The organism is Lentzea aerocolonigenes, assembly GCF_000974445.1.
GTDB classification, from domain to species: Bacteria; Actinomycetota; Actinomycetes; order Mycobacteriales; family Pseudonocardiaceae; genus Lentzea; species Lentzea aerocolonigenes.
In genome coordinates this window covers 1-55,725 of record NZ_BBOJ01000037.1, presented here as the reverse complement: position 1 = coordinate 55,725, position 55,725 = coordinate 1, and the positions used below count along the sequence as shown (strand labels likewise).

General features: G+C 69.3%; 59 protein-coding genes (1 of these 59 only partly in view). 44 read left to right on the top strand and 15 right to left on the bottom strand.

The window, feature by feature from the left end:
* Positions 1-260: the 5' portion of an RNA polymerase sigma factor gene (locus AOM45_RS46115; RefSeq protein ID WP_030473158.1), read on the bottom strand. It extends 271 nt beyond the left edge of the window; the window shows 260 of its 531 coding nt (coding positions 1-260); its start codon is at positions 258-260; its stop codon lies beyond the left edge, outside the window.
* A 96-nt stretch (positions 261-356) separates the two neighbouring features.
* Positions 357-1,520 (bottom strand): pyridoxal phosphate-dependent aminotransferase, encoded by a 1,164-nt coding sequence (locus tag AOM45_RS46110; RefSeq protein WP_030473157.1) that lies wholly within the window; start codon positions 1,518-1,520, stop codon positions 357-359.
* A gap of 123 nt (positions 1,521-1,643) precedes the next feature.
* Between AOM45_RS46110 and AOM45_RS46105 the strand changes: the two genes are divergently transcribed.
* The gene (locus AOM45_RS46105; RefSeq protein WP_174517973.1) at positions 1,644-2,786 is read left to right on the top strand and encodes an RNA-guided endonuclease InsQ/TnpB family protein; all 1,143 of its coding nucleotides are present in this window, start codon (positions 1,644-1,646) and stop codon (positions 2,784-2,786) included.
* A gap of 165 nt (positions 2,787-2,951) precedes the next feature.
* Positions 2,952-4,148, top strand: coding sequence for a DUF445 domain-containing protein (locus AOM45_RS46100; RefSeq protein WP_081902740.1), 1,197 nt, complete (start codon positions 2,952-2,954; stop codon positions 4,146-4,148).
* Here the strand turns inward: AOM45_RS46100 and AOM45_RS46095 are convergent.
* Entirely contained in the window at positions 4,121-4,606 is a 486-nt protein-coding gene (locus tag AOM45_RS46095) for a CGNR zinc finger domain-containing protein (RefSeq protein WP_236704079.1), read from the bottom strand. The genes AOM45_RS46100 and AOM45_RS46095 overlap by 28 nt on opposite strands.
* An 86-nt stretch (positions 4,607-4,692) precedes the next feature.
* Here AOM45_RS46095 and AOM45_RS46090 point away from each other — a divergent pair, with 86 nt between their 5' ends.
* From AOM45_RS46090 to AOM45_RS46080, 3 genes are read left to right on the top strand one after another with little or no spacing between them, the layout of a single operon-like run.
* Positions 4,693-5,217, top strand: coding sequence for a PadR family transcriptional regulator (locus AOM45_RS46090; RefSeq protein WP_030473153.1), 525 nt, complete (start codon positions 4,693-4,695; stop codon positions 5,215-5,217).
* A complete protein-coding gene (locus AOM45_RS46085) occupies positions 5,214-5,903 on the top strand; it encodes an ABC transporter ATP-binding protein (RefSeq protein ID WP_030473152.1) in 690 nt (229 codons plus the stop codon). Before AOM45_RS46090 ends, AOM45_RS46085 begins: the two co-directional genes overlap by 4 nt.
* A complete protein-coding gene (locus tag AOM45_RS46080; RefSeq protein WP_051784674.1) occupies positions 5,900-8,152 on the top strand; it encodes an FtsX-like permease family protein in 2,253 nt (750 codons plus the stop codon). Before AOM45_RS46085 ends, AOM45_RS46080 begins: the two co-directional genes overlap by 4 nt.
* Here the strand turns inward: AOM45_RS46080 and AOM45_RS46075 are convergent.
* Both AOM45_RS46075 and AOM45_RS46070 read right to left on the bottom strand, forming a co-directional pair.
* Positions 8,088-10,103 (bottom strand): NACHT domain-containing protein, encoded by a 2,016-nt coding sequence (locus AOM45_RS46075; RefSeq protein WP_236704078.1) that lies wholly within the window; start codon positions 10,101-10,103, stop codon positions 8,088-8,090. The two genes, AOM45_RS46080 and AOM45_RS46075, sit on opposite strands and share 65 nt — an antisense overlap.
* A 71-nt stretch (positions 10,104-10,174) precedes the next feature.
* On the bottom strand, positions 10,175-11,242 hold the full coding sequence (locus tag AOM45_RS46070; protein WP_030473149.1) for a methyltransferase domain-containing protein: 1,068 nt from the start codon (positions 11,240-11,242) through the stop codon (positions 10,175-10,177).
* Positions 11,243-11,360: 118 nt separating this feature from the next.
* On the opposite strand from AOM45_RS46070, the gene AOM45_RS46065 reads away from it, so the two are divergent.
* The 5 genes from AOM45_RS46065 (at position 11,361) to AOM45_RS46045 (ending at position 14,020) form a co-directional block, all read left to right on the top strand.
* Entirely contained in the window at positions 11,361-11,738 is a 378-nt protein-coding gene (locus AOM45_RS46065; protein WP_112275143.1) for a helix-turn-helix domain-containing protein, read from the top strand.
* A gap of 5 nt (positions 11,739-11,743) precedes the next feature.
* On the top strand, positions 11,744-12,403 hold the full coding sequence (locus AOM45_RS46060; protein ID WP_030473147.1) for a RelA/SpoT AH/RIS domain-containing protein: 660 nt from the start codon (positions 11,744-11,746) through the stop codon (positions 12,401-12,403).
* Positions 12,404-12,533: 130 nt separating this feature from the next.
* On the top strand, positions 12,534-12,809 hold the full coding sequence (locus AOM45_RS46055; protein WP_156094408.1) for a DUF2516 family protein: 276 nt from the start codon (positions 12,534-12,536) through the stop codon (positions 12,807-12,809).
* Complete coding sequence (locus tag AOM45_RS46050) at positions 12,806-13,462, top strand: alpha/beta fold hydrolase (protein ID WP_174517975.1); 657 nt, start codon at positions 12,806-12,808, stop codon at positions 13,460-13,462. Before AOM45_RS46055 ends, AOM45_RS46050 begins: the two co-directional genes overlap by 4 nt.
* Before the next feature lie 9 nt (positions 13,463-13,471).
* Positions 13,472-14,020 carry a type 1 glutamine amidotransferase domain-containing protein gene (locus AOM45_RS46045; protein ID WP_030473144.1) on the top strand — a complete coding sequence of 183 codons (549 nt, stop codon included), beginning with the start codon at positions 13,472-13,474 and terminating at the stop codon, positions 14,018-14,020.
* A gap of 27 nt (positions 14,021-14,047) precedes the next feature.
* Here AOM45_RS46045 and AOM45_RS46040 read toward each other — a convergent pair whose 3' ends face one another.
* Complete coding sequence (locus AOM45_RS46040) at positions 14,048-14,800, bottom strand: MerR family transcriptional regulator (protein ID WP_030473143.1); 753 nt, start codon at positions 14,798-14,800, stop codon at positions 14,048-14,050.
* A 162-nt stretch (positions 14,801-14,962) separates the two neighbouring features.
* On the opposite strand from AOM45_RS46040, the gene AOM45_RS46035 reads away from it, so the two are divergent.
* Positions 14,963-15,511, top strand: a complete 549-nt coding sequence (locus AOM45_RS46035; protein WP_030473142.1) for a YbaK/EbsC family protein — start codon at positions 14,963-14,965, stop codon at positions 15,509-15,511.
* On the opposite strand, the gene AOM45_RS46030 is transcribed toward AOM45_RS46035, so the two are convergent.
* On the bottom strand, positions 15,508-18,918 hold the full coding sequence (locus AOM45_RS46030) for an nSTAND1 domain-containing NTPase (RefSeq protein ID WP_030473141.1): 3,411 nt from the start codon (positions 18,916-18,918) through the stop codon (positions 15,508-15,510). The two genes, AOM45_RS46035 and AOM45_RS46030, sit on opposite strands and share 4 nt — an antisense overlap.
* 117 nt (positions 18,919-19,035) lie before the next feature.
* Between AOM45_RS46030 and AOM45_RS46025 the strand changes: the two genes are divergently transcribed.
* Both AOM45_RS46025 and AOM45_RS46020 read left to right on the top strand, forming a co-directional pair.
* The gene (locus tag AOM45_RS46025) at positions 19,036-20,319 is read left to right on the top strand and encodes a hypothetical protein (protein ID WP_156094403.1); all 1,284 of its coding nucleotides are present in this window, start codon (positions 19,036-19,038) and stop codon (positions 20,317-20,319) included.
* Between the two features lie 56 nt (positions 20,320-20,375).
* The gene (locus tag AOM45_RS46020) at positions 20,376-20,843 is read left to right on the top strand and encodes a hypothetical protein (protein WP_030473139.1); all 468 of its coding nucleotides are present in this window, start codon (positions 20,376-20,378) and stop codon (positions 20,841-20,843) included.
* Position 20,844: 1 nt separating this feature from the next.
* Here AOM45_RS46020 and AOM45_RS46015 read toward each other — a convergent pair whose 3' ends face one another.
* Complete coding sequence (locus tag AOM45_RS46015) at positions 20,845-21,912, bottom strand: LOG family protein (protein ID WP_030473138.1); 1,068 nt, start codon at positions 21,910-21,912, stop codon at positions 20,845-20,847.
* Positions 21,913-22,037: 125 nt separating this feature from the next.
* On the opposite strand from AOM45_RS46015, the gene AOM45_RS46010 reads away from it, so the two are divergent.
* From AOM45_RS46010 to AOM45_RS45980, 7 genes are all read left to right on the top strand, one after another.
* Positions 22,038-23,012: an aminotransferase class III-fold pyridoxal phosphate-dependent enzyme gene (locus AOM45_RS46010; RefSeq protein WP_162185764.1), complete on the top strand. Its 975-nt coding sequence runs from the start codon at positions 22,038-22,040 to the stop codon at positions 23,010-23,012.
* A gap of 73 nt (positions 23,013-23,085) precedes the next feature.
* A complete protein-coding gene (locus tag AOM45_RS46005; protein ID WP_156094401.1) occupies positions 23,086-24,084 on the top strand; it encodes a hypothetical protein in 999 nt (332 codons plus the stop codon).
* 193 nt (positions 24,085-24,277) lie between these two features.
* Positions 24,278-24,796: a putative T7SS-secreted protein gene (locus AOM45_RS46000; protein WP_030473135.1), complete on the top strand. Its 519-nt coding sequence runs from the start codon at positions 24,278-24,280 to the stop codon at positions 24,794-24,796.
* Positions 24,793-25,593 carry a hypothetical protein gene (locus AOM45_RS45995; protein WP_030473134.1) on the top strand — a complete coding sequence of 267 codons (801 nt, stop codon included), beginning with the start codon at positions 24,793-24,795 and terminating at the stop codon, positions 25,591-25,593. Before AOM45_RS46000 ends, AOM45_RS45995 begins: the two co-directional genes overlap by 4 nt.
* Positions 25,590-26,942, top strand: a complete 1,353-nt coding sequence (locus AOM45_RS45990) for an esterase/lipase family protein (protein ID WP_051784671.1) — start codon at positions 25,590-25,592, stop codon at positions 26,940-26,942. The genes AOM45_RS45995 and AOM45_RS45990 overlap by 4 nt, the downstream gene beginning before the upstream one ends.
* Complete coding sequence (locus AOM45_RS45985; protein ID WP_156094400.1) at positions 26,929-27,366, top strand: hypothetical protein; 438 nt, start codon at positions 26,929-26,931, stop codon at positions 27,364-27,366. Before AOM45_RS45990 ends, AOM45_RS45985 begins: the two co-directional genes overlap by 14 nt.
* Positions 27,367-27,374: 8 nt before the next feature.
* Entirely contained in the window at positions 27,375-27,770 is a 396-nt protein-coding gene (locus AOM45_RS45980) for a YbaB/EbfC family nucleoid-associated protein (protein WP_051784670.1), read from the top strand.
* Between the two features lie 4 nt (positions 27,771-27,774).
* On the opposite strand, the gene purU is transcribed toward AOM45_RS45980, so the two are convergent.
* Genes purU through AOM45_RS45960 form a run of 4 tightly spaced genes read right to left on the bottom strand, consistent with a single transcriptional unit; the run spans position 27,775 to position 30,681 of the window.
* Positions 27,775-28,626, bottom strand: coding sequence for a formyltetrahydrofolate deformylase (gene purU / locus AOM45_RS45975; protein WP_304607989.1), 852 nt, complete (start codon positions 28,624-28,626; stop codon positions 27,775-27,777).
* 37 nt (positions 28,627-28,663) lie between these two features.
* Positions 28,664-29,398, bottom strand: coding sequence for a maleylpyruvate isomerase family mycothiol-dependent enzyme (locus AOM45_RS45970; protein WP_030473129.1), 735 nt, complete (start codon positions 29,396-29,398; stop codon positions 28,664-28,666).
* Between the two features lie 9 nt (positions 29,399-29,407).
* Positions 29,408-30,214 (bottom strand): hypothetical protein, encoded by an 807-nt coding sequence (locus AOM45_RS45965; RefSeq protein WP_030473128.1) that lies wholly within the window; start codon positions 30,212-30,214, stop codon positions 29,408-29,410.
* Positions 30,193-30,681, bottom strand: coding sequence for a DUF2505 domain-containing protein (locus tag AOM45_RS45960; protein WP_030473127.1), 489 nt, complete (start codon positions 30,679-30,681; stop codon positions 30,193-30,195). The genes AOM45_RS45965 and AOM45_RS45960 overlap by 22 nt, the downstream gene beginning before the upstream one ends.
* On the opposite strand from AOM45_RS45960, the gene AOM45_RS45955 reads away from it, so the two are divergent.
* Both AOM45_RS45955 and AOM45_RS45950 read left to right on the top strand, forming a co-directional pair.
* Positions 30,680-31,780: a UDP-N-acetylmuramate dehydrogenase gene (locus AOM45_RS45955; RefSeq protein WP_051784682.1), complete on the top strand. Its 1,101-nt coding sequence runs from the start codon at positions 30,680-30,682 to the stop codon at positions 31,778-31,780. The genes AOM45_RS45960 and AOM45_RS45955 overlap by 2 nt on opposite strands.
* An 84-nt stretch (positions 31,781-31,864) precedes the next feature.
* Positions 31,865-32,872 carry a chymotrypsin family serine protease gene (locus AOM45_RS45950; protein WP_030473125.1) on the top strand — a complete coding sequence of 336 codons (1,008 nt, stop codon included), beginning with the start codon at positions 31,865-31,867 and terminating at the stop codon, positions 32,870-32,872.
* Here AOM45_RS45950 and AOM45_RS45945 read toward each other — a convergent pair.
* Positions 32,826-33,557: an SDR family oxidoreductase gene (locus AOM45_RS45945; protein ID WP_030473124.1), complete on the bottom strand. Its 732-nt coding sequence runs from the start codon at positions 33,555-33,557 to the stop codon at positions 32,826-32,828. The genes AOM45_RS45950 and AOM45_RS45945 overlap by 47 nt on opposite strands.
* 93 nt (positions 33,558-33,650) lie before the next feature.
* On the opposite strand from AOM45_RS45945, the gene AOM45_RS45940 reads away from it, so the two are divergent.
* The 21 genes from AOM45_RS45940 (at position 33,651) to AOM45_RS45850 (ending at position 52,042) form a co-directional block, all read left to right on the top strand.
* Positions 33,651-34,790: a L,D-transpeptidase gene (locus tag AOM45_RS45940; RefSeq protein ID WP_030473123.1), complete on the top strand. Its 1,140-nt coding sequence runs from the start codon at positions 33,651-33,653 to the stop codon at positions 34,788-34,790.
* 111 nt (positions 34,791-34,901) lie between these two features.
* Complete coding sequence (locus AOM45_RS45935; protein ID WP_236704077.1) at positions 34,902-35,666, top strand: alpha/beta fold hydrolase; 765 nt, start codon at positions 34,902-34,904, stop codon at positions 35,664-35,666.
* Positions 35,663-36,910: a D-inositol-3-phosphate glycosyltransferase gene (gene mshA / locus AOM45_RS45930; protein ID WP_030473121.1), complete on the top strand. Its 1,248-nt coding sequence runs from the start codon at positions 35,663-35,665 to the stop codon at positions 36,908-36,910. Before AOM45_RS45935 ends, mshA begins: the two co-directional genes overlap by 4 nt.
* Complete coding sequence (locus AOM45_RS45925; protein ID WP_030473120.1) at positions 36,907-37,392, top strand: type III secretion system chaperone family protein; 486 nt, start codon at positions 36,907-36,909, stop codon at positions 37,390-37,392. The genes mshA and AOM45_RS45925 overlap by 4 nt, the downstream gene beginning before the upstream one ends.
* A gap of 126 nt (positions 37,393-37,518) precedes the next feature.
* On the top strand, positions 37,519-38,289 hold the full coding sequence (locus AOM45_RS45920) for a DUF4349 domain-containing protein (RefSeq protein WP_162185763.1): 771 nt from the start codon (positions 37,519-37,521) through the stop codon (positions 38,287-38,289).
* A 397-nt stretch (positions 38,290-38,686) separates the two neighbouring features.
* Complete coding sequence (locus AOM45_RS45915; RefSeq protein ID WP_030473118.1) at positions 38,687-40,252, top strand: 4-coumarate--CoA ligase family protein; 1,566 nt, start codon at positions 38,687-38,689, stop codon at positions 40,250-40,252.
* A 34-nt stretch (positions 40,253-40,286) separates the two neighbouring features.
* Positions 40,287-40,466 (top strand): hypothetical protein, encoded by a 180-nt coding sequence (locus AOM45_RS45910; protein WP_035913642.1) that lies wholly within the window; start codon positions 40,287-40,289, stop codon positions 40,464-40,466.
* A gap of 1 nt (position 40,467) precedes the next feature.
* On the top strand, positions 40,468-40,602 hold the full coding sequence (locus AOM45_RS53620; RefSeq protein WP_269083682.1) for a hypothetical protein: 135 nt from the start codon (positions 40,468-40,470) through the stop codon (positions 40,600-40,602).
* Between the two features lie 5 nt (positions 40,603-40,607).
* Positions 40,608-41,354, top strand: a complete 747-nt coding sequence (locus AOM45_RS45905) for a phosphoglyceromutase (RefSeq protein ID WP_030473116.1) — start codon at positions 40,608-40,610, stop codon at positions 41,352-41,354.
* A gap of 189 nt (positions 41,355-41,543) precedes the next feature.
* Entirely contained in the window at positions 41,544-42,716 is a 1,173-nt protein-coding gene (locus tag AOM45_RS45900) for a sensor histidine kinase (RefSeq protein ID WP_030473115.1), read from the top strand.
* Positions 42,713-43,393: a response regulator gene (locus AOM45_RS45895; RefSeq protein ID WP_030473114.1), complete on the top strand. Its 681-nt coding sequence runs from the start codon at positions 42,713-42,715 to the stop codon at positions 43,391-43,393. The genes AOM45_RS45900 and AOM45_RS45895 overlap by 4 nt, the downstream gene beginning before the upstream one ends.
* A 27-nt stretch (positions 43,394-43,420) precedes the next feature.
* A complete protein-coding gene (locus AOM45_RS45890) occupies positions 43,421-44,401 on the top strand; it encodes a Ppx/GppA family phosphatase (protein WP_030473113.1) in 981 nt (326 codons plus the stop codon).
* Complete coding sequence (locus AOM45_RS52205; RefSeq protein ID WP_051784668.1) at positions 44,401-45,774, top strand: Rv0497 family membrane protein; 1,374 nt, start codon at positions 44,401-44,403, stop codon at positions 45,772-45,774. The genes AOM45_RS45890 and AOM45_RS52205 overlap by 1 nt, the downstream gene beginning before the upstream one ends.
* Positions 45,771-46,601: a sugar phosphate isomerase/epimerase family protein gene (locus AOM45_RS45880; RefSeq protein ID WP_030473111.1), complete on the top strand. Its 831-nt coding sequence runs from the start codon at positions 45,771-45,773 to the stop codon at positions 46,599-46,601. Before AOM45_RS52205 ends, AOM45_RS45880 begins: the two co-directional genes overlap by 4 nt.
* 27 nt (positions 46,602-46,628) lie before the next feature.
* The gene (locus AOM45_RS45875) at positions 46,629-47,525 is read left to right on the top strand and encodes a proline dehydrogenase family protein (RefSeq protein WP_030473110.1); all 897 of its coding nucleotides are present in this window, start codon (positions 46,629-46,631) and stop codon (positions 47,523-47,525) included.
* The gene (locus AOM45_RS45870; protein ID WP_030473109.1) at positions 47,522-48,304 is read left to right on the top strand and encodes a thioesterase family protein; all 783 of its coding nucleotides are present in this window, start codon (positions 47,522-47,524) and stop codon (positions 48,302-48,304) included. Before AOM45_RS45875 ends, AOM45_RS45870 begins: the two co-directional genes overlap by 4 nt.
* 10 nt (positions 48,305-48,314) lie before the next feature.
* The gene (gene proC / locus AOM45_RS45865; protein ID WP_030473108.1) at positions 48,315-49,124 is read left to right on the top strand and encodes a pyrroline-5-carboxylate reductase; all 810 of its coding nucleotides are present in this window, start codon (positions 48,315-48,317) and stop codon (positions 49,122-49,124) included.
* 184 nt (positions 49,125-49,308) lie between these two features.
* Complete coding sequence (locus AOM45_RS45860; protein ID WP_030473107.1) at positions 49,309-49,521, top strand: helix-turn-helix domain-containing protein; 213 nt, start codon at positions 49,309-49,311, stop codon at positions 49,519-49,521.
* Positions 49,522-49,651: 130 nt separating this feature from the next.
* Positions 49,652-49,753 carry a 30S ribosomal protein bS22 gene (locus AOM45_RS50330; RefSeq protein WP_015105422.1) on the top strand — a complete coding sequence of 34 codons (102 nt, stop codon included), beginning with the start codon at positions 49,652-49,654 and terminating at the stop codon, positions 49,751-49,753.
* A gap of 275 nt (positions 49,754-50,028) precedes the next feature.
* A complete protein-coding gene (locus AOM45_RS45855) occupies positions 50,029-51,066 on the top strand; it encodes an NAD-dependent epimerase/dehydratase family protein (protein WP_030473106.1) in 1,038 nt (345 codons plus the stop codon).
* Positions 51,067-51,082: 16 nt separating this feature from the next.
* Complete coding sequence (locus tag AOM45_RS45850; protein ID WP_030473105.1) at positions 51,083-52,042, top strand: lysophospholipid acyltransferase family protein; 960 nt, start codon at positions 51,083-51,085, stop codon at positions 52,040-52,042.
* On the opposite strand, the gene AOM45_RS50325 is transcribed toward AOM45_RS45850, so the two are convergent.
* Positions 52,011-53,276, bottom strand: coding sequence for an isocitrate lyase/PEP mutase family protein (locus AOM45_RS50325; RefSeq protein ID WP_081902736.1), 1,266 nt, complete (start codon positions 53,274-53,276; stop codon positions 52,011-52,013). The two genes, AOM45_RS45850 and AOM45_RS50325, sit on opposite strands and share 32 nt — an antisense overlap.
* 57 nt (positions 53,277-53,333) lie before the next feature.
* Between AOM45_RS50325 and AOM45_RS45840 the strand changes: the two genes are divergently transcribed.
* The gene (locus AOM45_RS45840) at positions 53,334-53,999 is read left to right on the top strand and encodes an ArsR/SmtB family transcription factor (protein ID WP_030473103.1); all 666 of its coding nucleotides are present in this window, start codon (positions 53,334-53,336) and stop codon (positions 53,997-53,999) included.
* 328 nt (positions 54,000-54,327) lie between these two features.
* On the opposite strand, the gene AOM45_RS45835 is transcribed toward AOM45_RS45840, so the two are convergent.
* Positions 54,328-55,626, bottom strand: coding sequence for an IS4 family transposase (locus AOM45_RS45835; RefSeq protein WP_082157665.1), 1,299 nt, complete (start codon positions 55,624-55,626; stop codon positions 54,328-54,330).
* Positions 55,627-55,725 lie beyond the last annotated feature (99 nt).

The following is a 55,725-nucleotide window of genomic DNA, read 5'->3' as shown; positions in this document are numbered from 1 at the left end:
CCGCGGGCGCGCAGCACGGTGATCGACTGGCGGGTGGCGGTACGGACCAGCCACCGGGCCAGGTGCTCCGGTTTGCGGATGCGGGTGAGGTGTTCTGCCAGGCAGAGCCACGTGCACTGGTAGACGTCGGCCGCGTCGGCGTGGCTCAGGTGGAACGATCTGGGCACCGACCAGACCAGCCGGGAGTAGCGCTCGACGAGGGCGTCCCAGCCGCAGAGCCCGGAACGCCAGCCTTCGAGAACCTCTGTGTTCGAGTCCATGCCATTTGGAGTCGAACCCCGGCGTGAAGGCTCCAAGCCTCACCCGAAAGTGGGTTGTCCACAGGTGTGGAGAAACCTGTCCACACCTGTGGACAACTACAGCTTGTGGAGTCGTTCCACCGCTTCGTCGATCACCGCGTCCTGCTTGCAGAACGCGAACCGGATCAGGTGCTGCCACTGCTCCGGGCGGTCGGTGAACACCTGGACCGGCACCGCGGCGACCCCGATCCGGGCCGGCAGGTCGCGGCACAGGGCCCAGCCGTCCGTGTAGCCGAGGGGGCGGACGTCGGCGCAGATGAAGTACGTGCCCTCCGACGACCGCACCTCGAAACCGGCCGCACGCAACCCCTCGGCCAGGCGCGCGCGCTTCGAGGCCAACGAGTCGCGCAGCTCGCCGACCCAGTCCAGTTCCGCGGTCAGCGCGTGCGCCACGGCGGGCTGGAACGGCGCCCCACCCACGAAGGTCATGAACTGCTTGGCCGCGCGCACCGCCGACACCAGCTCCGCGGGGCCGCACACCCAGCCGATCTTCCAACCGGTGCAGTTGAACGTCTTGCCGGCGCCGGAGATCGACAACGTCCGGGCGGCCATGCCGGGCAGCGAGGCCAGCGGGATGTGCGTCAGGCCGTCGAACACCAGGTGCTCGTAGACCTCGTCGGTGATCGCCAGCAGGTCGTGCTCGACGCACAACGCGGCGATGGCTTGGAGCTCCTCCAAGCGGAAGACGGTCCCGGTCGGGTTGTGCGGCGAGTTGACCAGGATCGCCCGCGTCCGAGGCGTGACGGCCGCCCGCAACGCGTCCACGTCGAGCGCCAGCCGTCCGGACTCGTCCTCGCGCAGGCCGACGGTCACCCGCGTGGCACCGGCCATCGCCACGGAAGCGGCGTAGGAGTCGTAGTACGGCTCGATGAGGATGACCTCGTCACCGGCCTCGACCAGGGCCAGCAGCGACGCCGCGATCGCCTCGGTGGCGCCCACGGTCACCAGGACCTCGGTGTCCGGGTCGTACGAGAGCCCGTACCGCGAACGGTGCTGCGCGACGGCCCGGCGCAGCACCGGCATGCCGGTGCCGGGCGGGTACTGGTTCACGCCGGACGCGATCGCGGACTGGGCGGCCGCGAGCATCGACGCGGGACCGTCGGTGTCGGGAAAACCCTGACCGAGGTTGACGGCGTCGTGCTGCACGGCCAGCGCCGTCATCTCCGCGAAGATGGTCGACGTGAACGGCTGCAACCGAGGGACTAGCGCTGGTACCCGCACAACGCAGGATCTTCACCTGAATCTCGTGTCGAGGGAAGCCTGACGCTTCGAGGGCGCAGGAAATCACGTTTGCCCCCGTACTCAGAGATCGACGCCTCGAACACGTGTTCCAAGATCGGTCGAGTGAAGGTCGTGGTGCAGGTCCGCCTGCTGCCGTCCGCTGTCCAGGCGGCGGCGCTGTTGGAAACCCTGCACGCGTGCAACGCAGCTGCGGACAAAGTCTCGAAGATGGCGTTCGAACGAGGCGTGCACTCCCGCAACGATCTGCAGAAACTGGTGTACGCGGACGTGCGGGGATTCGGTTTGGGAGCCCAGGCCGCCGTGCGGACGATCAAGAAGGTTGTCGACGCCTGTGCCAGCCTGCAGGCGAGCATCCGAACCGGGAACCTCGCCGGGCCGCGTCGCCGGAAAGCCGAGGGCAAGGCGATCAGGTTTCGCAAGGGCGCGGCACAGCCGTTCGACGACCGCATGCTCTCTTGGCGCTACGACGCGCGGACAGTGTCCATCTGGACGACGTCGGGCCGTTTGAAGGGTGTCCGCATCGTCGGACACCCAGCCCAACTCGACAGCCTCAGGTCGCATCGCCGAGGTGAGACCGACCTGGTCCGGAGAGACGGCAAGTGGCTGCTGATCGCGACCTGTGAGGTGCCTGAACCGGAGCCGGTGGTGCCGAGCGACTGGATCGGGGTGGACCGCGGAATCGTCAACCTGGCCACCACGTCGGACGGCACGAACTTCCAAGGTCTCCGGTTGCGACGGTATCGGCGGTGGCAGGAGAGAAAGCGCGCCGAGCTGCGGGTCAAGCGGACCAAGTCGGCGACTCGCCGTCTTCGCCGGCGTGCTCGGCGGGAGCATCGCCACGTCACGAACGTCAATCACGTCATCGCCAAGAAACTGGTGGCTGTCGCGCAGCGCACCGGGCGCGGTATCGCCCTCGAGGATCTCAGGGGCATTCGCAACCGGGTACAGCTTCGTCGTGACCAGCGAGCCATCCGCTCTTCTTGGCCGTTCCACCAGCTCGGCGCGTTCATCGCGTACAAGGCGAGACGCGCCGGTGTCGTGGTGATCACTGTCGACGCCCGCTTCACCTCGCAGATGTGTCCTGGTTGTGGACACACAGCGCGCGACAACAGACGTGATCGTGATCGGTTTTGTTGTCGCCGGTGCGGCTTCGCTGGGCCTGCTGATCACGTCGCCGGGATCAACGTGCGAAACCGTGCACGCTCGGCGTGGGTACTTGTCAACGTGCCCGAACCTGCCGCCTGAAGTCGGGAGGTTGATGCGGCCCGTCCGTCACATCCAGTGGCGGCGGAGAACGCGATCTCGGTTTGGAGGAGCTGAGCGCCTTCAAGGTCGAGAAAGTTGACGGACAATGGCTGTGTGGAGCAACTGACGGCTGCTGACCAGCAGAAGCGCACCGACCTGCGCAAGATGAAGGTCGTCGCCACGAGCTTCCTCGTCGGCGCCACGGTCATCTTCTTCGGCACGCACGCGTTCGAGGGCGCCTGGGTCGGGTACGTGCGGGCCGCCGCGGAGGCCGGCATGGTCGGCGCGCTCGCCGACTGGTTCGCCGTCACCGCCCTGTTCCGGCGGCCGCTGGGACTGCCGATCCCGCACACCGCGATCATCCCCACCCGCAAGAACATGTTCGGCAAGACGCTCGGCGACTTCGTGGGCGTCAACTTCCTCAGCCCCGAGGTCGTGCAGGACAAGCTCAGACGAGCGGGCATCGCCGAGCGGGCCGGTGCGTGGATCAAGCAGCCGGACAACGCCGAGCGGGTCACCAACGAGCTCGCCAACGTCATCAAGGGCGCGATCACCGTGCTCAGGGACGAAGAGGTCCAGGCCGTCGTCGAGCACGCGATCGTCAAGCGCGTCACGGCTCAGCCCTGGGGGCCGCCGCTCGGCAAGCTGCTCAACCAGGTGCTGACCGACGGCGCTCACCACAAGCTCGTCGACCTCATGTGCGACCGCGCCTACGAGTGGGTGCGGGACAACTACGACAAGGTCAGCCTGATCGTCACCGACCGCGCGCCCACGTGGTCGCCCAAGTTCGTCGACTCGCTGCTCGGCGACAAGGTCTACACCGAGCTGGTCAACTTCGCCTGGGCCGTGAAGACCGACGTCAACCACCCGATGCGGCTCGCCGTGGACCACTTCCTGCTCGAGTTCTCCACGGACATGCAGAACGACCCGTCGACCATGCAGCGCGCCGAGCAGGTCAAGCAGCAGGTCATCAACCACCCGGACGTGCAGAAGCTCATCAACAGCGCGTGGGGCACGGCGAAGAAGATGCTCATCGACGCCGCCGAGGACCCGTCCAGCGAGCTGCGCCGGCGCGTCACGCAGGGGCTGATCACGCTCGGCACGAACCTCACCGACGACCCCGAGCTGCGCGCCAAGGTCGACGGCTGGCTGGAGCAGGCCGCCGGGTACGTCGTCAGCAACTACCGCGCGGAGATCACCACCCTGATCACGGACACGGTCGAGCGCTGGGACGCCGAGGAGACCTCGCGCAAGATCGAGCTGCAGGTCGGCAGGGACCTGCAGTTCATCCGGATCAACGGCACCGTGGTCGGCGCGCTGGCCGGTCTGGTGATCTACACCGTGGCCAACGCGCTGTTCTGAGCGCGCGTTCGTTTTCGGAACGTGCGTGCCTTCTCGCGGTTGCCACACACCTGCATCGAGCACCACGTGCGCGAGCGGTTGCGCGAACGGTCGAAGAACGCCCGCAGGCAGTCGTCGGCAGGACAGATCTTGAAGCGCTCCCAGGACCCCAGCACCGCTAGGCGCGCGGAGGCGGCCAGCACCGCGCCCAGCGCGTCCGAGCTCGACAGCACCGGGACGCCGTCGGTCAGCTCGACGTGGACGACACCCGCCGCGGTCTGAGGGCCTGACGACCCTTCGATGGACGACCGCAGCGCCGCCCGCGCGGCGCGCGCCTGTGCGATTTCACTGCTCCGCCCGAGGCCGCGTTCGGTCACCCAGGCGCGCCAGGAGGCTTCACTGTCCAGTACGTGTCGAGTGTTCAGGAAGTCGAGCAGCAGCTCGACGTCGTGATCCCAGCCGACAGTCAGACCAGTCACCCCACCACTGTAGGCGCCACGGCGGTTGCCCGTCAGGGCATCCGGGGAATGCACTCGGTGTATACATCGTGTGTATAGTGCCTCCCATGTCGATCGGACACGCACTGTTGGGCCTGCTAGAAGGCGGTCCAAGGCACGGATACGACCTGAAACGCGCCTACGACGAGCGCTTTGGTCAGGACCGCCCGTTGCACTACGGCCAGGTGTACTCGACGTTGTCGAGGCTGCTGAAGAACGGCTTCGTGACCGAGGCGGGCGTCGAGGCGGGCGACGGTCCGGAGCGCAAGCGGTACGCGATCACGGACGCCGGCGTCACCGACGTCGAGCGCTGGCTGAGCACTCCGGAGAAGCCTGAGCCGTACCTGCAGAACACGCTCTATGCCAAGGTGGTGCTGGCCCTGCTGTCCGGCCGCAGCGCCACGGAGGTGCTCGACGCGCAACGCGCGGCGCACCTCACCACGATGCGCGAGCTGACCAGGCGCAAGGCCGACGGCGACCTCGCCGACCAGCTCATCTGCGACTTCGCCCTGTTCCACCTCGAAGCCGACCTGCGGTGGCTCGAACTGACCGCCGCGCGGCTCGACCAGCTGGCCGCGGAGGTCGCGCGATGAGCCTGTTGAGGGCCGAGGGCCTGACCAAGTCGTTCGGCAGGACGCACGCGCTCGACGGCGCTGGCATCACGATCCGCGAGGGCGAGGTCGTGGCGGTGATGGGGCCGTCGGGGTCGGGCAAGTCCACCCTGCTGCACTGCCTCGCCGGCATCCTGCCGCCGGACAGCGGCACGGTGCACTATCGCGATCATTCTGGCAGCGACCGCGAGCTGACCTCGATGAACGACGGTGAGCGCAGCGAGCTGCGGCGCACCGAGTTCGGGTTCGTCTTCCAGTTCGGCCAGCTCGTGCCGGAGCTGACGTGCCTGGAGAACGTCGCGCTGCCCCTGCGGTTGAGCGGCATGAAGCGCAAGGACGCCGAACGGGCGGCGAAGGACTGGATGGCCAGGCTGGAGGTCGACGCCGTCGCCGACCAGCGCCCCGGTGAGACCTCCGGAGGCCAGGGCCAGCGCGTCGCGGTCGCCCGCGCACTGGTCACGGGCCCGAAGGTGATCTTCGCCGACGAACCGACCGGCGCGCTCGACTCGCTCAACGGCGAACGCGTCATGCACCTGCTCACGACCGCGGCACGGGAAACAGGCGCCGCCGTCGTGCTCGTCACGCACGAACCACGCGTCGCCGCCTACTCCGACCGCGAGGTCGTGGTGCGCGACGGGCGTTCGCGTGACGTGGAGTTCGCACGGTGAACCGCACGCTGCGTCCATCTGTTCTGGGCGACCTCACCCTGGGCGTCCGGCTGGCTGTCGGGGGCAGCCGGAAGTCCTGGGTGAGGCTCGCGCTCCAGGGCGTCGGCATCGGCCTCGGCGTCGCGTTGCTGCTGTTCGCCGCGTCGCTGCCGAACGTGCTGGACGGGCGGAGCGACCGCGTGGCCGGCCGGGAGATGGTGACCGAGGGCAGCGGACCGGCGCCGTTGCTGGTGGAAGACGACTTCCTCGCGTTCCGCGTCGACTACATCGGCGGCTACTACCTCAACCCGCGGACGCCGGACGCGCCCGTACCGCCGGGCGTCGACCGGCTGCCGGGTGACGGCGAGATCTTCGTGTCGCCCGCGCTCGCCCGGCTGCTCGCCGAACCGCGCGGCGAGCTGCTCAGGCCGCGCTTCCCGCAGAAGGTTGTCGGCACCATCGGCCAGGCCGGCCTCGAGAACCCGAGCGAGCTCCAGTTCTACGCCGGCGACACGAAGATCAAGGACACCAGCGCCGGCGTCTACGGCTGGGGAGTCCCGCACCGGCGCGGCGGGCTGGATCCGATGCTGTGGCTGCTCAGTGTCGTCGGCCTGGTCGTGCTGCTGTTCCCGGTAGCGGTGTTCGTCGGCGTCGCCACGAGGCTCGCCGCGGCTCAGCGCGACCGCAGACTCGCGGCGTTGCGGCTGGTCGGCGCGGCCGCGAGCCGGGTGCGGCTGATCGCTTCCGGTGAGTCGCTGGCCGGTGCGCTGGCCGGGCTCGTGGTCGGGTTCGGGATCTTCTTCGCGGTCCGGCCGTTCGTCGACCGGATCTCCATCGCCGAGCTGTCGGCCTTCCCGGACGAGGTCATGCCGACGCCGGTGCTGACGCTCACCGTGATCGTCGCCGTGCCGGTGCTCGCGGTGGTCACCTCGCTGGTGGCGATGCGCCGCACGATCATCGAACCGCTGGGCGTGGTGCGGGACCAGAAGCCGGTCCGCCGCCGCCTGTGGTGGCGGCTCGTGCCGGTGGCGATCGGGGTCGCGCTGCTCGTCAGCCAGATCGGCACGTTCACCCGCACGGAGAAGCCCGACGAGTGGCCCGTCGTGGGCGGCATCGTGCTGCTGATGCTCGGCATCCCGGTGCTCCTGCCGTGGCTGGTGGAGCGGGTCGTGTTCCTGGTGAAGGGGCGCACTCCGGCGTTGCAGCTCGCGGTGCGGCGGTTGCAGCTCGACAGCGGCACGGCGGCTCGCGTCGTCGGCGGGGTCGCGGTCGTGCTCGCGGGCACCGTGACGTTGCAGATGGTCCTGGCCGGCGTCGAGGGGGAGGTGCAGACGAGGGAGAAGAAGCAGTCCTCCTTCAACTACCTCACCGTCACCGCGAAGGAAGGCTCCGACGCGGATGGAATCGCCGCGGCGCTGGAGAAGAGCAGGGCCGTGACCGCTCTGCACCGGGTCGAGGCGGCCTGGGGACAGGTGGGCACTGGTGGTTGGGTGGGCCTCAACATCGGCCCCTGCGCGGCGTTGACCAAGCAGGCGTCCATCCCCGACTGCAGGGACGGCGAGGTCTACGCCGTGCGCGAGTCCACCGGGCGGCCGGCCGCTCAGCCCGGTGACGTCGTGACGTTCCGGCGCTCGGACGCGAAGTGGACCGTGCCCCCGCTGGAGGTGGTCGACGCCGGCAGCGGGACCGCCGACCTGTTCGTCACTCCGGCCGCCGCACGTGGCCTGGTGTCGTCCAACTCGGAGTTCCTCGCCGTGCTCGACTCCTCGGTGCCGGATGCGGTCGAGCACGCGCGCAACGCCATCGCGGGCTACACCTGGCAGACGTACACCTACTCTCCCAGCGGCCCGTACGACGGGAACGAGGCGGAACGGGTGTTCGGCGTGGTCCGCCGCGCGCTGCTGACCGGTTCGCTGCTCACGTTGCTCGTCGCCGCCGCGTCACTGCTGGTCGTGGCGCTGGAGCAGGTGCGGGAACGCCGCCGCCCGCTCGCCGTGATGGCCGCGAGCGGGGTGCCGCGCGGCACGCTGGCCCGCTCGTTGCTCTGGCAGAACGCCCTGCCGCTCGCGATCTCCACGGTGGTGTCGCTGGCCACCGGCATCGGGCTGGGGGCGCTGGTGATCCGGGTGTTCGGAGCGGAGGTCGCGTTCGACTGGGCGGGGATCGGGCTCATCACCGGGATCGTGGTGGGCCTGACCTTCGCGGTCACTGCTCTGACGTTGCCTTCGCTGAGAAGGGCGACCGGAGCACTTGGCCTGCGGACCGAGTAGTCACCTCGTGCTCTGCCAGGCGGTCCTGCACCAGTCCGTGCCGGAACTGGTAGCAGGCTCCCGCCCGGCAGAGCACGCCGAGCTTGCGCGCGTCCTCCAGGAAGACCATCAGCTCCCAGGGCAGCTTTCCGCGCAACGCCAACCAGATCCGCGCGACGGTGAACCACCACCAGCGCAGGTGCAGCACGGCGAGCGCGAACCCGAGCATCAGCCCGGACGCGAGTCCCAGCCCGACCATGCCGGTCTGGCCGGGACCGAACACCAGTGCCGCCGCCGAGCCGAAGACCACCGCCAGCACCAGAGATCCGGTCCACACGGCGATCCGGTCGCGCGCCATCGTCCACTGAGGACTGGAAGCCTGCTGGAGCTCGGCGGAGCTCGACAACGCGAACCGCAGCGCGACCGCCACGGCGCACCCGAGTCCGACCACGAGCCCGGCGGAAAGCCCGTACAGCGCACCGAAGACGAGCCCCGCGGCGAGGCCGAGCACGCCGGGGACGAGCAGGAGGCTGCGCCAGATCCCCAGGCGCGGCTTGATCTTGCGCTCCTGCGACGCGGTCAGCGCGGCCGCGCCGACCGCGATGCCCGCGACCAGACCGGTGATCGGCGCGAGCGACGGCGTGATCGAGTACGCCATCAGCCAGCCGACGCCGAACCCGCCGATCGCGCCGAGCACCAAAGCGCCCAGCAGCGCGAGCCAGGTGCTGCCGACCGACCGCCGCAGCTCCCACCAGGCCAGCTCGCGGATGCCGCGGTCGCGCATCTCGTGGGCGAGGAACTCGAGGAAGCGGCGGGCCCTGTCCCGCGGCCAGACCTGCGTGGCTCCGGCGTGGTGCGCGAACGCCCTGTTGCCGAACGCGCGTGACACCAGCTCGTCGCAGAGGTGGTCGGAGATCGCCCGCGCGTCGGGGAAGCGGCCGCGGTCGAGCAGTTCGGTCGGCTCGGCCTCGTTGTCCGCGTAGACCATGCTGGCGAGCCACATCGTGAGCGGGGTGGAGAGCGCGTCGGCGAGCCTTCCGTCCGGCTCCTCGCGCAGGTGGATGAACACCGGCTCCCACCGCGCCGCGCCCACGCTGTCCGCGCTCGCCCGCAGGTAGCCGGCGACCTCGTCCAGGTCGAGCGGGGCCAGTTCGACGACGTCGGCGCCGGGCAGCGGGCCCACCAGGTGGACGGTCTGCTCGTACTCGGCCGTGCGGCAGGTCAGCACCAGCGGGCGGTTGCCGAACGCCTTGGTGATCCGCGTCAGCGCGTCCGCGCGCTGGTGGCCGGGGATGTCGTCGAGGCCGTCCAGCACGGGCAGCACGAGGTGCTGTTCGACCAGCAGGTCACCGGCGTAGCTGCCGTACAGCTCGGTGTTGCGCAACGCCGGATGGTCCTCGTACAGCCGACGGGTGAGCCACGTGCGGATGTCCTCGACCGCCGGGTTCCACGTCGACAGCGGCAGCAGGACCGGCACCATGCCGCCGTCGTAGCGGTCCAGCAGGCCGCACGTCAGCAGCATCGCGACCGTCGTCTTGCCGGTGCCCGCCTCGCCGAGGACCACCATCCTGCGGTTGATCTGCCGGGTGAACGCGCCCACCACCGCGTCGCTGCGTCCCGGCGGGGCGTCCGGCTCGTCGCTCACGTCCAGTTCCGGGGCCGTCCAGTGCAGGTCGAGCACGTCCGGGTCGGTGAGCCCGCGGGACCGGACCTCCTCGTTCCACTGCGCCTGCAGGCCGACGGCGAGCGCCCGGCACGCGGCGTCGAGGTGCTCGTCGCTGCTCAGCTCCGCGTTGTGCCTGCGCTTGACCCACGGATCGAGCACGGCGAGCAGGCCCAGGAACGCCAGTGCGAGCACGATCAGCCACACGTGCGGGTTGATGCCGTGGTCGGTCACGAACAGACCGGCCGCGGTGAGCAACGCGGTCAGCACGCAACCGGCCAGCAGTGCCTGCTGGCGGAACTTGGACATGCGTCGCATCATGACGCACCGCATCCGCCCGGGGTCGATTCAGTGACCCGTGTCGTCACGTTCGTTCAGGATCACAGACGCCACCTGTGCTCGCCCAGAGTCAGGAACTGGCCGTCGGGCCCGATCGTGATCCCGAAGTGGTGTCTGCGCGGTTTGCCCAGATCGTGCCACTCGCCGACGGCCTCTTCCACGACGTCCCACAACCTGCGCGGGCCGCCCTGGTCGACGTGCGAGCCGCGGTGGTGCACCCACGACCCGTCCGCGTGCGCCAGCCAGTCGCGACCGGCGACGACGCCCGGCAGCGCGATGCCCGCGAAGAACTCGAACGGGCTGGTCGGGTCGACCACGGTGTCGAGCGGGAGCTTGGTGGTGCGCCGGTCGAACGGGCCCTCGCCGGCGAGCGCGGGCGGGTGGGCGTGCGCGCGCAACGGCATGAAGCGGCCGTCCTCGATGAGCACGCGTCCCTCGCCGGTGCCGTCGCCGTTGGACGTGATCTGGACGAGCCCCGCGCCGATGGGCCGGTGCAACGTCGTGACGACCAGACCGCCGGGGCTGGTCTGCTCCAGCCAGGCGGGCGGGACCGTCGCGACGGAGCAGGTGGCGAGCAAGCGGTCGTACGGTGCCCGGTCCGGATGGCCGAGTGCGCCGTCGCCCGTGATGCAGGTGGGGAAGAAACCGTTGGCGTGCAGGTGTTCGCGCGCTCGCCGGGAGATGTGCGGGTCGACGTCGATCGTCGTCACGTTGCCCGAACCCACCGCGTGGCACAGCAGAGCCGCGTTGTAGCCGGTGCCGGTGCCCACCTCGAGGATCTTCTGTCCTCTGTGGACGTCCAGGGCCTCCAGCATGATCGCCATGATCGTGGGCATGCTGGACGAGCACGTCGGTGTGCCGCCGGTCACCGTGTCGTCGCCGTCGAACTGGGTAACCCACACCCGGTCGGCGTAGACGAGTTCCAGCCAGTCCGGGTGCTTCGCGGTGACCTGTTCCCAGTCGCCGTCGTGCAGCTGGCGGTAGAAGCGCGGCAGGAACTCGTGGCGTGGAACCGCACGGAAAGCCTTGAGCCACTTGGAATCGCGCAGCACGCCATCGCCGAGCAGGTGGTCCGCCAGCTCGGCGCGCAAGGCTCCGGGGTCGTCCATGTCACCTGCAACGGTATCGCTGTGGCGGAGCACACGCAGCTGTTGCTAGCAGGGTGCTTGCAATAGTTAGCACTCGGGTCTAACGTTGTTGGTGGCACGAGGAACGGGAGCGGGAACAGTGGACAAGTCCATCGACAAAGCAGTCGCGGACCTCGGCCGCAACATCGGTGAGTACATCCGCGAACAACGCAACAGCGCGAAGATCTCCTTGCGCGAGTTGGCGAAGCAAGCTGGTGTCTCCAACCCATACCTCAGCCAGATCGAGCGAGGACTGCGCAAGCCGTCCGCGGAGATCCTTCAGCAGATCGCCAAGGGCCTGCGCATCTCGGCCGAGGTGCTCTACGTCGAGGCCGGGATCCTCCAGCAGCGCGAAGGCGGTGCGTTGGCGGACGCCATCGTCGCCGCGACCGATCTGACCGAGCGGCAGAAGCAGGTGCTGCTCGACGTCTACGAATCTTTCAGGCGGGAGAACGCCGCCAAGAACAAGGAGGAGTGATCTCCATGCCGAAGCTCACCCAGGACGACGTCCGCAAGGCCGCCGAGCAGGGCGCGCACGCCGCGCGTCAGGCGCTGCTCGCCGCCCTCGGCGCCGGTGACCTCGCCGCCAAGGCGGTCGTCGAGGCCCTTTCCAAGGCCAAGGAGCGTGCTGAAGAGGCCCGCACCCAGGCTTCCGACATCCCCACCGAGCTCAAGGACCTGCGCGAGAAGCTGCAGCCGGCCGAGCTCAAGAAGCTGGTCGACGCCTACACCGCCTCCGCGGTGAACCTGTACACCTACCTCGCCGAGCAGGGCGAGCAGACGCTGGAGCAGATCAAGGCCCAGCCGCAGGTCAAGCAGGCCGTCGAGCAGGTCGAGCACGCCGTCGAGGTCGCGCAGAAGCGCGCCGAGTCCGCCGCCGCCGACGCCCGCGTCCTCGCGGACGACGTGCTCGGCAAGGTGACCCGCCGCACCCGTTCGGTCGGCGAGAAGGTCGCCCACGAGGTCGAGGAAGGCGCCGAGAAGCTGGCCGAGGAGATCGTCGAGGTCGGTGGCGAGGCCGCGCACGAGGTCCGCAGCACGACCCGCAAGGCCGCGAACCGCACCGCGCCGCGCAAGCCGGCGACGACCACCCGCAGCACCACCGCGGCCAAGAAGACCACCACGACGAACACCACCAAGTGAGTCGCTGAAGTCTCCTTCAGAGGGGAGCGTGCCGCCCGGCACGCTCCCCTCTTCGCACGTGTCCACGTAGTCTGGGTGGGTGTTGTTCTTCGACCTGCCACCCGACTGGAGCTTCTGGTACCTCGACAGGATCGCGTACCTGCTCGCCGACCTGGTGTTCACGGTCGTCGCGCTGTTCGCGTTCTTCCACGCGCTGCGTCAGCGGGTGGACGCGTACACAGCGGCTGAGCGCATGACCAAGCCCGCGTGGCTCGGCATCACCGGAGGTGGGCTGGCCGCGATGCTGCTGTTCTCGCCTGGCGGCGTCGGTTCGATCTTCTGGCTGGCCGGGCTCGTCGCGGTGCTCGTCTACATGGTGGACGTGCGGCCGAAGCTGATCGAGGTCCAGCGCGGCCCCCGTTGGTGATCACGCACTCCTACGGCTCCGGTTCGCCGGTGACGCTGGTCGCGCACGGCCTCGGCGCGACGCCGGGCGAGGCGCGGATCCCCGCCTCCGGGCTGCCGGGCACCCGTGTGGTCGTGACGCTGCCATCGCATGGTGACGCCCCGGACGCGCCTCCCGGTTATTGGGACTACGGCCGGATCGCGGCCGATCTGGCGACCGTTTCCGCTGATCAGGCCGTTGGCGTGTCGCTGGGCGCCGGAGCGCTCGTCCGGCTGCTGTCGCTCGAACCAGATCGTTTTCAACGGGTGGCGCTGCTGCTCCCGGCCGTGCTCGACCAGCCGCGGACGCCGTTCACCCTCCAGCAGCTCTCCGACCTGACCGTCGGACCGCCGATCTACGTCGCCGAACGCCGGGCCGCCCTGACCCGCCTGGAGGCCGCCGCCGAGCAGCTGCCGGGCCAGGTGGCCGTCGCGGACGCCTCGCTGTTGTCGGACGTGCAGATCCCCGTGCTGGTCATCGGGGCCGTGGGCGACCCGCTGCACCCCGAGGACGTGGCGAAGGCGACGGCCGCGGCGTTCCCCGGCGGCGAGCTGTGGCTGATCGACTCGTCCTCACCGATGATCACGCACCGCGCGGAGATCCGGCACAGATTGGTCGACTTCTTCGGCGGGTAGCCGAAGTGCATGGCCGAACAGAAGAAGATCGCATTCCTGGTCGACACGGAGGGCATCGAGCAGGTCGAGCTCACCGACCCGTGGGCGCACGTCGAGAAGGCCGGCGGGGTGCCGCGCCTGCTCGCACCGAAGCTCGGTGAGGTCCGCGGCTTCAACCACCTGACGCCTGCCGACACGTTCCCGGTCGACACCACCTACGCCGACGCTGATGTGAACGACTACGACGGTGCCGTGATCCCCGGTGGCGTGGCGAACGCCGACTTCCTGCGGATGGACGCCGACGCCGTCGAGCTGGTGAAGGCCCTGGTGGCGGCGGGCAAGCCGATCGCGTCGATCTGCCACGGGCCGTGGTTGCTGGTCGAGGCCGCCGTGGTGCGCGGCAAGATGCTGACCTCGTTCCCGAGCCTGCAGACCGACATCCGCAACGCGGGCGGCGACTGGGCTGATGAAGAGGTTCGCGTGTGTGACATGAACGGGTGGACGCTCGTGACGTCGCGCAATCCCGACGACCTGCCGGCGTTCAACCGCGAGGCGCTGAAGGCTTTCGGACTTGACTGACCGGGGTCTGCAGCCCCCGTTCAGCTCTTAGAGACGCGTCTGCGCGTAGTGCTTCATCGCTGCGTTGGTCCACTCAGCAGTGCCTTCGGCGTGGGCGTCCAACTGCGACTTGAACTCGTCCTCGAGGTACAGGTCCGCGAGTCCCGAGTAGGACTCCCGGTTGGGCGTCCAGCTGAGGCAGATCCACCGGTGGTGCCGGTCGATGAGCTCCTGCGTCTCGGGGGCGTCCACCGGCGTGTTCGCGGTGAACAGCTCCGTCGCCCGCGTGACGATGTCCTGCCACTCCTGCAGGAACCTGTCGGCGTCGGCCTTCGTGGCACCCTGCCAGCGCTTCTTGCTGCTGGCGATGTGCTCCTTCACACCGTCGCCGAAGCGGTCGACCAGCTGCGCCTCGTACTCCTTCTGCTTGGCGGCGTCGAAGCCGTCGAACAGTTCTTCCATCTTCACCTCGTCCCCTCCTTCCAGTTCTTCGATCGTGCGCGCGACGGTGGTGGCGAGCCGGTCCAGCCTGCGTCGTTCGTCCTGCAGCCACCGGTGGTGGTTGCGCAGGACCGTGAGCTGGTCCGTGCCGTTCAGCACCTCGGCCACCACGTCGAGGCCCAGACCCAGGTCGCGCAGCAGCAGGATCTGCTGCAGGCGGTGGACCTGCTCCTTCTCGTAGTAGCGGTAGCCGTTGTCACCGATCCAGGCCGGTGGCAGCAGCCCGATCGAGTCGTAGTGCCGCAGCGTCCTGGACGTCACCTGCGACATCCGGGCCACCTGGGCGATCGACCAGGCCATTTCGGTTCCCCCTTCGCGCTCTGTTCAGACCGTAAAGGTTGACGCAGCGTCAAAGTCAACGCGACTTTTCAGGGTTACGCGGGAGCCCCGCGTACTCACCAGCGGTACGCGGGGGCCCCGCGTGCGCTCAAGCCAGGAGGGGCGGGGTGGCGGGCTGGCAGGATGGGTGGGGTGTGGACCATCGCTGGGTCGTTGGACCCCGTATCTGTGCTTTCCCGCCTCGACCTCGTGCCGGAGCCGGTCGCGGCCGCGTTGAAGAACCTGGACGCCGCCGACCGCGTCGCCGTCGCCGAGATCGACGGTTCTCTGGCGGACACCGCCGAGTTCTGCGCGCACTACGGCTCGCCCCTCGAAGCGTCGGCGAACTGCGTGGTCGTCGCCGGCAAGCGCGGCGGCGAGATCCGTTATGCGGCGTGCATGGTGCTCGCGACCATGCGTGCGGACGTGAACGGCGTCATCCGCAAACGGCTCGACGCGCGCAAGGCGTCCTTCGCGCCGATGGACGAGGCCGTCGCGTTGACCGGCATGGAGTACGGCGGCATCACGCCCATCGGTGTGCCCGCGGACTGGCCGATCCTGGTGTCGCCGGAGGTGGCCGCCGCCCCCGAGCTCGTGGTGGGCAGCGGCATCCGCGGCAGCAAGATCCTCATCCCCGGCGACGTGCTGATGAAGCTGCCGGGCGCCGAGATCCTCGAAGGCCTGGCTCGCTAGCAGCCGGAGGCGCACAGCCGGGAGATCACCTGGTCCGGATCGAGGTCCCACCTGATCACCCGCGGGTCCGGGCCGGACGACGTGAGGTCGCCGTCGGCGTCGAACAGCACGGCGTTGACCGGGCCGGTGTGCCCCGTCAACGTCGCGACCTGGGCACCGTCGGCGACCTGCCACAAGGTGATCAGGCTGTCGTTCGCGGCCGCCGCCACGGTGGTGCCGTCACGGCTGGCGGTGACCGCCCCGACAGCACCTCGGCCCGTGACGAGTGTGCGCGCCTTGCCGTTGCGTCCCCACAAAGCCACTTCGCCGCCGGCGTCTCCCACCACCAGCAGGTCGGAGCCCGGGACGGCGGCGATCGACTTCACCGCGGGACCGGACTCCCGGACGGCCTCGACCCGCTCGCCCGACCACCGCAGCACTCGGCCGTCGGCTCCACCGGAGGCCACCACGTCGCCGAGGAACGCCACGGTGTTCACCGGACCCGAGTGGCCGGAGGGCAGCGGACGACCAGGTTCGGCGGAGCTGAGGTCCCACACCACGACGGCGGCGTCCACGCCACCGGTCACCGCGCGGTCGCCGGACACGACCAGACTTTTGATCTCGCCGCGATGTCCTTGCCACGTGCGCACGACCTGGCCGTCGGTCCGCCACGTCGAGAGCACGCCGCGCACGTCCGCGACCACGATCTCGTCCGCGTTCCGGAACGCCAGCGACGTCACGGGCGCGGGGACGTCGATGCGCCCGATCTGCTCGCCCGCGCGGTTCCACAACAGGATCATCCGGTCGCGCCCGCCGGTGGCCAGCACCGAACCGTCCGGGGAGAGCGCGATGCCGTCCGGCGGACTGGTGTGCCCGGTCAGGGGTGGCAGCGGCCGGTTCCAGAGGCTCACGCTCTCGTCGCCGCCCGCCGCGAACCAGTTGCCGTCCGGGCTGAGCGCCGCCACGTAGAACGGGTGCGTGCGGGTGATCAACCCGGTCAGCCAGCCGCCGTCGGGCACCGTCCACCAGCGGATGCTGCCGTCTTCGCTGGCCGACACGAGCTTGGCGCCGGTCGCGTCGAACTGGACCGAGTGCACGGTGTCGACGTGTCGGCGCAGTCCGGACGTCTTGCCGGTCGCCAGTACCCGCAGCACCACCTGATGGTCGTCTCCACCAGAGGCGAGCACATGGCCGTCGGGGCTCAATGCGACCGTGCGGACCGCTGCGTCGTGATCGGTGAACGTGCGTGTGACGTCGTTCTCCACGACCAGCGTGCCTTTCGCGCCACCGGCGGCGAGCACGGATCCGTTCAACGACAGTGCGTGCACCTCTCCCAGGTCGTGCGCGACCGTGCCCGTCCGGGTCCAGTCATCCGTGCGCCACAAGGAGATCTGGCCGTCGGAGGTGGCGACGGCGGCGGTCGACCCGTTCGCCGCGAGCACCAGTACCCGTACCTCGGCTTCGAGAGAGACAGTCCGCAACGGCAGTCGTGTTCTCGTGTCCCACACGACGATTCGCCGGTCGTCGCCCGCAGACACGAGTGCGGTGCCGCCGGGCATGAACGCGAGCGCGCGCACGGTGCCGTTGTGCTGCGTCAGAACTGCTGGAGACGCACCAGACGAAGGAGACCGCAGCAGCACTGAATGGTCATCGCCCGCAGTGGCGAGCAACGAGCTGTCGGCACTGAACGCGATCGCGCGAACCGGTCCGCGATGGTCCTTCAGCACCGACCGCGCGGGCTTGTAGGCGGCTGTGCTGAGCAACGCCCCGCGGGCTTCGGCGGTCGCCGACGTGCGGTAGGCGTTCACGGCGAGCTGCGCGGCGGCATCCGGCCACGACGCGCTCAGATCCTGTGCCTGCACGGCGATCTGGCGTGACGTGGCGACCTGCTGCTCCCGTTGGGCGGTGTTGCTCTGCACGACGGCCACCGACGTCACCGCCAGACACGCCACGGTCAACGCGGCCAGCGCCTTCACCAAGGTGCGCAACCGGCGGGACTGCCGGTCCGCTGCCTGCCGGGACGCGCTCTCCTCGTCCACCGCCGCCTGCAGGAACTCGCGCTCCAGCTCGTTGGACGAGGTCGGCCACTCGATCCGGCCGGCCAGCTCGCGCATCGCGGCGAGGCGCGCGCCCCGGTAGAGCGCGCCGGGATCGCGACCGGTCGACTGCCACGCCGTCGCGGCAGTGGTGAAGTCGTGGTGCAGCCGCAACGACTCCCGGTCGTCGTCGACCCACTGCCGCAACCGGGGCCACGCGCGTACGAGCGCTTCGTGCGCGAGTTCGACAACGCCGTCCGCGACGACGATCAGCCGTGCGTTCGCGAGGACGTTCACGACATGGGCGGTGTCCGCCGGTCTGCCCGCTGCCAGCACCTCGTCGAGCCGGGCGCGGCGACGCAGGTCGTTCACGTCGTCGTGGGTCTGGACGAGCCGCAGCAGCACCGCGCGAGCGACCGTCTGGCCACGACCGGACAGCTCGGCGTAGGTGGTTTCCGCAGTCGCGGCGACGGCACCCGCGACCCCGCCGCTCTCCCGGTAGCCGTCTAACGTCAACCGGCCGCGTTCGCGTCTTCGCCAGGTTTCCAGCAACGCGTGCGACAGCAACGGCAGCGCGCCCGACTGGCCACGCACGTCGGCCAGCGCGGCGGCGAGCATCTCCGGCTGCACCTTCAGCCCGGCGTGCACGGCCGGTTGTTCGACGGCGGCCCGCAGCTCCTCGTCGGTCATCGGCCCGACCAGCACCTGGGCGTCGCGCAACGCCTCCACCAGCGCGGGCAACGAGGCACAGTGCCCGAGGAAGTCGGCCCGCACGGCCAGCAGCAGCCGGTGGTCGCCGTCGAGCAGCGCGGTGACGAACGCCTCGCGGTCGACAGGGCTGTCGAAGTGGGTGAACAACTCCTCGAACTGGTCGATCACGACGAGGTCGGCCTTGCCGCCGCGCCAGGTCGTCGGGGTAGCGGTGAGCACCGTCCAGTCCGTGAGCCCTGGCAGCACGCCCGCGTGGATCAGCGACGACTTGCCGGACCCCGACGGTCCGAACACCCCGACCACCGGCTGCCGGCGTACGCGGGCGGTGAGCTCGTCGACGAGGCCCTCGCGGCCGAAGAACCGTTCGGCGTCCCCGATCCCGAACGCCGTCAGCCCGAGGTACGGGGGTGAGTCGTCCTCACCCTTGGCCGCCTCGCGCCAGCGTTGTTCCCACTCGGTCACGTCGCCGTCGCACGCCTGGACGTACGCGAGCGCGACGGACAGCGAGGGCAGCTGCTCCCCGGCGGCGGCCTGGGACAGTGCGGTGGCGGAGTAGTGCGCGCGTTGGGCGAGTGTGCGGTAGTTCGGTGAACCGGCCTTCTCCCGCAGCTGCCGCAGCTCCCACGCGAACCGCTGGACGGGGCCGGTCTCGGGGTCGATCGGCCGCTCTCGTCTGCCCACCCGTGCACCTCGCGATTTGATCCGAGTTGATTGATCAGCGCCCGCGCCACTGCCTGATCAACCGCACCCGCCCTAAACCTGTCACCGCAACGACTTCAGCGGCGAGCAGGAGCGATGATGACCAGACGCCGGCGCACAGCACTTCTAGTGGCTTTGACGGGTGCCGTGGCCGCGGCGTTGCCCGCCCAGGCTCAGGAGGCGGCGGACGACCTAATCCACAGCCGCCCAACGGGTGCCTTTCCATTGACGCCCGATTGGAGCCTGCAGTCCTACGCGGACAGGCTGCAGACCGCGGTGGGCACCACGACGTCGGTCGCCGCGGTGCTGCGTGACGCCAACCGCGATCTCTCGTCGTGCAACAGCGCCCAGCAGAAGTCGCTGCCGGAGAACTACGACCGGTCGGACCACCCGCTGTCGTCCGGGCAGATCCTGCACAGCAGCGACAGGTTCTGCTGGGACCCCGGCGACAGCAAGGTCAGCTACTGGATCCCGCAGGGCGTCACCGGGTCGGCCGACGCGGACGAGGACGGCCTCTGGGGCGACAACCGGGTGATGCTCGTCAGCTGGCACCACGACCAGTCGGGGCCGAACAAGGGCGTGCGGATCTCGTTCGTCGACATGAAGAACCGCAAGTACCGGCACGTGCTGCTGGTCGAGCCGACGAGGACGACGACCCCGGACTACACCGCCGTGGCGATCCACGCCGGTGGGATCGCCTGGTTGAACAACTACCTGTACGTGGCCGACACCAAGGTGGGCCTGCGGGTGTTCGACGTGGAACGCATCCTCGAGGTGTCCGACGCACAGGACAGCATCGGCAAGAGCGGCAACACCTACTACGCCCACAGCTACAAGTACGTGCTGCCTCAGGTCGCCACCTATCGGCAGCCCGTGCAGTCCACGCAGCCATGCGATCCCACTGCCACACGGCTGTGCTTCTCGTCGTTGTCGCTGGACCGCAGCACAACCCCGGACACGCTCGTCGTCGGCGAGTACCGCGACGGCCGCGACACCGACGCCGCCGTCGACGGTGGTCGCGTCGTCAGGTATCAGGTCGACGCCTCGACCCGGCTGCCCGTGCTGACCAACGGCAAGGCCGTCCCGCACGACGTGGTGACGGTGCCGCGCAGCAACGTCCAGGGCGTCCAGACCTGGAAGGGCACCTACTACCTCGGCCGCAGCTCGAACCGCAGCCACAGCTGGATGTACGCCGGTTCGGCCGGTCGCTCCACGAACACCAGGAGCTGGGCCATCGGCGGCGAGGACCTCTACCACGAGCACGGTCCGAACGAGACCGCCGGAAGGCTCTGGACCGTCACGGAACACGCCTGGTCCCCGGACGGCAGCACGTTCATCGACCGGCGCGCGATCTTCGCCGTTCCGCTCAGCTCGATCGGCTGAGCCACTCACGTCCGCCTTGTTCGAGGCGGAAACCCTTACAACTGGGAGGAACACGTATGCGCAAGCTCATGCTTGCTCTCTCGATGGCCGCTGTGGCCGTCATGGGCGCGCTGATGCCCGCCACCGCGTCGGCCGAGACGACGTCGGTGCAGCCGATGTCGGAGTTCTCCGCAGCCGCGGACGGCGTGCAGCTCGCGGTCGCCGGCACGTTGCCGCCCCGCTCGCAGCTGGAATGCCACTCCGTGCCGGCCGTGGAGATCTGTTACGAGAAGAGTGGCGACCACTGGTGGGTGCAGGACCAGGACAGCAGTGACGGTGCCTCTGCCGGTGTCCTCTGGCAGAACATCCGCAACGGCAGCCTCTACCGCCAGGGCTGGTGCATGACCAGCCTCGGCAAGGGCAAGTGGGGCCAGTGCAACAAGGACTACTACGAGAACAGCACGCTGAACGGCTTCCCGTGCAAGTGGGACCGCAGCAACAACGGCCCCATCATCTGCGCGCGGGACGGCTGGACGTTCCAGTGAGCTAGGCCTGGTACTTCACCAGTAGTTCGATCGCCTCGTCGATCTCGTCGGTGACGAGGATCCACTGCTCGGCCTCCCGGCCCGCCGCGAGCTTCTGCACGAGCGGCGCGGCCGGGACCTCGTCGGTCCAGAAGTCCTTGCCCAGGAACACCATCGGAGCGGCCGGGCCGACGCTGCCGTAGTAGTTCTGGGTGAAGTCCTGGAAGACCTCCTGGACCGTGCCCGCCTTGCCCGGCGTGTAGACGATGCCACCCGTTGCGACGGTCAGCAGGCCCTCCTCGCGCACCGAGTTCGCGAAGTACTTGGCGTGCAGTTCGCACGCGGGGTTGGGCGGCTCGTGCCCGTAGAACCAGGTCGGGATGCCGATCGTGCGCGGCTTGTCGAAGGACGGGATCTCCGGGAACGCCGCGAGCCACCGGCCGATCGACTCGTCGTCGTGACCGAACGACGGCGCCTGCGCGATCGCGTCGAGGACGTCCTTGTCGGCCTCGCCGAGCCGCACGCCGAGCGGAACTGCCTCCATCGCGCCCGGTCCGCCGCCGGTCAGGACCGTGAACCCGGCCCTGCCGAGCGCCGCGCCGAGCTCGACGGCGTTGCGGTAGCCGTCCGAGCCGCGGGCCAGCGCGTGACCGCCCATGACCGCCACCGGTGATCCCGTCAGCGTCTCATCGAGCGCCTCGGTGATCGAGTGGTCGTGCAGGCGTTCGGCCAGCGCGTGCAACGGGTCGGGGTGGTGGCCCTGCTGCCTGCTGTGCCGGTAGATCACCGCGTCCGGGGTGTCCGCGTACGACTTCGGGTCGGCCGGGTCGAAGCCGCCGAACAGCTCCGCGGGCGTGTAGAGCGACGACCGGTAGACCTCGTACGGCACGTCCGGGATCACCGGGAAGATCAACGCACCGGCTGCCTCCGCCCTGCGCTGCATGGTCTCGCTGAGGGCGCAGCCGAGCAGCAGTGCCCCGTCCAACGGGACCCGGACGTCCTCTCGGGTCAGGTCCAGCCCGATGATGACGGCTTTGCGCAGGTCAGGCTCTGCCCGCAGCTGGTCGAGGTCGGTGATTTCGATCCGCACGGGAAAAAGCCTATGCCTCGGGCGAACCAACGTGGCGCGGAATCCGAATGAGTAGTGGGAACCCAGGTCCGCTCGCCCTCCGACGAGCGGCCGCGGGCCGCGCTGCCCAGGAAAGGTTCCCCGCCATGGCTACCGAACAGCTGACCGGATGCGCCGCCCGAGGCGCCCGAGTGGTAGATCCCCACCGCGTCGAGTACCTGGACTGCGGTGGTTACGGAGCCCCTCTGCTCGGCCACGCCCACCCGGCCGTGGTGCAGGCCGTGGTCGGCCAGGTGCGCCGGCCGTCGCTGCTGGACCGGCTGATGCTCGACCTGGTCACGCCCAACGGCCTCGACCACGTCCACACGTTCCCGTCGGCCTCGGAAGCCGCCCAGTTCGCGGTGGCCCTGGCCCACGCCAACGGTCGTCCACGAGTGCTGACCACCGGCGACGTCCCGTACGGCGGCATCGACTCGCTGCGCGCCACCCTGGCCGCCGGACCACCGGCCTGCGTGCTCGTCGAACCGGTCCGCGGGGCGTCCCTCCCTCCCGACGGCTACCTGCGCGCGATCGCTGAGGTCTGCCGCGAGCACGGCGCACTCGTGATCGTCGACGAAACGCGCACCGGCCTGGGCCGCCTCGGTGTCTGGTGGGGCTGTGACATCGATGGCGTGACCCCGGACATCCTGCTGGTCGGCGAGGGCCTCTCCGGCGGCGTGCTCCCGATCGCGGCAGTGGTGGCCTCGTCCGCCGTCGAAGTGCCGCTGTGGCGAGGCCCCGAGGCCGTGTCCCCGCTGGCGTCCGCCGCCGTCAACGCCTGCCTGCACGTCACAGCCGCCGACGGCCTGGTCGAGCGCGCCAGGCTGCTGGGCGACGAACTGCTGTTCGGGCTGCGGGCCGTCGTGGCGGGCAAGGCCCACGCGTCCGGCCGAGGCCTGCTGCTCGGCGTCGAACTGCCCGACCAGCGAGCCGCCGACGTGTTCACCAGTGAGCTGCTGCGTGCCCGTGTGCTCGCCGACTTCCGCGGGCGGACCGTGAGCTTCACGCCGCCGGCCGTGATGACGGCCGCGGACGCCGGGTGGCTGGTCGAGGCCGTGGGGAGGGCGGCGGCGAAGATCTGAGTTCGCCCGGCGGGCGCCGCGCATCCCTGCCAAGATCCACGGCGGGGGTGCGTGCTGCGAACGGGGGACGGACATGTGGGCGCGTTTGGCGATGGTGTGGGTCCTGGTGCTGGTCAGCACCGCCTGCGGCCGCAGTGACAACGAGATCGCCCAGCAGCGGAAGGCTCTTGAGGACGTCCTGGCGCAGGCACCGGTGCCCGCGGGCGGCGCGATGGACCGGGCATCCGCGCGGTTCGACAAGGGCTGCCAGGGTTTCGCTGAATGCGCGGACGCCGGGGACAAGGAGCCCGTCTACCAGGTGCCCGTCACCGGTGCCCCGGCTGATTTGGCGGCCGCGTGCACCTTCTTCGCGGAAGGGCTTCGCGGTTCCGGCTTCACGGTGGTCTCCGTGTGGCGCGGCGACAGGATCAGTTCCGCCACACACGCGGACCTGAACCGCTATCCCGAGATGGACAAGGGCACAGGACTGCGGCAGCGGTGGATCGACGTCGACGAGACCGTCTGTGCGACCGGGCGGCTGACCAGTGCCGTTGTGGTGAAGGAGGACGGCTCACCGCTCAACGCCTCGGCGTACCTGGAACTGGTGCTGACCAACCGCGAGGGCGTCGTCAGCCCGTTCTACGAGGTGACGCAGAAGTCGCCACCGAAGATCCCGGTGGGTGGAGCGCGGCTGAGCGAGTCCGAACTCGCCCACCTCCGCGGCGTGCTCGATCGTCAGTTCGTGCTGGCGGCCGAACCGGCGGTGGACGGCATCCAGGTGCAGGGGCGGCACACCTCCTGGTCCGCGGACTGGGACGTTCCTGCCTCGGTGAGCACGCTCCGGTTCAAGTACCGGTGCACGACGAGCGACGAGTTCGAGATCGAGGTGCAGGACATCACGCCTGGCAAGGCGGAGAAACGGACGGAGAAGCGCACGGTCGAGTGCACAGGTGGTGAGGCGACGGTCGACTTCCCCGATCCGCCGGATCGGGTCAAGGTCCGCACCGCGGTGCACGGACGGCCCGCCACCCCCACATCGGTGCCGGAGGACGTGTTCGGGCCGTTCGTCGTCGAGTTCATGCCGGTGAGCTAGTGAGGCACCGCTAGCAGCAAGATCGCGAAGCCAGGCGGTGGTAGCGATCGTCAGGGTTTCTGCCGCCGGCACGATCTGCATGAAGCGGGCGAGTTCGAACCGGCCGCTGAGTAGTTCCGCTCATTTTTTCCGGTTCGCTGCGCGACACGGCTTTCCGTCGTGGTTTGCTCACCGCGAGTGAACGGAGGTACCGGTGTACGGCAATCCGGACGAGTTGGACCGCATCGCGGGCGAGATCGAGAAGCGTGCGGAGTCGGTTCGCACGCACGGCACCGAGCTGACCGACAACGCGCGTCGGATGCAGTGGCAGTCGGTGGCGGCGGAGCGCTGCCGCGAGACCGTCGAGGGCGACAAGCGCAAGCTGTTCCGGACTGCGGAGGACCTGGACGGTGCGGCGGCGGTGCTGCGGCAGCACGCCCAGGAGGTCCGCGAGATGATCGCCGCGATCAAGCGGATCGCCGAGGCCGTCACCGGCTGGTTCAAGAGTGCGATCGACACCTTCAACCGTGCGGTCGACGCCTTCAACGACGCCGTGAGAGACATCGCGAACGGTGTCGCCGACGCCCTCGGTTTCGGCGGGGGGCAGCCACCGCAACCGCCGCAACCGCCTTGGACGGGCTGGAAGTGGGGCCCGGACAACCTGCCGCCGCACGGCGACAAGGCGTGGCTCGAGGTCGGCGAGTACCTGCGCGGTCAGGGAGTGCCCGCGTGACCCCGGCGCCGCACCGGCTGGTGCTGTCCGCCGGCGAGTTCGCTTACCTGGTCGAGAAAACCGGCGTCGACCTGCCGCCCGACTGGATGCCGGCCGACGACGTCGCGATCGGTCCCGCGGAGGCCGGTCTCACCAAGAAACGCGTCGTGACCGGTGTCGGTGAAGAGGCCGAGGTGCACCCGTCGGTGGAGCGCAACCTGCAGATCCTCGCCGGGCCAACGGTTCTGCTGGACACCATCGCGTCCATCGGTGCCAAGAGCTCGCACAGCGTCCACGCGGTCAACGGCCCGTTGGGTGCTTCGCTGTTCGCGTTGGGCGACGGCGCGGTCGAGCTGTCCATGTTCGCGTCCGTCGACCTGGGCAAGGAACTGATCCGCGCCGTGCCCCGGGCAGACCCCGCCGGCACGAGTCTGGAGTCGCGACTCGGCGGCACCGAGGACGCCCAGCCGCTGCGGGGCCGGTTGCCGCTGGAAGCGTTGCAGGAGATGGGCGCGGCCAGGCTGTTCCGCGCCGCCGACCCGGACGCCCCGGCCGCTGTGCTGGCTCAACTCGGTTTGTCCGGCGCTGAGGCATCGCTGGCGCAGAACGTCGCCGAACAGACCGACGGTGCCCTGCGTTGCCTCGTCATCTGGGCCAACGGAACGTCCCAGGTCAACTGGGTGCACACGGCGGGTGGCTGGAGCGGCCTGGACCCCGAACCGGACGGAACGGGACGCCGGATGGTGCGCGTGGAACCGGTTGAACGCGAAGGCCTGGGCACCTGGGTGGCGCCCGCAGTGGCGGGAGCACTGGCATGACGGTGAAGAACATCCAGGTCGAAGGCGGCGCGGGCGGCGTCGAGGCCAAGTACGAGGACCTCGCCGCGATGGGCGACCTCACGAGCGACGTCGCCGGCGACACCCTCAAGATCGCGGCCGCCGGGCACAAGTTCCTGGTCGAGCCGGACGTGCTGGCCTCCTCGCTGCTCAATCCCGGCGGCGTGGTGAAGTTCGAGGCGGCGATGGCCGTCGCCCTCGACGGACCCAGCGGGCTCACCGCCACGTCTGCCGTCATCGGACTGCGCGGTGAGGCCTTCAAGGCGTCGAGGATCGCCTACGAGATGGCCGACGAACTGGCCGCCAAGGGCCTGGACGCTGCGCGCTGGTTCGGCGGTCTGGCGGTGGCGACCAACCCTCTTGGTGCCGCTCTGGTGGGTGGTGGCGGGATTGCTGCCGACGTCTACCTGAACTACGACGGCGACTGGGAGAAGTGGCTCGTCGACCACCCCGGCATGGTGGACACGTTGATCGGCATGTCGCCGGGCATGCTCAGCGCGCTCGGCATCCCGGTCGACCTCGCGACCACACTCGACCTGCTCGCCGCCACCTACCCGGACGGCGAGGCCGTGGTCAAAGAAATCGAGCCGCGGCTGCAGGACAAGAACCCGCCGCGTGACCTTGAGGACCTGCTCAACGGGCTGAACGAGCGCAACGACCCGACGGTCAAGCCTGATCCGAGCAACATCGATGTCCGGATCATCAAGGACGCCAACAACAACGTCACCGGCTACGTCGTGGACGTGCCCGGCACGAAGGACTGGCCACTGCCCGGCCAGGTGGCGAGCGCCAACGACCTGGGCGTCAATGTCGACGCAATGGCCGGCAACAACACGGTGCTGCAAAAGGGAATCCAGGAGGCGCTCGATCGCGCTGGAGCCGACGACACGGGTGCTCCGGTGATGTTGGTCGGGCACAGTCAGGGCGGCATCGTCGCCGCCCAGGCGACCGGCGACCTGAAAGCCAACGGCTACAACGTGACCCACGTGGTCACCGCAGGCTCGCCAGTCGGCCGCATCGACGTTCCTGGCGATGTGCAGGTGCTTTCGCTGGAGAACCGCAACGATATCGTCCCGCACCTGGATGCGAGCGATAACCCGGACAGTCCCAATCGAACGACGGTGACGTTCGACAACAACACGGGGACGTTCGGCGGAAACCACGCGATCGGTGGCAACTACACCGATGCGGCGGGCGTTCTGGACAAGAGCACGGATCCATCGGTCCAGCGCTACCGCGACAGCATGGGAGCCTTCACCGGCGGCGACCCGGAGAAATCACAGCTGCAGAGGTATCACGTCGCGAGGAAGGGTGTGAATGAGCTTCCGTAAGGCCTTGGCCGCGGGTTCCCTGGCCTTCGTGTTGGCTGGGTGCAACATCACCAACCAGTACTACGAGGACGTCGAAGGGGTCGGCAAGCAGATCGTGGCCGACTGGAAAGAACTGCCCGAGGTCGTCAACGCCGAATACGAGTACCGGCACGGCCTGGACCAGGGGCAGGTGCTCTACGTGGACGCGATTGTGCGCGATGAGTCCGCGAAGGCGTCAGTCGAGCAGCTCGAGGAAATTGCCAGGCGTGACTACTGGCGTGGCACCTGGCAAAACGTGTCGGTGCACGTCGCGGTCTTCTCAGAAGTGAAACCGCCGGTAACAGGCCCGACCGGTCCCGACAACGCCATCAGCCGGAAGCGGATCGAACTCGACGACCCGGACGCGTTGGCGCAGAAGTACGGCCCCCGCCCCACCAAGAAATGAGCACCACGATGACCCCGGACGAATGGCTCGCCGACTTCGAGGCCAAGACCGCCGAGCTCCAGCGCAACGCCGCCGCCTTCCGCCGCAACCTCGAATCGGCAGGCACCACGGTGACGACCGAGGACAAGTCCGTCACCGTCACGGTCGCCCCCAACGGCGCCCTGCTGGACCTGAAGATCGAGGGCCACACCGAGCTGGCCACCAAGATCCTCGCCCTCACCAGGACCGCCCGCGAACAGGCGGCCACCAACGTGCTCGACGAGTTCCGCCAGGTCACCGGCAGCCACGCCAACGAGCTGGACACCGACGTGTCGGTCCCAGCACCGCCGGCCCCCGAGCAACAGCCCGTGCAGCCAGAAGAGGACTTCAGCGAGAAGACGGTCTATCGCAAGGAAAGCTGGTAAGCGCTCAGAAGATCACCGTCTGGTTGCCGTGCACCAGCACGCGGTCCTCCAGGTGCCACCGCAGCCCGCGCGCCAGCACCACCTTCTCGATGTCCCGCCCCTTGCGCACCATGTCTGCCACCGAGTCGCCGTGGTGCACGCGCAGCACGTCCTGCTCGATGATCGGGCCCGCGTCCAGGTCCGCCGTCACGTAGTGGCACGTCGCGCCCACCAGCTTCACGCCGCGTCGGTGTGCCTGGTGGTACGGGCGGGCGCCGATGAACGACGGCAGGAAGCTGTGGTGGATGTTGATCGTGCGGCCTGACCAGGCCGCGCAGAGTTCGGGCGGCAGGATCTGCATGAAGCGGGCCAGGACCACGGCGTGCGGGTCGTGCTTGTCGACCAGTTGGCGCAGCTGGGCGAACGCTGCCTGCTTGCCTTCCGGGTCGTTCGCCGGGAACGGCACGTGGTGGAACGGGATGCCATGGGCTCGGGTGATGTCTCCGAGCTCCGGGTGGTTGGCGATGACGGCCGACACCTCGACGTCCAGTTCGCCGGTCGCCACGCGGGCCAGCAGGTCGTAGAGGCAGTGGCCCTCCTTCGACGCCAGGATCACCACGCGCTTGCGCACGCCCGTGTCGGTCACCGTCCACGTCGACTGCGCGCCCAGACCGGCGGCCACCTCGGCGAACTGCGTGCGCAGCTCGTCCACGTCGAACGGCAGGGAGTCCGCACGGACCTCCTGGCGCGTGAAGAACCAACCCGTCTCCGGGTCGGTGTGGTACGCGGCCTCGACGATCCAGCCGCCGTGCTCCGCGAGGAACGACGAGATCCTCGCGATGATGCCGGTGCGGTCCGGGCAGCCGAAGGTGATCACATAGCGACGCTCAGGCGATGACACGCCGCAGAAGTATTCACGGCCTGCGCAGTCCGTCCAACAGGGCCCGGTTCCCGGACACGATCGCGGGGCTCGGACGGCCCCACACGGCGCGATAGATCGCGTCTGCCGTGCCTGCCACGGTGGCGTCCTCGTCGACGGCCGCGTCCTGAGCCGGGCTCACGACCACGGGCTCACCGGGGGTCAGTCGCAGCTCCCACGTGCGGCCCGCGTCGGCCGCGTGGAAGAGGATCGTGCCGGTCACGTCGATCGGCACGCGGTTCACCGCGCGGGGCATGAGCCGCGTGAAGTACTCGTCGACGCCGTCGGCCGCGAACTCCGGCGTCCACAGCAGCGTCGGCACGTCACCGACGGCGTGCAGGGCGTCGAGGCGGTGGATGGCGGTCTCGTGCGCCTGGCGCTGGGCCCAGAACGACGCCACGTTCTCGCCGTTGAACGTCCACACGGGAGTGTCCGGCGCGGTCGTGCGCAACCGGTCCAGCAGGATCGCCAGCCGCTCGTCCCACCACGTGAGCAGGTCGTCCCACGCCGAGGGGCCTTCTGCGGACGGCTGTTCGTCCGGGCGGGGTGGCTCGTTGCTCGGCGGTGTCGCCAACGCCTTGCCCGCCCAGGAATGCACGCGTGCCTGGTGCGTGACGAGGTCGTGCACCGTCCACTTCGGACAGGTCGGCACCGGGGCCTCCGGGCCCGCCTGCACGCACGCCGTGCGCATCGCCGAAGCCTGCTTCTCGATCTCCGCGACGAAGTCCACGACGAAACCCTACGGCGCGACGGCGGCCCATTCGAGCGAGATTTCACCCAGCCGCCAACGCCGCCGGTCGTCCACCACCGGCCAGCCCCGAGAAGCGAGCAGCCGTGCCGACTCCACCCACCGCGCACGAGGCCCGAAGGGCGCGAAGGGCGCCGCCGTGGCCCAGCACGCGTCCAGCTCGGTCAGCAACGCGTGCACGCGCTCGCCCGGCACGTTCTTGTGGATCAACGCCTTGGGCAGCCGCTCGGCCAGGTCGGAAGGCACCTCGATGCCGGACGGCTTGCACGCCAGCGTGAACCGCAAGGGCCCGTCCGCGGACAGCGTCACCCACGTGCAGCGCCTGCCGATCTCGTCACAGGTGCCTTCGACGACCAGTCCGCCGGGCGCCATGCGGGACAGCATCGTGTCCCACGCCTCGAACGCCTGCTCCTCGGTGTACTGGCGCAGCACGTTGAACGCGCGCAACAGCACCGGCCGCGCCCCCGCGAGCTCGAAGCCGCCGCGCCGGAAGTCCAGCCACGGCGGGTCGGCCACGGCTTTGCCAGCCTCGACCCGGTCGGTGTCGATCTCCAGCCCGAGCACGCGCACGTCAGGGCGCACCGACCGCAGGCGCAGAGCCATCTCGACGGTGGTGATCGGCGACGACCCGTACCCGAGGTCGACCACCAGCGGGTCGGTCGCCGAAGCCAAGAACGAGGACAGCGTGCCGGTCATCCACCGGTCGACCCTGCGCAGGCGGTTCGGGTTGGTCGTGCCGCGCGTCGGCAGGCCGAGCGCACGGGCCCGGCCGGCCGCTAGCCGCGGTTTGCGAGCCATTCGGACGTGAACTCGCTCTCCTTGTCGAGCAGCACGGCGACCTGCTCGGCGATCAGCTTCTCGAGCTTGCCGCCCATGAGCGGGATGCTGACCTTGACCTCCCCCGTGAGGGTGAGCTTCGAACCGGAACCGTTGTCCGTGATGGTGAACGCGCCGTCGAGCCGCCCCGGCACGCCGTTCAGCGTCACCTCGACGGTGCCCGCGAGCGCGGCCCAGTTCTCGATCCGCTGGATCACGAGGTCGCCGCCGAGCAGCGACTTGGCCATCGACGGCAGGTGCTCCGCGGGCACACCCTGCTTGAGCTGGTAGGACGTCCTCACCTCGGTGGTGGTGAACATCACGAGCTCGGCGTTCGTGCCGCCGATCTCGGTCAGCCGGTCACGCAGATAGGTCTCGTCGACCAACGCGCCGAAGACCTTCTCCGCCGAATGGGGTGACGTGGTGTGGTGCTCGATGCGGCGTGCCATGTCGCGGAGGCTACCGTTGACGCCTGTGACCACCACGCAGTCCGTACCTCTGGCCGAGCGCACCACGCTCCGACTCGGTGGCCCGGCCGCGCGGTTCGTCCACGCCACGACCGCTGCTGAGCTGGTCGAAGCCGTGCGAACAGCCGACGCCGCCACCGACGAGAAGGTCCTCGTGCTCGGCGGCGGATCGAACCTCGTGATCTCGGACGGCGGCTTCGACGGCACCGTGGTGCACGTCGCCACCAAGGGTTTCCGCCTCGACCCGCTGGGCGGCGGGATCGTCCAGTTCACCGTCGAGGCGGGCGAGGAGTGGGACGCGGTCGTCGCCGAGGCGGTCGCGCAGGGGCTCGGCGGCCTCGAGTGCCTGTCCGGCATCCCCGGCCTCAACGGCGCCACGCCGGTGCAGAACGTCGGCGCGTACGGCGTCGAGATCTCCCAGGTGCTGCAGTCGGTGGATCTCCTCGACCGGCGCAGCGGCAAGGTGCACCAGGTGCCCGCCGCCAAGCTCGGCCTCGACTACCGCACCAGCGTGCTCAAGGGCACCGACAACGCCGTCGTGCTGCGCACCAGGTTCTCGCTGACCGCCGGCGGCATGTCCGCCCCCATCCGCTACGCCGAACTGGCGCGCGTTCTCGGTGTGGCGCAAGGTGATCGCGTTCCGGCCGACGAGGCCCGCAAGGCCGTGCTGGAGCTGCGCCGCGGCAAGGGCATGGTGCTCGACGCCACCGACCACGACACGTGGAGCGCCGGCTCGTTCTTCACCAACCCGATCATCGACGAGGCGACGTTCGCGAGCGTGCTGATCCGCATCTCCGAACGTCTCGGCGCCGACGTGAACGTCCCCGTCTACCCGGCGGGCCCCGGCCAGAAGAAGCTCTCCGCCGCGTGGCTGATCGAGCGCGCCGGGTTCCGCAAGGGCCACCAGGGCCCCGGCGGCCGGGTGTCGCTGTCCAGCAAGCACACGCTGGCCCTCACGAACCGCGGCGGCGCGTCCACCGAGGACCTGCTCGACCTGGCCCGCGAGGTGCGCGACGGCGTGCGGGCGGCGTTCGGCGTGGAGCTGCACCCGGAACCGGTCTTCGTAGGCGTTCAGCTGTAGGTCTGTTCGGGTGACTCTATGTGACCAATCGCTACCCGGCGTGTTTTATTGAGGTAGGGCCCCTCAGGGGAACGGGAGGTCGCTGTGGGCTACCTCGACGAGAACGCGCGAGAGGTCATCAGGCCGATCAAGCGCATGGTCGAAGACGAGTTCCTGTCCCGGCCGGGTGTGATCGGCGTCGACATCGGCGAGAAGGTCACCGGCGGACGCCCCACGGGCCGGGCCGCGATCGTGGTCTACGTGTGCGCCAAGGGTCCACTGCACCCGCAGCAGATCCCGCCCGAGGTCGGCGGCGTGCCGACGGACGTGGTCGCCGAGTCGGTGGTGCTGCACCGCGCACGGGTCACCCGCACGGCCGAACCCGTTGCGGCGGAACGGCATCCGGTGCTGCGCGGTGGTCTCAGCATCGGGCCCGCCCGGTCCTTCAGGGTCGTCCCGCCCGATGTCCCGGTGGCCGGGGAGTACGTGATCGCCGGCACCCTCGGCGCGTTCGTCGTCACCAGGGACGACGCGCGGAAAGTGCTGGGGCTCACCACGTTCCACGTCGGTTGTGTCGACGACTCGTGGTCGGTCGGCGACGAGTTCGTGCATCCGTCCAGAGTGGACGGTGGTGTGCCCGGTGCCGACCAGGTGGCGGTGCTCGACCGCGCGGCGCTGGCCGGCTCGGTCTGCGCGGCCGGTCTGCGGATGGGTGCACGGCCGATCCGCGCCGAGGTGCTCGACGTCGGCGCGATCACGGGCAGTGCGGAGGCGGTCGTCGGCTCGACCGTGCGCAAACGCGGCCGCACCACCGGACTCACGCACGGCGTGATCACGTCGACCGACGCGACGTTGCGGCTCGACTTCGGCGACGGGCTCGGCGTCAGGACGTTGCGCGACCAGATCCGGGTCTACTCGTCCGAACGCTTCGGCGACCACGGTGACAGCGGCGCCGTCCTCGTGGACGCCGACAACCGGGTCGTCGGCCTGTACGTGGCGGGGACGGGCCCGACCGGGTACGCGAACCCCGTCGGACCCGTCCTGCGTCAGCTGGACGTGGAGCTGCTCACACCCGGTGTACCCGAGTCGCGGAGACCTGAGCCCGCGGCTTGAGCACGATCTCGTCGATGTTCACGTGGGACGGCCGGGTGACCGCGAACGCGATGACGTCCGCCACGTCGTCGGCGGTGAGCGGCGTCAGGCCCTGGTAGACCTTGGCCGCGCGCTCGGTGTCCCCGTCGAACCTGTTGGCGGAGAAGTCCGTCTCGACCATGCCGGGCAGGATCTCGGTGATCCGCACCGGCTGGCCGAGCAGCTCGCCGCGCAACGTCCGGTGCAGCGCCGACTGCGCGTGCTTGGCGCTGGTGTAGCCCGACCCGTTGTCGTACGCGTCACGTGCCGCCACGGACGTCACGGACACGATGTGCCCGTCGCCCGACGCGATCAGCTTCGGGATGAAGGCCTTGGTCACGAGCAGGGTGCCGAGGACGTTCGCCTCCCACATCCAGCGCCACTCGTCCGGGTTGCCCTCGGCGACGGTCGAGAGCCCGCGCGCTCCACCCGCGTTGTTCACGAGGACGTTCGCGGTGGGTACCTCAGAGGCGAAAGCGGCGACGGAGGCCTCGTCGGTGACGTCCAGCTCGATGGCCGTCCCGTCGATCTCTTTCGCGATAACGTGGAGACGGTCCAGACGACGTGCGCCGAGCACGACGTGGAAGCCCTCGGCGGCCAACCGCCGTGCGGTGGCCTCGCCGATGCCCGCGCTGGCTCCGGTCACAACTGCGACAGGTCGATTCACGGCTTCGATCGTAGGCGGCCGAACCGGGTGTGACCGACGTCACTCACACCGTGGTGGGGGTCTGGACGTCCACTCTGGTGGGAGGTCGAAACCGTGAAGAGAACACTTGCCGCGCTGGTCATTGGGCTGACGCTGCTGACCGGTTGCTCGAGTGTCGAGGCGGGGTCACCGAAGGCGGACAGCTCGCTGCCGTCCGCGAAGGTCACCCTGTCCCCGGTCGACGGCACCAAGGACGTGCAGGTCACGGCGCCTGTGCAGGTGACCGTGGTGGACGGCAAGATCGAGTCCGTCGCGGTGAAGTCGCCTGAGGGCAAGGACGTCAAGGGCACGCTGACCGAGGACAAGTCCGGCTGGACCGCCGCCGAGCCGCTGGGCTACGGCAAGACGTACAGCTACTCCGGCAAGGTCGTCGGCACCGACGGCAAGCCCGTCGAGCTGAAGGGCTCGTTCACCACCGTCGCGCCCGGTTCGCAGACCCGCGCGACGCTCTGGCCCGGCGACAACCAGACCGTCGGCGTCGCGGCGCCGATCATGGTCAAGTTCGAGGCGCCGGTCCAGGACAAGGCCACCGTCGAGAAGGCCCTCAAGGTCACCAACTCGGCGAACGTCCAGGGCACGTGGGCCTGGCTCAGCGCCCAGGAAGTGCACTACCGGCCGGAGAAGTACTGGCCGGCGAACACCCACATCAAGGTCGAGGCCAAGCTCTACGGCGTGAACTACGGCGGCGGCGCGTTCGGCAAGGCCGACGTGAGTTCCGAGTTCGACATCGGCCGCAACCAGGTCGTGAAGATCGACAACCCGACGCACCAGCTCGTGGTCCTGCGCGACGGCCAGCAGGTCGCCTCGTACCCGGCCTCCTTCGGCAAGGACGCCGACCCCGAGCTGACGACGCCGAACGGCACGTTCGTCGTCATGTCGAAGAACGACACGTTCTCGTTCGACAACCCGCGCTACGGCTACACCAACGTCGTGAAGAAGTGGGCCGTCCGGTTCTCCAACCACGGCGAGTTCATCCACGAGAACAACGACAACGCGGGCAACATCGGCAAGGTCAACTCCTCGCACGGCTGCGCGAACCTGCTGGAAGCCGACGCGAAGGCGTACTACGACTCGGCGATGATCGGCGACCCGGTCGAGGTGACCGGCTCGATCACCACGCTGCCGGCCCAGTTCGACTGGTACGACTGGCAGATCCCGTGGGCGCAGTGGCAGGAGAAGTCCGCCGCCAAGTAGCCGCTGCTTTGCAGTACGCGGGGACCTTTCGTACTTCAGGAGAGTACGAAAGGTCCCCGCGTACTCTCCAACAGCGGGAATGCGCGCCTCGACATGGTCGTTCGTGCATGTGTGCAGCTGACACACGTGACGGCGGCCGGCGGGGGACGACTGGCCGTTCGTGAGGCAGGTCCGCCCGGCGCGCCACCGGTGGTGCTCGTCCACGGTTGGGCGCAGACGGGCGCTGTCTGGGATCTGCCGGACTTCCACACGTACGCCGTTGACCTGCGCGGACACGGCGAGTCAGACGACTTCGGCGACTACCGGGACTCCTCGGAGTGGGCCGAGGACCTCAGGGCCGTGCTCGACCACACCGGGCCCGCGACCGTCGTCGGCTGGTCCTACGGCGGGCTCGTGATCGCCGATTACCTGCGCTTCCACGGCACGTCGAACATCACCGCGCTGGTGTTCGTGAGCGCCATCACCGAGATCGGCCGCGGTCGCCCAGGAGGCGAGACCGGGCCCGTGATGCGGGCCGCGTTGCCCGCCGCTATCACCGAAGACGCCGCGATGGCTCGGTTCTGCCGGGACATGGCGCCTGCTCTGCCAGTTGAGACGGTCGCCGAACTCACAGCCGCCGCCACCTCCGTGAGCCATAAAGTGCGAGGTGAGCTGTTCCGCAGGGATGTGGGCAGCGCTGACGTGTTGGCAGGCGTCGACGTGCCGACCCTCGTGGTGCACGGAACTCAAGACGAGGTGGTCGCTCCCGCTGCCGCCGAGTACTCCGCCGCCCTGATCCCCGGAGCCGAGTTGAGCCTGTATCCCGACACCGCGCACGCACCCTTCCTGGAGCGGCCCGAGAGGTTCGCCAGTGACCTGAAGCGGTTCGTCCGATGAAGCGCGTCGCGGTGCTCTCGGTGCACACGTCGCCGCTGGAGCAGCCCGGGACGGGTGACGCCGGCGGGATGAACGTCTACATCGTGCAGACGGCCACGCGGATGGCGCAGCGGGGCGTCGAGGTGGAGATCTTCACCCGTGCCACGTCGTCCGAGCTGCCGCCCGTGGCCGAGCTCGCGCCGGGCGTGCGCGTCCGGCACGTCGCCGCGGGGCCGTTCGAGGGGCTGGGCAAGGAGGAGCTGCCCGGCCAGCTCTGCGCGTTCACCGCGGGCGTTCTGCGCGCCGAGGCACGCCACGAGCCCGGCTACTACGACGCGATCCACTCGCACTACTGGCTGTCCGGGCAGGTCGGGTGGCTCGCGCGCGAACGGTGGGGCGTGCCGCTCGTGCACACCGCCCACACGCTGGCCAAGGTGAAGAACCTGGCGCTGGCCGAGGGCGACGCGCCGGAGCCCCGCATGCGGGTGATCGGCGAGGAGCAGGTGGTCGGCGAGTCGGATCGGCTCGTGGCGAACACCGACATCGAGGCGAGCGAGCTGATCAAGCTCTACGACGCGGACGCGTCCAAGGTCGTCGTGGTGCCGCCCGGCGTGGACCTCGACAGGTTCACCCCCGGCGACCGCGACAGGGCCAGGCACTCGCTGGGCGTCCCGCTGGACGCGATCGTGCTGGCGTTCGTCGGCAGGATCCAGCCGTTGAAGGCTCCTGACGTGCTGCTGCGCGCGGCCGCGGAGATGCTGGTCCGCGATCCGGGGCTGCGCTCGCGGCTGGTCGTGCTGATCGTCGGCGGTCCGTCGGGCAGTGGCACGGAACGGCCGAAGGCGCTGGAGGAGCTGGCCGTGCAGCTCGGGATCACGGACGTGGTGCGCTTCCTGCCGCCGCAGCCGGGGCCCGCGCTCGCGGAGGTCTACCGGGCCGCGGACCTGGTGGCGGTGCCGAGCTACAACGAGTCGTTCGGACTGGTCGCTCTGGAGGCCCAGGCGTGCGGGACGCCGGTGGTCGCGGCGGCCGTCGGCGGGCTGCCGGTCGCGGTCAACGACGGCATCTCCGGCGTGCTGGTGCACGGGCACGAACCCCAGGAGTGGGCGGCGGCGATCAGCGGGGTGGCGCTGCCGCAGCGCGAGCACCTGGCGAGCAACGCGGTGGGGCATGCGCGACGCTTCTCGTGGGACCGCACGACTGACTCGCTGCTGGCGGGGTACCAGGAGGCGGCAGACGCGTTCCGCCGGGAGGTTTTCGCTTGAGCGACTCGATTGACGACGTGATCAAGGCTTTTCTGGACGAACGGGAGCTGAAGTACGACCGGCGCGAGCCCGGCAAGTTCTTCGTCACGCTGCCGGGCACCAAGAAGCTGCAGACCAACGTGTGGCTGGTCGAGACGACGCACGCGTTGCTCGTGGAGGCTTTCGTCTGCCGGCGGCCTGATCAGTCGTTCGAGGACGTCTACCGGTTCCTCCTCCGTCGCAACGCACGGCTGTACGGCGTGCACTACACGATCGACGCCGAGGGCGACATCTACCTGGTCGGCCGGGTCGGCAAGCACGCCGTGACCGCGGACGAGCTGGACCGCGTGCTCGGGCAGGTGCTGGAGGCGGCGGACGGCGACTTCAACCCGTTGCTCGAGATCGGGTTCGCCGACGCGATCCGCCGGGAGTGGGCGTGGCGGGTCTCGCGCGGTGAGTCGCTCGCGAACCTCCAGGCGTTCCAACATCTCGTTTCGGAGTAGTGGGCAACTCGTTTCGGCTTCCGCGGCAACCGCCGGTCAGCCCTGAACCGTCGGACGGGCATGGGCAGACCAGTGCTGGTGGTGGGAGTCGCGTTGCTGGCCCTCGTTTCAGCGGGGTGTGGCGCGATGAGCAGTGGGGGGTCGGCGAAGGACGCAGCCGCACCTCCGGTGGCGCAGCAGAAGGCGCCGCAGCAGGAGAACGCGCAGTCGGCCGTGCAGGTGCAGCAGCAGGAACGGCAGCTGGTGCGCACGGCGAACGTCGACCTGCGCAGCGACGACGTGCTCAAGGCGATCGGTCGGATCAAGGACCGGGCGCAGGCAGCGGGCGGGTTCGCCGGTGAGGAGAACTCGACCAAGGACTCCGGGACCGTGACCGTGCGGGTGCCGTCGAACGAGCTGGACAAGGTCGTGCGGGACCTGGTGGACATCGGTGACGTCACGCGGAGCGAGGTGCGCAGCGAGGACGTCACCGACCAGCTGGTCGACGTCGAGGCGCGGATCGCGACGCAGCGGGCCAGCGTCGAGCGGCTCCGCGTGCTGTTCGAGCGTGCCGGGTCCACCTCGGAGGTCGCGCAGGTCGAGGCCGAGCTGACGAAGCGGCAGGCCGACCTCGAGTCGATGCAGCGCCGCAGCGAGTCGTTGAAGGGCAAGGTCGCGCTGGCGACGCTCACCGTGCGGGTCGCCACCGTGCCGATCGCGGCGCCGGAGCCGGAGAAGGTCGGCTTCTTCGGTGCTCTCGCCGGTGGCTGGAACGCGCTGGTCACCGTGGTGGGCGTGATCTTGGTCGGCGTGGGCGCGATGCTGCCGTTCGTGGTGGCGCTCGGCATTCCCGCGGCAGCCGTGGTCTACGTGCTGCGACGCCGGAAGCGTGTCACTCGGATGAACGAAGCGGCGTGATCAAGCTCTACTGAGAGTGCGCCTTTGGGGAGCGCGGAACGGCTCGGGAGAGAGGGGGAGTCGCATCGAGCCGTTCCGCGTCAAAGGTCCCCGCTGCATCGGATCCGTGGACGGGGGAGCCTGCGGATCCCAAGCGGGCCGCGCGATCCGACGGGGGATGACGAACCGCGCAAGTGCCTCGCGCTCGTCGAGTAAGCGTGGGAGCCGACTCGCGGAGGCGGTATCAACTTCCCAGATACATCCTTGCGATCACAAGTGCTTGTATTGCTCCATTCGAGTGTAATTAGTCGCGCTAAGTAACGTCTCTGTAGCGATCCGGCTGACCTTGACCAGCCCAGTGGGCTGGATCACGATGTGCCCACAGGCTGGGTGTTCAGCGAGTGAATGAGGTCGCCGCATGGTCTTTCGCAGTCCGTTCCCCGACGTCGAGATCCCCGACGTTTCGCTGCACCAGCTGCTTTTCGGCGACATAGCCGACCGGGCGGACCGGGTTGCGTTGATCGACGGCATGTCCGGCGCCACGCTCACCTACGGCCAGCTCGCCGGGGCGATCGACCGCATGGCCGCAGCACTCGCCGCGCGCGGCATCGGCAAGGGCGACGTGGTCGGCATCCTCAGCCCGAACACGCCGTACTACGCCGTCGTCTTCCACGGCATCCTGCGCGCGGGCGCCACCGCCACCACGATCAACGCGCTCTACACGCCCGACGAGGTCGCGCACCAGCTGCACGACGCGGGCGCGAAGATGCTGTTCACGGTGTCCGTGCTGCTGCCCAACGCGGCACCCGGCGCCGCGAAGGCCGGCGTGACCGACGTCGTCGTGCTCGACGGCGCCGAGGGCTACCCGTCGTTGGGTGAGCTGCTCGCCAACGACCACCCCGTGCCCGAGGTGGAGATCAACCCGGCCGAGGACGTCGCGGTGCTGCCGTACTCGTCCGGCACGACCGCGTTGCCCAAGGGCGTGATGCTGACGCACCGCAACCTCGTTGCGAATCTCGTGCAGTGCGGCCCAATTCTTTCGGATGTGGGCCCGGAAACGCGAATTCTTGCTGTGCTGCCGTTCTTCCACATCTACGGCATGCAGGTGCTGATGAACAACGGCCTCTACATCGGCGGTGTCGTCGTGACGCTGCCGAAGTTCGAGCTGCCCGAGTTCCTCCGCGTGATCGCCGAGCACAAGACCGACCGCGTGTACATCGCCCCGCCGGTCGCCGTCGCCCTCGCGAAGCACCCGATCGTCGACCAGTACGACCTGTCCCCGATGAAGATGCTCTTCTCCGGCGCCGCGCCGCTGGACGAGGACCTCGCCGACGCGGTGAAGAAGCGCATCGGCTGCAAGGTCGCGCAGGGCTACGGCATGACCGAGATGTCACCGGTCAGCCACGCGATCCCGGACGGCCGCGACGACATCTCGATCGGCACGGTCGGCGTGATCATCCCGAACCTGGAGTGCCGCCTGGTCGACCCGGCCACCGGTTCCGACGTCGGCGTGGGCGAACGCGGCGAGCTCTGGTGCAAGGGCCCGAACATCATGAAGGGCTACCTGAACAACCCCGAGGCCACCGCCGCCACGATCGACGACGACGGCTGGCTGCACACCGGCGACGTGGCGGTGATCGACGCCGACGGCATCGTCTCGATCGTCGACCGCGTCAAGGAACTCATCAAGTACAAGGGCTACCAGGTCCCGCCCGCCGAGCTCGAAGCCGTGCTGCTGACCCACGACGAGATCGCCGACGCGGCGGTCATCGGCGTGCGCGACGCGGACGGCGAGGAGGTCCCGAAGGCGTTCGTGGTGCGCCAGCCCGACTCCACGATCACCGAGGAAGCCGTGATGGCGTTCGTGGCCGAGCACGTGGCGCCGCACAAGAAGGTGCGCGTGGTCGAGTTCATCGAGGCGATCCCGAAGTCGGCGTCGGGCAAGATCCTGCGCAAGGACCTCCGGGCGCGCGAACAGGCCTGATTCGCTTGCGAGTGCCCCGGCACCCCGTGCGGGCGTGCCGGGGGCACTCGTCGTTTTCGCGCTCGGGATCCCCCATTCGCCGGAGATCGAGGCGAGCATCGGGTGGCTGCTGGTCTTCAACGACCCGGACGGGCTGGAGATCCACGTCTACACCGACGAGTCGCACGGCGTGGACCACGGCGACCGGCCCGGGTACGGCAGGAGGGTCGGCTGACGTGCCGCACGCTGTGGTCATCTCGGCGGCCGGCCGCGTGCACGGCCGCCCGGCGTCCTCGCTCGCCGGCGAATCCCACGGCGTGGGTCACGGTGACCTGCCGGGGTACGGCGGGAGGGTCGGCATGGCAGGCTAGCTGCCATGTCTGTCGGAACCTTGGTGCTGCTCCGCCACGGCGAGAGCACGTGGAACGCGGAGAACCTGTTCACCGGCTGGGTGGACGTTCCCCTGTCGGAGAAGGGCGAGCGGGAGGCCCGCCGCGGCGGCCAGCTGCTGCGCGAAGCCGGTGTGCTGCCGGAGATCCTGCACACGTCGCTGATGCGCCGGGCGATCATGACCGCGAACCTGGCGCTGGACGCCGCCGACCGGCACTGGATCCCGGTCCGCCGCGACTGGCGCCTCAACGAGCGTCACTACGGCGCCTTGCAGGGCAAGAACAAGAAGCAGACGCTCGAGGAGTTCGGCGAGGAGCAGTTCATGCTCTGGCGCCGCTCGTACGACACCCCGCCGCCGCCCATCGAGCCGGGCAGCGAGTACTCGCAGGACACCGATCCGCGCTACGCGGACCTCGGCCCGGACCTGCCGCTGACCGAGTGCCTCAAGGACGTCGTCGAGCGCATGATCCCGTACTGGGAGTCGTCGATCGTCCCCGACCTGCGCACCGGCAAGACCGTCCTGGTCGCCGCGCACGGCAACTCGCTGCGCGCGCTCGTGAAGCACCTCGACGGCATCTCGGACGAGGCCATCGCGGGTCTGAACATCCCCACGGGCATCCCGTTGCGCTACGACCTCGACGAGGACCTGAAGCCGCTCAAGCCGGGTGGCGAATACCTGGACCCGGACGCCGCGAAGGACGCCATCGCCGCGGTGGCCAACCAGGGCCGTTGATTACTGCACGCGGGGACCTTTCGTTCATCAGGAGTGAACGAAAGCTCCCCGCGTGCATTTGAAGCATCACGGTTGGGTGAACGGCGTCTGACCAGCGACGGAACAACCGTCCACTGAGGTGTCGCGGGTATCACGGTTCACGCTCCCGCACTAGGCCAAGACACCTCTGAGCTGCTTACCATTCGCTTCGTGACCACAACGGGTTACCTCGCTGTGTCGATCGGCCTCGCGCTCATCGGCGCGATCGCCGCTTTCTTCGTCGGCCGGGTCACGGCCCCGCGCCACCAGAAGAAGCCGGCCGGTCTGACAGTCGGCGACCTGATCCAGCAGATCGTCCACGACTCCCACGACGGCATCGTGGTGCTGAACCACTTCGGCGACGTCGTGCTGCACAACCCGCGTGCCGAAGAGCTCGGCGTCGTGCGCAACAACCGCGTCGACGACCGGGCGCGCAAGGCCGCGGAGGCCGTCCGCAACAGCAACGAGGTCGTCTACGTCGACCTCTCGCCGCTCGACGCCCAGCGCGGCGGACGGCAGCCCGAGGCGGTGCACGCCGAGGTCAGGCAGCTCGTCGAGGACTTCATCGTGGTCGACGCCACGGACGAGTCGGAGTCGGTGCGGCTGGAGAAGACGCGGCGCGACTTCGTGGCCAACGTGAGCCACGAGCTGAAGACCCCCGTCGGTGCGCTGGCGCTGCTGGCGGAGGCCGTGCTGGACGCGAGCGACGACCAGGAGGAGGTCCGCCGGTTCAGCGCGAAGATCATGCAGGAGGCCACCCGCCTCGGCACGCTCGTCACCGAGCTGATCGCGCTGTCCCGCCTGCAGGGCGCGGAGAAGCTGCCGGAGCTGTCCGACACCGAGATCGACGTCGTGATCAACGAGGCGCTGTCGCGGTCCAAGCTCGCCGCCGAGTCGGTCGACATCTCGATCACCACCGACGAACCGAGCGGTTTCGTCGTGCCGGGTGACCGGTCGTTGCTGGTCACGGCGCTGACGAACCTGCTGGACAACGCTGTCGCGTACTCGCCGCCCGGAAGTCCCGTCTCGGTGAGCCGCAGGCTCGTGGACGGGCACGTCGAGATCGCCGTGACCGACCGCGGCATCGGCATCGCCGAGGACCAGCAGCAACGCGTCTTCGAGCGGTTCTACCGCGTCGACAAGGCCCGATCACGTGCGACCGGGGGCACCGGCCTCGGGCTCGCGATCGTCAAGCACGTCGCCGCCAACCACGGCGGTGAGGTGAAGCTGTGGAGCCTGCCAGGAACGGGGTCCACCTTCACGCTGCGGCTGCCGGCCGCGGCGACCGAGCCCAACCCGACTCTCGTGCCGACTGGCGCGGGTGACTCAGGAGGAGAGCTGTGACCAGGGTGCTCATCGTGGAGGACGAGGAGTCCTTCGCCGATCCGCTCGCCTTCCTGCTGCGCAAGGAGGGGTTCACCGCGGCGCTCGCGGCCACCGGTCAGGAGGCGCTGGAGGAGTTCGACCGCAACGGCGCCGACATCGTGCTGCTCGACCTCATGCTGCCCGGCATGAGCGGCACCGACGTCTGCAAGCAGCTGCGGCAGCGCTCGGCCGTGCCGGTGATCATGGTGACCGCGCGCGACAGCGAGATCGACAAGGTCGTGGGCCTCGAACTGGGCGCGGACGACTACGTCACCAAGCCGTACTCGGCGCGTGAGCTCATCGCCCGCATCCGCGCGGTGCTGCGCCGCGGCGGCGAGTCCGAGGACCTGCTGCCGCAGATCCTGGAGGCCGGCCCGGTGCGGATGGACGTGGAACGCCACGTCGTCACCGTCGGCGGCCAGGACGTCAGCCTGCCCCTCAAGGAGTTCGACCTCCTCGAGTACCTGCTGCGCAACGTCGGCCGCGTCCTGACCAGGGGCCAGTTGATCGACCGGGTGTGGGGCGCGGACTACGTCGGCGACACGAAAACGCTGGACGTGCACGTCAAGCGGCTGCGGTCGAAGATCGAACCGGACCCGTCGGCTCCTCGTCACCTGGTGACCGTCAGGGGTCTCGGTTACAAGTTCGAGTCCTGACGGACACGACCAGGTACCGTTTCCGGCGTGCGCCTGGGCGTTCTCGACGTGGGTTCCAACACCGTCCACCTTCTGGTGGTGGACGCGCATCGTGGTGCCCACCCCATCCCGATGACGTCCGAGAAGTCGATGCTGCGTCTCGCCGAGCAGCTCGACTCCAAGGGCATGCTCACGAAAGCGGGCGCTGACCAGCTGGTTCGCGCGGTGGCCGGCGCCAAGGCGTCGGCCAAGCGGTCCGGCTGCGACGACCTGATGGCGTTCGCGACCTCGGCGGTGCGCGAGGCGGGCAACTCCGCGGAGGTGCTCGACCGGGTGCGCGGCGAGACCGGGGTCGATCTCCAGGTCCTGTCCGGCGAGGACGAGGCCCGCTACACCTTCCTCGCGGTCCGCCGCTGGTACGGCTGGTCCGCGGGCAAGCTGCTGTGCCTCGACATCGGTGGTGGCTCGCTGGAGCTCGCGGTCGGCCGCGACGAGAGTCCCGACATGGCCTTCTCGGTGCCGCTGGGTGCGGGAAGGCTCACCAGGACCCGCTTCAAGAAGGACCCACCCCGGCGCTCGGAGGTCCGCGAGACCACCGACTGGCTCGCCGAACAGATGGCGCCCGTGGCGCGGAAGCTGAAACGAGCCGGTGAACCCGATCGGGTGGTTGCGACCTCAAAAACTTTCCGAACGCTGGCGCGGCTCACCGGGGCCGCGCCATCGTCTGCCGGGCCCAGGGCACGACGGGTGCTCACCGATGCCGGCCTGCGGCAGCTGATCGCGTTCATTTCCCGGATGTCGGCCGGCGACCTCGCCGAGCTGGAAGGCGTGAGCACTTCGCGCGCGCACCAGCTCCTCGCGGGTGCGCTGGTCGCGGAGGCAACAATGCGAGCCCTGTCACTCACGCAGCTGGAGATTTGCCCCTGGGCCCTGCGGGAGGGTGTCATCCTCCGGCGGCTGGACCACACTGATGGGACGGACCAGAGCGATACTGGACGGACTGGCCAGACCGGGGCACGGTGGAGTTGATGAGTCGAGAGAGCGGATCGGACCAGACGCAGCGCACAGTCGCTGAGCTGCTCGCCCAGTACGGGGGCAGCGCAGAGAGTGCGCCACGTCGGCGACGCCGCCGGGCGGCTGACGACGAGGACGACGTCCAGCAGCCGGAGACCGCGCCCCAGACGATCATCGAGCGGGTCCTGTCCGACAGCGGCCGGCTGATGGCGATCCGCGACGACGAGGCGCCCGCGCCCGGTCGTCGCGCGGCCCCCGAACCCCCGCCCGTCGCACCGCCGCCACCCGCCGCCGCCGAGCGCACGGCGTATCAGCCGAAGCCGCCGGTCGCACCGCCCGCGCAGCCGCCGCAGGTCCGCAGACCCGCTCCCGCGCCGCCGCCCGCCGCTGCCGCCGAGCAGACCCGGCAGGTGCCGCCGGTGCGCGACCAGCCGTCGCGGTCCGACATGCCCCGTCCCGAGGCCACCCGTCCCGAGGCGCCGTCCCGCACGGACCTGCTCCGCCCCGACGCCGCCCGTCCCGACGCGCCGTCCCGTTCGGACATGCCCCGGCCCGACGTGCCGCGTCCCGACCAGGTGAGCTCGCGGCTCGACGCGGGCGCACCGGCCCCGTCGCGCACCAACATCACGCGCCCGCCGAAGCCGGGTCCGCCGCCGTCGGGGCCGATGCCGTCGGGCCCGATGCCGATCCCGCCGTCGGTGCAGATGCCCACGCCGGTCCAGAAGCCCGGTATGCCTCCGCGCGAGGCCATGACCGAGCAGCTCCCGCGCATCCCGGCCAAGGCGCCGGTGGACAAGATCGCCGCGCTCGAGACCGAGTCCGTGCTGATCGTGCCGCCCGCGCCGCCGAGGCTGCCGGAGCCGTTGCCGAACAACCAGCCGGACGCCTGGTTCGGCGACGACGACGCGGACGCGCACACCGACCTGTCGATGGCGCCGATGGAGTCCACCGCGGCTCACCCCGGCCCGTACGTGGACGACGACGACTCGCAGGAGTACGCCGTCTACCGCGCCGAGGACGACTACCTCACCGACAACGACGATGAGAGGGACGCGGACGAGGGTCCCGCGGGCCTCGACGACGCCGACGAGGTCGACGAGGAGCCCGAGGACGAGGCGCAGCGCTCGCCGGCCAAGGAGTGGCTGATCATGATCGGCCAGCTCGCGGTCGGCGTGCTCGGCGGCGCGGGGCTGTGGCTCGCGTTCAACTTCCTGTGGCGCACGCAGGCGGTGGCCGCACTCGTGGTCGCGCTGGCCGTTACCGTGGGTCTGGTGTTGCTGGTTCGAAAGATCCGCAGAGCGGACGACCTCCAAACCACCCTCCTGGCCATCCTCGTCGGCCTCATCGTGACCGTCTCACCAGCGGCGATGCTGCTGGTGAAGAATTGACCTCCCGCATCCCGGTCGGGCTTTCCACGGCGTCGGTCTATCCGCAGCCCGCCGGAGCGGCGTTCGACATCGCGTCCGAACTGGGGTACGACGGCGTCGAGCTGATGGTGTGGGCCGACCCGGTGTCGCAGGACATCCGCGCGGTCGACCGCCTGTCGTCCCGGACGGGTATGCCGGTGCTGGCCGTGCACGCGCCCTGCCTGCTGATCTCGCAGCGGGTGTGGTCGCCGGACCCGGCCGAACGCCTGCGCAAGTCCGTGCAGGCCGCTCAGGACCTGGGTGCGCCGACCGTGGTGCTGCACCCGCCGTTCCGGTGGCAGCGCAAGTACGCGGACTCCTTCGCCGAGCTGGTCTCGTCGCTGGAGGACGAGAGCGGCATCGCGATCGCCGTGGAGAACATGTTCCCGGTGCGCCGCCCGCTGGGGCGTGGCCGTTCGGTGCAGATGACCGCGTTCAAGCCGTCCATCGACCCGACCGACGTGGGGCACCGCAACTACACGCTCGACCTGTCGCACTCGGCCGCCGCGCACATGGACGCGTTGGAACTGGCCAAGCGGATGGGCGAGGGGCTGCGGCACATCCACCTCGCCGACGGCTCCGGTGCGCCCAAGGACGAGCACATGGTGCCGGGGCGCGGGTCCCAGCCGTGTGCGGAGCTGTGCGAGATGCTGGCGCGCGGCGGGTTCGACGGGCAGGTCGTGCTGGAGGTCAACACGCGACGGGCGGGTTCGCCCGCGGCGCGGCGGGAGATGCTCGCCGAGGCGTTGCTCTTCGCGCGGCTGCACCTGGACTGGCAGGTCGGCCGTCGCGAGTCCCGCCACCGGTGAGTTGAGCGGCGAGTTAGGGTTCGTGGTGTGAACCCGCTGCGAGCGTTGATCATGGCTGCGTCTCGCAACGAGACCGTGCGCCACCTCGTCGCCAACGCGCCGATCAGCCGTGACATCGTGAAGCGTTTCGTCGCGGGCGAGAGCACCTCCGACGCGGTCGAGGTCGTGCGCGGCCTGGGCCTGCCGGTGACGCTCGACTACCTCGGCGAGGACACCACGGACAAGACGCAGGCCGAGAAGACCGTGCAGGCGTACCTCGAACTGCTCGACGCGCTGCACGCCGCCGGTCTGGCCGAGAACGCGGAAGTGAGCGTCAAGCTGTCGGCCGTCGGGCAGGCGCTGGACTCCTCGCTCGCCCTGACGAATGCCTCCCGGATCTGCGCCGCCGCCGAGCAGTGCCGCACGACGGTCACGCTCGACATGGAGGACCACACCACCACGGACTCGACGCTGCGGATCCTGCACGAGCTGCGCCGCAGCTGGCCGTGGGTGGGCGCGGTGCTGCAGAGCTACCTGCACCGCACGCTCGACGACTGCAAGGCCCTGGCCGGGCCCGGATCACGGGTGAGGCTGGTCAAGGGCGCCTACGCGGAACCTCCCGAGGTGGCGATCCAGGACCCGCACGAGGTCGACCTGAACTACGTGCGGTGCCTGAACGTTCTCCTGGCAGGAGAGGGCTACCCGATGTTCGCGACGCACGACCCGCGGCTGATCGAGATCATCGGTGAACGAGCACGGTGGTATGACAAAACTGACTTCGAGTACCAGATGCTGTACGGGATCCGGCCCGAGGAGCAGAGGCGTCTCGGCACGCGCGTTTATGTCCCCTACGGTGAGCAGTGGTACGGATATCTCATGCGGCGACTTGCAGAACGGCCTGCCAACGTGACTTTCTTCCTGCGGTCGCTGGCCAGCCGCTCATGACCTTCACGAAGTCCAGCGCGGTCCGGTCGCTCGGTGACGGAACGTTCACGGCGTCCCTGCCCGCCGAGTGGACCGTCGGCCCCAAACCCCACGGCGGGTTCCTCCTCGCCGTGATGACCCGTGCGGCCGCCGAGGTCTCTCAGGGCGATCCCCTGGCCGTGTCCGCACAGTTCCTGCGGGCGCCCGAGGTCGGGCCCGTGCTGGTCAGGACCGACATCCGCAAGGCGGGCCGGACGGCGACCGTCGTCGCGGTGACCCTGGAGCAGCGCGGGCAGGTGTGCGTCGAGGCGTCGGTGACGACGGGACGGATCCCCGAGCACCGCGCCGACTACGCCAACCTGCCGTCGATCCCCGCCGCGCCACCGCCGGGTTCGGTGGAGCTCGCGACGTTCCCGACCGGCGGCATCTACAAGGTCGGCAGCCTGTGCGACCTGCGGGTGGACCGAGAGTCGGCGACGTTCCTCGACCGGCGCACGGACGGGCCGTTGACGCTGAAGCTGTGGGCGCGGCCGATCGACGAGCAGCCGGACCCGTACTTCGCGCTGCTGGCGGGCGACCTGTCGATGCCGGTGACGTTCAACCTGGGCCGCTTCGGGTGGTCTCCGACGGTGCAGCTGACGGCGTTGCTGAGGGCCCGGCCGGCGCCGGGCTGGCTGCGCATCCACGTCACCTGCCAGTCGGTGCACGGGCAGTGGTTCGACGAGGACGCCACGGTGATCGACGCGGCGGGCCGGCTGGTGTGTCAGGCACGGCAGTTGGCTCTCACACCTGCTGTGTGAGACTTGACCGATGACGAAGATCGCGGTGCTCGGCGCGGGCAAGATCGGTGAGGCGCTGCTGTCCGGGCTTCTGCAGGGCGGCCGTTCCGCCGCCGATCTGATGTTCACCGAGAAGCACGAGGCCCGCGCGGCCTCGCTCACGTCGCAGTACGGCATCGAGGGCACCACGGTCGCCGGTGCCGCGGCCAAGGCGGACGTGCTCGTCGTGGCAGTCAAGCCGCAGGACATCGAGCCGCTGCTGGCCGAGCTCGGGCCGGTGCTGCGCGCGGGCACGTTGATCGTGTCGCTGTGCGCGGGCCTGCCGACGGCCCTGTACGAACGCAGGCTGCCCGCGGGCACGCCGGTGGTGCGGGTCATGCCGAACACGCCGATGCTCGTCGGTGAGGCCATGAGCGCCGTCTCCGGCGGTTCCAACGCCACGCCCGAGCACCTCAAGGTCGTCGAGGAGCTCCTGTCGACCGTGGGCAAGGTCGCGGTCGTGCCGGAGTCGCAGCAGGACGCGGTGACGGCGCTGTCCGGTTCCGGTCCCGCCTACTTCTTCTTCCTGGTCGAGGCGATGATCGACGCGGGCATCCTGCTCGGCATCCCACGCGACCTGGCGTCGACGTTGATCATCCAGTCGGCGGTGGGCGCGGCGACGATGCTGGCAGAGGGCTCGTCGCACCCCGTCATCCTGCGCGAGGCGGTCACCTCGCCGGCCGGGACGACGATCATGGCGATCCGGGAGCTGGAGAAGCACGGCGTCCGCGCCGCGTTGCTGGCCGCCATCGAGTCGGCACGCGACCGTTCCGTCGAGCTGGGCCGCCAGCACGAGGACTGAAGTGCACGCGGGGAGCTTTCGTTCGCTCTGACCGCACGAGAGGGCCCCGCGTGACTTTCAAGCAACACTGGTTGGACGTCGCAGGAGTCACACCAGTCCCGCTACTCTCAAGAGAGCACGTGCGTGTCGAACCGTCGGTGGGGAAGACCGACGGCACGACACGTGTCGAAGGATGCGGTGATACATGCCTGCGAAGGAGAACGAACGAACAGGTCTCGCTCAGGTGCAGTTCCTGACCGTGGCCGAAGTGGCCTCGATGATGCGGGTCTCGAAGATGACCGTGTACCGGCTGGTGCACTCCGGTGAGCTGCCCGCAGTGCGGGTCGGCAAGTCGTTCCGGGTGCCCGAGAAGGCCGTGCACGCCTACCTCGAGAACGCGTACTTCGACGTCGGCTGAAGGCTGCTGAAGGCTGGCGAACCCCGCCGGGTAGACTGGTAGGCCGATCGTGCTTACCGGCGCGCCGTGCTTGACACGGCCAAGGCTGGGGCGCGCCAGTCAAAGCAACGTCTAGAGCTAAGGAACCCGCATGGGCTCGGTCATCAAGAAGCGCCGCAAGCGCATGTCGAAGAAGAAGCACCGCAAGCTGCTGCGCAAGACCAGGGTCCAGCGCAGGAAGCGCGGCAAGTAAGCCCGCGAGCGCTCTACCGCCGCCGGTCCCTCTCACAGGGGTCGGCGGCGGTTGCGTTTGCGGGTCACCCGAGTGGCGGCACACGGTGCTTGCGTCGGCATGGAATATCACCCTGTGAGATGACTTCGGTGAAACACGGGAACGGTCGCCGCCGATCGGGTGATTAGCCCGTAAAGCCTGCGTGACCTGCGTCAAGACGGCGTTCCGGCCCCCTCCGGTTTCAGATTTCGTCTGTAGCATCGACCAATCGCAACGCTCTTCATGCTTGGAGCCGCATGACGCCCAAGGTCGTCCTCGTCACCGGAGTCAGCCGCTTCCTCGGCGGCCACCTCGCCGCGCGCTTCGCCGCGAACCCGGACATCGAGCGCGTGCTCGGTGTGGACACCGAGCCGCCGCCACGCGATCTCCTGCGCAGGATGGGCAGGGCGGAGTTCGTCCGCGCGGACATCCGCAACCCGCTGATCAGCAAGGTCATCTCCACCGCGAACGTGGACACGGTCGTCCACGCCTCGGTCACCGCCAGCCCGGCCGGGCCCACCGGTCGCACGGTGATGAAGGAGATGAACGTCATCGGCACCATGCAGCTGCTGGCCGCGTGCCAGAAGTCGCCCAAGGTGCAGAAGCTCGTGGTGAAGTCCACCAGCGCCGTCTACGGTTCGAGCAGCCGTGATCCGGCGGTGTTCACCGAGGACATGGGCCCGAAGGACCTGCCGTCGTCCGGCTACGCCAAGGACGCCGTCGAGGTCGAGGGGTACGTGCGCGGGTTCGGCCGTCGCAGGCCGGACGTGAACGTCACCACGCTGCGCTTCACGAACTTCATCGGTCCGCGCATCGACACCGTGCTGACCCGCTACTTCGCCCTTCCGGTCGTGCCCACCGTCCTGGGCTACGACGCTCGTGTGCAGCTGCTGCACTCCGAGGACGCCCTCGCTGTCCTCGAACGCGCGACGCTGCACGACCTGCCCGGTGTGTTCAACGTGGGAGGCGACGGCGTGCTGCTGCTGTCGCAGGCGATCAGGAGGGCGGGCAGGCTGAACCTGCCGGTGCCCAGTGCCGCCGTGCCCACCGTCGGCGGCTTCTTCCGGAGCGCCCGGCTCGTCGACTTCTCGCCAGACCAGATGAGGTTCCTCAACTGGGGGCGTGTGGTCGACACCACCCTGCTGAAGAAGGACTTCGGGTTCACGCCGCGGTGGACCACCCAGCAGGCGTTCGACGACTACGTGAGCGGCCGGGGTCTGAAGCCGCTCATCGACCCGGAGACGGTTGAGGCTGCGGAACGGGGAATCCTCGACGCGGCCGCTCGTTTCCGCTGATCTTTGCCTTGAGGAGATGAACGCAGTGGCAGGAGCACGCGTTATCCCGCTGCACGACCCGGAACGCGATGCCGCGCGCAGATCGCGCCACGTCGAGGTGGTTCCAGAGCCCGCGCAGCAGCAGTCCGAGACACCGGACTGGGAACGCAGGCTGACCGATCTGCTGTCGTTCGCGCGCAGGCGGATCGCGGGCGACTACCAGATCGACGAGTTCGGGTTCGACCGCGACCTCACCGAGAACGTGCTGATGCCGCCGCTGAAGCCGTTGTACGAGAAGTGGTTCCGGGTCGAGACGATCGGGATGCAGAACATCCCGATGGCCGGCGGCGCGCTGATCGTGGCGAACCACTCCGGCACGTTGCCGCTCGACGCCCTGATGACCTCGTACGGCATCGCGTCCGAGCACCCGGCCCAGCGCCACATGCGCATGCTCGGCGCGGACCTCGTCTTCCGGACGCCGCTGCTGGGTGCTCTGGCTCGCAAGTCGGGCCAGACCTTGGCGTGCAACCCGGACGCCGAGCGGCTGCTGTCGTCCGGTGAGCTCGTCGGCGTGTGGCCGGAGGGCTTCAAGGGCATCGGCAAGCCGTTCAAGGACCGCTACAAGCTGCAGCGCTTCGGCCGCGGCGGTTTCGTGGCGGCGGCGCTGAAGACCGGCACGCCGATCATCCCGTGCTCGATCGTCGGGGCCGAGGAGATCTACCCGATGATCGGCGACATCAAGGCGCTGGCCCGGTTGTTCGGCTTCCCGTACTTCCCGGTGACGCCGTTCTTCCCGCTGCTCGGGCCGCTGGGCGCGATCCCGCTGCCCTCGAAGTGGTACATCGAGTTCGGCGAGCCGATCCGCACGGACGTGTTCGGCGAGAACGCCGCCGACGACCCGATGCTCGTGTTCAACCTGACCGACCAGGTGCGGGAGACGATCCAGCAGACGCTGTACCGGCTGCTCACCCAGCGACGGAACGTGTTCCTGGGCTGACCAGGGCCTGCACGTCCTCGTAGCTGAACGCTTGCGGGATTCCACCGTCGCGCACTGCTTTGGCGGTCGCGACGGTGTGGTGCAGGGCTGCCCTGAAGAGCAGCGAGCCGGTGCTGATGCGTTTGACGCCCAGGTCGCCCAGTTCCTTCGGGGCGCGGTTCTGGGCGAGCACGTTGAGCGGCGCCAGGTTCGCCAGCTTCTCGATGTCGTGCGGCTCGGTCAGGCCGGGGACGAAGATTCCGTCGGCGCCCGCGTCCACGTAGGCCTTCGCGCGTGCCTCGGTTTCCTCGATGGCGATGCCTTGCCAGTGGGTGTCGATGCGGGCGTTGAGGAAGACTCCGGGCGCGCGTTCCTTCACCCTGGCGATGAGGTCTGCCTGCTCACGCACTTCAGCAAGGCCGTGGGGCCGGCCGTCCTCCAGGTTCACGCCCGCCGCGTCGAGACCGGCTACCAGGTCGGCGGCGTCCATGCCGAATCCGGACTCCAGATCGACGGTGATCGGGCAGGGCAGGTCCTTCAGGAGGGCTGCCAGCGCGATCGCCTGCTCGCCGGCCAGGCCCATGCCGTCGGGGATGCCGTGTGCTGCCGCGACTCCCAGGCTCGTGGTGCCGATCGCGTGGAAGCCGGCTGCGTGCAGGGCTGCGGCTGACGTGTAGTCCCAGGCGTTGGGGAGGATCAGCGGCTCGTCCTGGTGGTGCATGGCTTTGAACGCCATGTTCTTGGCGATCTTCGTGGCAAGGGCTCGGCCTGGGCAGGCGTGGGGGCCGTGGCCGAACGGGTGGCCGTCGAGGCTGACCTCGATCACGCCGGTTTCGGTGGCCCTGCGGGTGATCGGCACCGGTGGGGCGGGGTTGCCGGTGCGGAGGTGCTCCGCCAGGGCGTTGGTGGCGGCCCAGGCCTGCACGAGTAGGCCGATTCGGGCTGCGGTTTCCTCGTCGTGGGTTCCGGCGAGGCGTTCTACGGCGGCGTCTGCCTCTGCGGTGACCGGCTCGTGTGGCTGGTAGCACGGGGCGATCTTCGCGATGTCGTCGAGTGAGCCGGGGAGGTGGAGTGCGGTCGCCAGTTCGTCGAGCGTGGTGACGTTGACGTCCTCGATGAGTTTGGTCGTCAGGGCGCGCTTGCGGGCGTGGTCGGGGCCGTTGGTGAAGCGGACGACGTTGGAGCGCAGCCAGGCGACGCCGTGGTCGCCGGTGGGGACCTGGGGGACGGGCAGGTTCAGCAGCTCTTCGGTCATGGTGGTGACGCTAGGGGGCGGACGGTTCGGTGTGGGCCGAAGTGTCGGGGTCGCAGAATGGGTGGCATGCACGAACTGGCCGCACTGCTCGCTGATCGCACTCGGGCCGCGTTCTGCGAGGCGCTGCTGGATGGCAGGGCTTGGACGGCTACCGAGCTGGCTCGTCACGCCCGTGTTGCTCCCTCTACTGCTAGCGAGCACCTCACGCAGCTGATCGAGGGTGGGTTGTTGGTGGAGCATCGGCAGGGGCGTCACCGGTATGTGGCTTTGGCTGGGGCGCACGTTGCGGAGTTGTTGGAGACGATGACCGCGTTTGCTGGGGCTGGGGCTTCTCCTCGTGGGTTGCGGGCTGTCTCGGCTTCGGAGGCCATGGTGCGTGGTCGCACCTGTTACGACCACTTGGCGGGGAAGCTCGGGATTGCGTTGAAGTCCGGGCTGCTCGGCCTGGGGTTCGTTACTGCTGATCTTGCCGTCACTGAGCCTGGGATGGGTTGGCTCAAGGAGCTTGGGTTCGAGCCGTCTCGGCGTCAGGTCAGTCGGGCCTGTTTGGATTGGACTGAGCGGGTGCCGCATTTGGCTGGGAGTGCTGGGGCGTATTTGTGTTCGGTCTTTTTTGAGCGCCAGTGGATTCGGCGGATTGGGTCGTCTCGGGCTGTTGTTTTGACTGGTTCTGGTGAAGCTGGGTGGCGTGAGCTTGGGTTGTTGGACGCGCCGGTTGCGTAGGCCGTCCCGCGGTTTCGTCGGCGGGTGCCTGTTTGTTGTTCGTAGGTGGTCTTGTTGCGTGCGTATGTGCCTATTGCGTGCTTCCACTTTTCTGGGAGCTCCGCCCCAGACCCAATGCCGCGTAGCTTAAGTTGATCTTGCTGTGTCCGGTTGGAGGAAGTAGAACCGGATGGTGGCGGGTCCGGGGTGGCGTGTGCTGGCGGGTTCGTCGTGCTGTTTGACGCGGTAGCTGTTGTGGCGCATGCGTTTGACGGCGCGGGGGCAGGTGCGGTGCCGGCGGGGTGGGATGCGCATGCCCGCGATGCGGTCGAGGATGCGGGGTAGGTGGTCAGTCCAGTCCTGAGGGGGGAATGGTGGCGGTGCCGGTAGCAGTGCGGCGGATCAGGCGCAGGGTCTGGGTGTAGGAGATCCGGTCGGGGTCCAGCTCGGCGGCGGTGGCGGCCTGGGTGATCAGGGTGGTGATGGCGTGGTGGGTGATCAGCCAGGCCCAGATCTCCTGGTAGGCCAGTTCGGGTAGCCGGGAGCGCAGGATGCGGCCCGGTCCGCGGAGGTGGGTTTTGGCCTGGTCGTTACCGGTTTCGTGTTCCCATCGCTGGTGGTAGGCGTCGGCCAGTTCGTCCGGGCGGGCGTGGGCGGGGTCGAGGATGGTGGTGAGCAGGGTGATGATCTCGCCGGTGCCGTTGCCATCCCGGTCGGGCACGTCGTACTCGATCACGCGAGCCCACTGGCCGTCACTGGGGTGGATGGCGTGTCCGGCGCGGGCGACGGCGGTCACACGGTCCCGTCGTTCACGTTTGTGGGTTCTCGGGTTGGACAGCATGGTCAGGTAGGTGCCGTCGGCCAGGACCCGTACCACCGGCAGCTCCAGCTGGGTCGGTGCCCGCCACAACAACGCCGCCCCCGTGGCGGCGGCGGATTCCCAGGCGGGCCAGGAGTAGAAGTTGCGGTCCGCGGTCAGCAACTCATCCGGCCGCAGCCGTGGATACAGCTTGCCCGCCAACGCTTTCTCGCTCGTGGCGTAGGTACCGATCTCGGCGGCGAGCAAGGCGTGCGTGCCGCACTCGGTGAGTGTCACCACCCGTGCTTTCGGGAACGCCGAGCGGCTCTCACCGGTGCCGGCGTAGCCGAACTCGGCGGCGTTGGCCTCGCTGTCGGGCAGGTCGGCCTCGAACCCGTCGACCGCGACCAGCCGCCAGTCCCGCAGCCACGCCCCGCGAGCCCGGCCGGTCGCGAGCAGGCCCGCCATCGGCCCGGACTCGCCGCCCGCCGGACCGGCGACCCGCTCGAAAATCTCACGAAAGACGGCAGGGCCGAGTCGTTTGCGGGCCTGGGTGATCGCGCTCGAGGTCGGCGGCGTCCACGAGGCATCCCAGCAGCCCCACCGGTCCAGCGCCCCCGTCACCCTGGCCGCGACCTCGGTGTAGTCATCGTCGCCGAACAGGCACAACGCCATCGTCAGATACGCCACCACATGCGGCGGCAACTTCCCGTCCGAGCGGCGCGCGCCCGCCCCGCACGCCGCGATCGCCTCGTCCACCGCGTCCCGCGGCACCGCCGTGACCAGCACACCCAGCGACACCTGATCCGGTAAGGCCACAGCCGTAGTCACGACCACAGACCGTGCCAGCCTTCGGCGTGATGATCACGTCACCACGCCGAACCTCCAGCAAGATCAACTTAAGCTACGTGGCATTGGCCCCAGACCCCGCCAATCTGATCAAAGACC

What these genes read in the sequence shown, in the direction of transcription:
- AOM45_RS46100 (WP_081902740.1), top strand. Translation starts at nt 2,952, where the DNA reads ATGAAGGTCGTCGCCACGAGCTTCCTCGTCGGCGCCACGGTCATCTTC.
- AOM45_RS46090 (WP_030473153.1), top strand. Translation starts at nt 4,693, where the DNA reads ATGTCGATCGGACACGCACTGTTGGGCCTGCTAGAAGGCGGTCCAAGG.
- AOM45_RS46085 (WP_030473152.1), top strand. Translation starts at nt 5,214, where the DNA reads ATGAGCCTGTTGAGGGCCGAGGGCCTGACCAAGTCGTTCGGCAGGACG.
- AOM45_RS46075 (WP_236704078.1), bottom strand. Translation starts at nt 10,103, where the DNA reads ATGTCCAAGTTCCGCCAGCAGGCACTGCTGGCCGGTTGCGTGCTGACC.
- AOM45_RS46070 (WP_030473149.1), bottom strand. Translation starts at nt 11,242, where the DNA reads ATGGACGACCCCGGAGCCTTGCGCGCCGAGCTGGCGGACCACCTGCTC.
- AOM45_RS46060 (WP_030473147.1), top strand. Translation starts at nt 11,744, where the DNA reads ATGCCGAAGCTCACCCAGGACGACGTCCGCAAGGCCGCCGAGCAGGGC.
- AOM45_RS46045 (WP_030473144.1), top strand. Translation starts at nt 13,472, where the DNA reads ATGGCCGAACAGAAGAAGATCGCATTCCTGGTCGACACGGAGGGCATC.
- AOM45_RS46040 (WP_030473143.1), bottom strand. Translation starts at nt 14,800, where the DNA reads ATGGCCTGGTCGATCGCCCAGGTGGCCCGGATGTCGCAGGTGACGTCC.
- AOM45_RS46035 (WP_030473142.1), top strand. Translation starts at nt 14,963, where the DNA reads ATGGGTGGGGTGTGGACCATCGCTGGGTCGTTGGACCCCGTATCTGTG.
- AOM45_RS46025 (WP_156094403.1), top strand. Translation starts at nt 19,036, where the DNA reads ATGACCAGACGCCGGCGCACAGCACTTCTAGTGGCTTTGACGGGTGCC.
- AOM45_RS46020 (WP_030473139.1), top strand. Translation starts at nt 20,376, where the DNA reads ATGCGCAAGCTCATGCTTGCTCTCTCGATGGCCGCTGTGGCCGTCATG.
- AOM45_RS46010 (WP_162185764.1), top strand. Translation starts at nt 22,038, where the DNA reads ATGGCTACCGAACAGCTGACCGGATGCGCCGCCCGAGGCGCCCGAGTG.
- AOM45_RS46005 (WP_156094401.1), top strand. Translation starts at nt 23,086, where the DNA reads ATGTGGGCGCGTTTGGCGATGGTGTGGGTCCTGGTGCTGGTCAGCACC.
- AOM45_RS45990 (WP_051784671.1), top strand. Translation starts at nt 25,590, where the DNA reads ATGACGGTGAAGAACATCCAGGTCGAAGGCGGCGCGGGCGGCGTCGAG.
- AOM45_RS45985 (WP_156094400.1), top strand. Translation starts at nt 26,929, where the DNA reads ATGAGCTTCCGTAAGGCCTTGGCCGCGGGTTCCCTGGCCTTCGTGTTG.
- AOM45_RS45980 (WP_051784670.1), top strand. Translation starts at nt 27,375, where the DNA reads ATGACCCCGGACGAATGGCTCGCCGACTTCGAGGCCAAGACCGCCGAG.
- AOM45_RS45965 (WP_030473128.1), bottom strand. Translation starts at nt 30,214, where the DNA reads ATGGCTCGCAAACCGCGGCTAGCGGCCGGCCGGGCCCGTGCGCTCGGC.
- AOM45_RS45955 (WP_051784682.1), top strand. Translation starts at nt 30,680, where the DNA reads ATGTCGCGGAGGCTACCGTTGACGCCTGTGACCACCACGCAGTCCGTA.
- AOM45_RS45960 (WP_030473127.1), bottom strand. Translation starts at nt 30,681, where the DNA reads ATGGCACGCCGCATCGAGCACCACACCACGTCACCCCATTCGGCGGAG.
- mshA (WP_030473121.1), top strand. Translation starts at nt 35,663, where the DNA reads ATGAAGCGCGTCGCGGTGCTCTCGGTGCACACGTCGCCGCTGGAGCAG.
- AOM45_RS45920 (WP_162185763.1), top strand. Translation starts at nt 37,519, where the DNA reads ATGAGCAGTGGGGGGTCGGCGAAGGACGCAGCCGCACCTCCGGTGGCG.
- AOM45_RS45915 (WP_030473118.1), top strand. Translation starts at nt 38,687, where the DNA reads ATGGTCTTTCGCAGTCCGTTCCCCGACGTCGAGATCCCCGACGTTTCG.
- AOM45_RS45905 (WP_030473116.1), top strand. Translation starts at nt 40,608, where the DNA reads ATGTCTGTCGGAACCTTGGTGCTGCTCCGCCACGGCGAGAGCACGTGG.
- AOM45_RS52205 (WP_051784668.1), top strand. Translation starts at nt 44,401, where the DNA reads ATGAGTCGAGAGAGCGGATCGGACCAGACGCAGCGCACAGTCGCTGAG.
- AOM45_RS45870 (WP_030473109.1), top strand. Translation starts at nt 47,522, where the DNA reads ATGACCTTCACGAAGTCCAGCGCGGTCCGGTCGCTCGGTGACGGAACG.
- proC (WP_030473108.1), top strand. Translation starts at nt 48,315, where the DNA reads ATGACGAAGATCGCGGTGCTCGGCGCGGGCAAGATCGGTGAGGCGCTG.
- AOM45_RS45860 (WP_030473107.1), top strand. Translation starts at nt 49,309, where the DNA reads ATGCCTGCGAAGGAGAACGAACGAACAGGTCTCGCTCAGGTGCAGTTC.
- AOM45_RS50330 (WP_015105422.1), top strand. Translation starts at nt 49,652, where the DNA reads ATGGGCTCGGTCATCAAGAAGCGCCGCAAGCGCATGTCGAAGAAGAAG.
- AOM45_RS45855 (WP_030473106.1), top strand. Translation starts at nt 50,029, where the DNA reads ATGACGCCCAAGGTCGTCCTCGTCACCGGAGTCAGCCGCTTCCTCGGC.
- AOM45_RS45850 (WP_030473105.1), top strand. Translation starts at nt 51,083, where the DNA reads ATGAACGCAGTGGCAGGAGCACGCGTTATCCCGCTGCACGACCCGGAA.
- AOM45_RS50325 (WP_081902736.1), bottom strand. Translation starts at nt 53,276, where the DNA reads ATGACCGAAGAGCTGCTGAACCTGCCCGTCCCCCAGGTCCCCACCGGC.
- AOM45_RS45840 (WP_030473103.1), top strand. Translation starts at nt 53,334, where the DNA reads ATGGGTGGCATGCACGAACTGGCCGCACTGCTCGCTGATCGCACTCGG.